Genomic DNA, 56,352 nt, shown 5'->3' on the forward strand with positions numbered 1-56,352 from the left:
AGGCCCGCCGAGGGCTGTGGACAACCCCACGGTTGTGCACAACTCCGTCACCCACAGGGGCCAGGCCTCCCCGTCTCAGTCCTCCCGCCTCAGGCCTTTCCCCTCAGCCCTCCCCCGCCGCGATGACGAACTGCGCCCGCACCTCCCGGTACCGCAGCAGTTCCGCCGCCACCGGCTCCAGCACCCGGGCCCGCCCGCAGCCCGCCGCCGCGCTCCGCAGCCGGTGCTCCGTCTCCAGCCCGTACCCCCGCGCCGGCCCCCGAGCCGCCAGCCGTCCGCACCACGCCAGCACCGGGCCGCCCACGCCACCGCCGGACATCAGCACCACCGGCACCCACCACGGCCCGCCGAACTCGCCCATGAACGCCCCCACCAGCCACGCCAGCCCCATCAGTTGAAACGCCGACAGCGCGCCCTGCCCCGCCGCGACCGCCGCCCACCACCGGGGCCGTACCGCTCGCGCCCCCGCGCCCCCGCGTGTACGCCCGGTGCCCGTGTCCGCGTCGGTGGGCCAGACGCCCGTCCGGCCGCCGTCCGCGCCCGCCACACCGCCCGGGGGCGGTCCGCCCGCGCGCCGGGTGCCCGGCACCAGGGCCGTGGCCGAGGCGGCGGCCACTCCGTCCAGCGCCTCCGCGAGGCCCTCCGCGCCGCGGCCCGCCGCCTCGCGGACCGCCTGGGCCCAGGGGCCGGGCAGCCCGGCGGACGCCTCGTACGCCAGCGTGCGCACCGCCTGCTCCACCAGCGGCCGGGACGCCGTCCGGCGCGGCGCGGACGCGCCGCCCGCGAGCCCGCCCGTGTCCCGGCCGCCGGTGTCGTGGCCGTCCCCGGCGAGCGCCGCCCGGCCGCCGGAACCCAGGCCCAGGAGCCCCTTGCACCGCTCGTAGCCGTAGCGCAGCCGCGTCCACGTCGTCCCGCACGCCCGCTCGGCGTCCCGGCGCCAGGCGCGCTCCGCCGCCAGGCCGGCCGCCTGGGCGCCCACCGCCTCCGCCAGCCGGTCCTCGAACTCCTGCCGCGCCCGTTCCGTCAGCCCCGGCCGTACGTCCGTCACATACGCCGGGCGCAGTCGCGCGGACACGCCGTTCACGTCCGCCGTCAGCCGCAGTTCGGCGGCGTTGCGGCGGGCGACGAACGCGCCCAGCGCCTCGCGCAGTTCGCCCACGCCCGCCCCGGTCAGCGCCGACAGGGCCATGACCGACGCGCCGGGCTCGCCGTACTCGCCGAGCGCCAGCCCGTCCTCGTCCAGCAGCCGCCGCAGGTCGTCCAGGACCTGGTCCGCGGCGTCGGCGGAGAGCCGGTCGACCTGGTTGAGCACGACGAACGTGACCTCCGCGTATCCGGCCAGCGGCCGCAGGTAGCGCTCGTGCAGCACGGCGTCCGCGTACTTCTCCGGGTCCACCACCCAGATCACCGCGTCCACCAGGGCGAGCAGCCGGTCCACCTGCTCCCGGTGCCCGGTGGCCGCCGAGTCGTGGTCCGGCAGGTCGAGCAGGACGAGCCCGCCGAGCGCCGGGTCGTAGGGGCGTACGGGCGCGCGACGGGTCCTGGCCGGGATGCCCAGCCGGTCCAGCAGCCCCTCCGCGCGGTCGCTCCAGGCGCAGGAGACGGGCAGCGCGGTGGTCGGCCGGCGCACCCCGGCCTCCGAGAGCTGGGCCCGGGCCAGGGCGTTGAACAGGGTGGACTTGCCGCTTCCGGTCGCCCCGGCGATGGCGACCACCGTCAGGTCCAGGGAGTGGCGGTGGCGGGCGGCGGCCTCCTCCAGCACCCGGCTCGCCTCGGCGAGCGTGCGCCGGTCCAGTCGTGCGCGCGACAGCCCGACCAGCTCGCGCAGGGCGTCCAGCCGCGGCCGCAGCGCCAGGCCGACGGGTGAGGGGGGCGGGGCGACTCGGGGCACGGGGGAGGAGGACGGGTCCGCGAGCGGGGTCGTACGCCCGGGGCGCGGGGTGGGCTCGGGGCGTACGCGGCGTGCGATCACGCCGTCGTACCAGTAGCGCTCGCCGACACCGTTGCCGTTGCCGACGCTGTTGCCGTTGCCGCCGCCGTTGCCGCCGCCCCGCCCGTCCGCTCCGTTCCTGGGAGCCGGGCCGGGATCCGGGCCCGGGGCCGCGCCGGTGGCGGCGCCCGGGGCGGTGCCCGGAGGTACGTCGGGGGTCATGGCGGTCACCTCTCCTTCTGTAGCAGGGACAGCGCGGCGATGAGCTCGACCTGGTGATCGGGGGTCATCTCCAGGGCCTCCAGGGGTGCCGCCCTGCGGTCCCGTTCGGAGTCGAGGACCTGTTCCAGACAGCCGGTCAGCAGCTCGGCCCCGCGGTCGCGCAGGCGCAGCGCGCGCTGGGCGCCGAACGTCCCGGCCAGCTTGTCGCCGGCCCGGCCCGCCCGGCGGCCGCCCAGCAGCTCCGCCGCGAGGAGCGCGGCGGTCCGTTCGCTCTCGGTCCCCCGGTCGCGCTCGGCGGCGCGGACCTCCTCCTCGGCGATCTCCTCCAGGCAGCGCCGCCAACGGCGTACGGCCACCCCGATCCTGGCCCGCGCGCCGTCGGGGTCGGCGGGCGCGAGGGCGGCCGCCGCCACCGGGTCCTCGGCGCAGGCCGCGGCGATCTCCTCGTCCGCGGCGTCGGCGGCGCAGCTCAGCAGCGCGACGACGGAACCTGCCAGCGCGGTCAGCAGTTCGTCCGGGGTGCTGTCGTGGGGATAGCCGCGCCAGTGGGTGAGGGCGTCCCCGGCCAGCGCCTCCCCCGCCGCGATCTCCCGTCGTACCCGCTCGACCGCCCGTCCGTAGGCGTCCTCGACGCGCTGGAGGGTCCGTACGGCCACGGCGTGCTGGACGGCCGAGGCGCCGGCCAGTCCCGGCAGCCGGGATCCCAGCGAGGAGAGCACTCCGCGTGCGGTGCGCGCTGTCGCGACGAGCCGGGCCGCCGGGTCCTCGGCGCGCTGGGCGAGCCAGGTGCGCAGTCCGGCGACGGCGGTGGCGGGCAGCAGGCCGCTGCCGTCGGCGGATTCGGGCAGTTCGGGGATGGTGAAGCGGGGGACGTCGCCCAGGCCCGCGTTCTCCAGCAGCGCGTCGTACTGCCGGGACACCTCGACGGCCACCTGGTGCGGCACCCGGTCCAGCACGGTGACGAGCGTGACGTCGTACTCCTTGGCCGTGCGCAGCAGGTGCCAGGGCACCGCGTCGGCGTACCGCGTCGCGGTGGTGACGAGTACCCAGATGTCGGCCGCGCAGATCAGGGAGGCGGCGATCTCCCTGTTGCCGGCGACGAGGGAGTCGATGTCGGGCGCGTCCAGCAGCGCCAGTCCGCGCGGCAGGGCGCGGTCGGTCTCGATCCGCAGGGCGGGCGGGCCGTCCTCCGCCGGCTCCGGTTCCGCGGCGGCCGCGGCCTCCCCGTCCGCCGCCTCCGCCTCGAACGCCCCGGACGCGCCGTCCTGCGCGGGCACCCAGATCCGCTGGAGTCTGGGCAGCACCCGGGGGCCGGCGAACCAGTGGTGGTCGTCCGGATGGCAGACCAGCACTGGCGTACGGGTTGTCGGCCGCAGCACCCCCGCTTCAGTGACCCTCCGCCCCACCAGCGAGTTGACCAGAGTGGACTTGCCGGCCCCCGTGGACCCCCCGACCACCGCCAGCAACGGCGCTTCGGGGGCGCACAGGCGGGGCACCAAGTAGTCGTCGAGCTGCGCGAGGAGCTCGGCCCGGTTTCGGCGGGCGCGGGCGGCGCCGGGAAGGGGGAGCGGGAAGCGTGCGGCGTCCACGCGATCACGCAGTGCGGACAGCGCGTCAAGCAGTCGGGGCCGTACGTCCAAGGTCGCCACACGTGCAGAATGCCCAATTCTGGGGTGTTTTTGAAACATATAGGCCATGGCGCGCGAGGCGTGGCGTATGTGGCCCAGGCATAACGAGTGCACAACACCCGGTACCAAGTGCGTCAAAAACGATGCGAAAATCGCACCTGCCTGCGATTATCAGGACCGCTTCACCGAACCTCCACATCGTGTCACGGAGGTGAAGCAACCGGGACGAGGTACGCGGAGCCCTATCCTTGTCCCCGGCAAGGTCACGGCACCACCGAGCCCGGGGCTTCAGCCGTCCGCGACCGCCGTACACACCGGCCCCCGTAGCTCAGTGGATAGAGCAGGTGCCTTCTAAGCACTTGGCCGCAGGTTCGAGTCCTGCCGGGGGCGCTCCGACGAACCTCTCCGCCTCTCCCTCCGGGAGGGGCGTTTTTGCTGTTCAGGGGCCGTTTAGCAAGTGCCGTGAGGTGACATCACGGGGCGGGCGGCCCCTCCGGATGGTGGCAGTCCGCCATCAAAGCCGGGAAACGCCGGGAGGATTCTGCTCAGCCCACTGGCTTTCAGCGCCCGGGCGACAGCGGGACGCGGCGCGACGAGGCAAAGGTCGCCGCCGGAGTGCCGGGCCCCGCGAGCGGCGGCGACGAGCAGTCCAAGGCCCAGGGCGTCACAGGAGGTGACGCCGGACAGGTCGATGATCAGCCGGCTTCCGGGGCTGTGGGAGACATGCGCAAGACGCTCGCGCAACCTCGCCACCCCGGAGAGATCCAGCCTGCCACGGACCACGAGCACGCGGTCTCGTGGGCTGTCGGAGGGGGGTGAGTGACAGCGCGACGCGGATACCCGCCCACCCGCCTCCAGGGGAGCCACAGCGGGGGTGGGGGCGGGGACGGTTCCGCGCTCTACGGGCACCACGTGCCTCCTCGGAGCGAATCACTTCTCGGTGCTGCCGAGGGCTGGGGCCTCACCCGGCAGCCTAGTCCTGCCTGTTCGTCGCGAACAGGGCTGGACAGAACGGGTCTTGAGGTGGGTCGGGCGGCGGGGGCGGCTTCGGTGACCGGAGTCCGGCGGAACAACCCGTCCAGCCGTCAGCGCTGCTCGTGTACAGCGGGTACTGGTGAATCATGACTGGCACCTTCACCACCCGCACTGTCGACGTTACAACCGGCTCCGCCGAAACCATGCACGACCTGACGAACGCGTGCTCCGCGTTCCTCCGGGAGGTCGCTCACGGGAGGGACGGACTGCTGAACGTCTTCACCTCGCACGCGACGTCCGGCCTGGCCGTCATCGAGACCGGGGCCGGCAGTGACAACGACCTGCTGGCGGCCCTCCGTGAGGTTCTTCGCGCGGACGACCGCTGGCAGGACCGCCACGGCGGTGCGGGCCCCGGCCGCGATCACATGCTCCCGGCCCTGGTCCCGCCCCACGCCACGCTGCCCGTGGTCGGCGGTGAGCTGGAGCTGGGAACCTCGCAGTCCGTCGTTCTGGTGACCACCGGCCAGGACACCCCCGGCCGGAAGGTCCGGCTGTCCTTCCTCGGCTGACCGTACGCCGCGCCGCCCAGGCGTTCAGGTCCGCGGAGTACTGCCGGTGTCGATGAGGATCTGTTCGGCCTGGGTGACGTTGTCGGCCCGTACGGCTCTGGCCATTGCGGCCCGTGCCGCCTCGGGTGCCGCGTCGGGCGGGACCACCATCAGGGCGAAGTGATCGTTGCCGCCCCGGGTGATGAGGACCGTGTCGTCACCGACGGGGAAGGAGTCGATGCGCACGACCCGGCCGTCGACAGTCAGCCGCGCCGGGAGCTCCTCCCAGGCACTCCCGTCCAGGCCCACGCGCATGATGGGCCCGAGGTGCTCGGTCAGGGCGGTGATCAGACCGGGAAGCTCGGCGTGGATGTCGCGGGAGCGCGGCCACCACGCGCCGTCCAGGAGACCCCCGCGCTCTCGCGTCGTCTCCAGCCGCAGGAGCGCCGTCCCAGGTCTCACGGCATGGTGAATCGCATCCGGCAGAAGCCCGGGAAGGCGTGGGATGTCGGAATCGGCCATCATGTGCTCGCCTGTCTCCGAGAGTTCCGCGCATTCGCTCGTCGTCCGGAACAGGCCGGCAGCACCGGGCGAAGCGCTCGCAGTAACCCCACCGTACTCCGCAGGCCGGCGGCGGGTCGCCCACAGGGCCGTCCCACGCCCCCGTTCCCGCAGGATCGCCCGGTCGCGCGAGGCCTGTGGGCCCGCCTGCCGGAGTAGCATGAAGATGCTGGGAACACCTCGTACACCGGCCTCCACGCGGGTGTCGTTCCCGGCGAGCCGCAATGCCGGGCCGCCGACGGCGAGCCCGGGGTCAGGGTTGCATCATGGCTGTCACCATCGACCGTAGGACCACCGGCGAGCATGCTCCTTCGCCGCCCGCTCGTCTGTCCCTGACGCCAGGGACGGCGCGGGGGCTTCTGGACGGTGCCTGGTGGCCTCGCTCGCGCGACCTCTCCCGCGAGCTCCCCGCACTGGCGGAGAGGCTGGACCACTCCTGGGGGCGGGTTACCCGCGTCACGGTGAATCCGGCCTTCTGGCCCGTTATCCCGCGCAAGGTTCCCGTCACCGGGCACACGGTGCACGTGGGGTGGTTCACGAATGAGCAGGACCCGCACAAGCTCCTCGTGTTCTCCTCCCCCGCGGACCGCCTGGACCTGCTGATCATCCCGCCGGAGACCGACCCGGCCGCGGCCGCCAGGCTGATGTCCGCCGCGACCACCCCCGGAGGCCTCCTCACCGCGAGCAGGCTGATGGAGAACGAGCGAGCGGCCGACGACGCGACGGAATCACGGGACCGCGAAGAGGAATGGGAGACCGAGGGCGGAACCGCGCCACCACCGGCCGGGAACCCGACCGGACCTCCGCGCTCCGCCCGAGGGACGTGAGGCAGTGGAGATCGCCGTCACCCTGGCCCTGGTCCCGGGCCTGATCGCTGTGGGAGCCCTCCTCGCCCGTGACCGCCGCGAACAACCGCACGGGGATCGTGGACGCCGCCGGATCCTCGTCGGCCGGAGGTGGTGAACATGACGTCCGCACACGACACGCCCACGCCCACCCCCGCACCAGCGGATTCGGTGCCCCCGGCGGGGTGCGCCGACGTTCGCATCGTCGCCGCGTCCCCCGAGACCGCCCGACGCGTCGCGGAAGTCCTCCGGCACTGCTTCGATTCCACCGAACAACGCAGCTACCCGGCCGGCCGCGAAGGCGGTACCCGGCTCCACCTCACCGTGGACACCACCCATCCCGCCGAACCCGCGGGAACCTGGCTGGCGACCAGCCGGGATTCGGCTGCCGACCGCCCATAGCACTCGGCCGACGGGAGTCAGCTCTCCTGCCTCCGACAGCGCGTCACCCCTCTCCCCACCCCCTTCCCGTCCTCCACAGGGCCCGGTCGGCATGCCCGCCGGTCTGTACACTCGACCCCGTTTCAGGGGGCTTGGGGGGGCCGTCTTCCGGTTGTCGTGAGCAAAGGGAGCGGGGCAATGACGCGTGGCGGCGAGGGGACAGCGCAGCACCTGGTCGGGGAGGGGTGAGCCGACGGTGCCCGCGATCGCGAGGGAGGGGATACGTCGTGGCCAATAAGCATGTGCGGGCCATGGCCGAGAAGCTCGTCGCCCGGCTTCCCGAACTGCCCCAGCCATGGGACGTCGAAGAGCTCTGCCAGGCGCTGGGGCGGGCCCGGGGAAGGGCGCTGAAGCTCCACTCCGCCGACCTTCCGGCACTGCCGTTCGGGATGTGGTACGACGACGGCTCGACCGATCACATCATCATCCGCTCGTCCGCGACCGGCTACTACCGCGACCACATCGTGCTGCACGAGATCTGCCACATGCTCGCGGGTCATGGGACGGCCCTTCAGGAGGTGTTGAGCGGTCCGGGGTCGAGCTCGGGCATGGACGGGCGGCGGGCCAAGGGCAAGTCGTGCAACGACGCCGAGGAGGAACTGGCGGAGACGTTCGCCTCGCTGGTGCTGAGGATCGCCGGGCAGATGCGGCCCAAGGGCATCAGCGCGGTGGAGCGGCAGGCGGAGAGCCTTCTCGGGGCCGGCCATGCATGACGTTCCCGCGTGGGTCGAGACGCTGCGGGGGTTCATCCTCCTGATCGCATGGACCGTGCTGGTCCTGCGAATACCCGCCCTGCGACGGCCGCCGCAGCGCCCGGTGTGGCTCGCGCTGGCGGTGCTGGCGACCGGCTCGCTGGTGATCCAGGCGGAGGTGGGCAGCTGGGTCGACGAGGTCACCGGGGTGCCCAAGGCCGGTGAGCTCGCCGTCGCGCTGGTGGCCCTCACGGACTTCGCGTTCGTGTGGTGGCTCGCGGTGGCGCTGGCCGCGGCGGGGCGCGACGTCCCCGCGTGGCTGCGCCGGGCGCCGGTGGTCTGCGCGGCCTCGATGGCGGCGCTCGCCTTCGTCTTCTTCGCCGTCGCCGCCGCGCCCGACCGGTTCGGGGCGCGGGCGCACGGCTGGTGGGCCGGGTACGCGGTCGTGTGGATCGCGTACGGGCTGATCACGGCGGTGGGGGCGGCCGCGGTCTTCTGGCGGCACGGTGTCGCGATGCGCAGTCCGGTGCTGCGCGTCAGTGTGCTGGCGCTCGCCGTGGGCACCAGCGCGGAGGTGCCCTATCTGGTGATCCGCTGCGTCCGGTGGTTCACGGAGGCCCCGGGGGCGCTCGCGCTGGCCGGATTCTGGTGCTCCTTCGCGCGGTTCGTCCTCGTCGCCCTCGGGTGCTCGCTGGCCGCGCTGGAGCCACTGCGGCAGGTGTCCCTGTACTGGTACCGCCGGCAGCGGCTGTACGGGCTGTGGCTGCTGCTGCGGCGCGCGACGCCCGAACTCACCGTGGTGCCGCCCCCGTCGCGGAGGACGGACCTGCTGGCGTTCGACAGCGCCTGGGAGCGGCTGCACCAGCGGGTCATCGAGATCCACGACAGCATCACGTTCCTGCACGACGGCTGGGCGTCGCCGGAGCTCCTCTACGAGGCCGGGGAGGCGACGGGCGCCCCGCCGTACTCCGGTGGCCCGGGGCAGTCGCGCCTCGTTCAGCGGCAGCGGCTGACGGCCGCCGCCTGCTGGATCGAGGTGACCCGGCGGGAGGCGGCGGCCGGAGCGGACAAGCTCTACCACAAGGAGCTCGACAAGGACCTGCTGCCGGAGGTCCTCGCCGACAGGTCGACCGTGCACCGCGAGATCCGCCGGATGCTGCGGCTGCACCGGGCGCTGCGCTCCCGTACGGTCGGCTCCTTCGCCGACGGCTTCCGGCCCGAGGCGTCGTCAGCGGTGGCCGCGGGCTCCTGACGTGCCGGATCCGGAGGCGTCGGCTCCTGACGTACCGGCTGCTCCTTACGCGCCGGGTGCTCCTGATGTACCGGCCTCCTCCGGCAGGGCGCCGGCGACCCGCCGTCCCGCGCGGTGGACCGCGCGGACGCGGGAGAGCGCGCCGAGGTCGTGCACCGGGTTCCCGGCCACCGCGAGCAGGTCGGCGTCGTGGCCGGGAGCGATGCGGCCCTTGCGGTCCGCGAGGCCGCAGGACGCGGCGGCGAGCGAGGTGACCGACGTGAGGGCCTCGGTGTTGGTGGCGACCTGCGAGGCGAAGTACACGAGGTCCGCGGGGAGCACGTCGTGCGGCTTGTGCGCGTTGATGCCCGCGTCGGTGCAGCAGACCACCCGCACGCCCCGGCGGTGCATGTACGCCTGGTTCTCCCAGTAGGGCTCGATGGTCCGCAGCACCTCGTCGGGCATGCCCGCGCGGGGTTTGACGACCGTGCAGCCGACGAAGGTGCCGGCCGCGGCCATCGCGTCGACCGTCGCGGGGGCGAGGCGCACCCCGTGCGGGGTCATGAACGTGCAGTGCTCGATGCCGTCGGCCCCGGCGGCCACGGCGTCGGCGATGCCCGCCGCCGCGTGCGCGTGCGCGACGACGGGCAGCCCCCGGCCGTGCGCGGCCTCGGTGACGGCCCGCAGCTCGGCCAGGGTGTACTGGGAGCCGCCGGGGTTCGAGCCGGTCGTGGACATCCCGCCCGTCGCCATGATCTTGACGAGGTCCGTGCCGTGCTCGGCCCGGTCGGCGACGGCGGCGACCGCCTCGTCCGTCCCGTCGGCCTCGCCGCCCAGGTACCAGCAGTGGCCGCTGCTACGGGTGAGGGGCGGGCCGGCCGCCACGATCCGGGGGCCCGTACCTTCCTCGGCGAACTCCTCGCGCAGCCGCAGCGACAGATAGCCCCGGTCGCCCAGGTCCCGGACCGTGGTGATCCCGGCCCGCAGGGCCCGGGTCGCGTGCTCGCGCATCCGGGCGAGCACGGTGGCGTCGTCGTCGTGGCACATCTGGTGCTCGGTGGCGCCGCCCGCCTCGAAGGCCAGATGGCTGTGGGCGTCGATCAGGCCCGGCAGCAGCGTGGCGTCCCCGAGGTCCGTGAGCGGCACTCCCTCCGGCGGGTTGGCGCCGGTGAGGTCGACATCGGTGATCAGGCCGTTCTCGACCAGGACCAGCACCGGGCCGCTGTGGGACCGTTCGCCGTCGAAGAGGCGGGCGGCGCGTATGGCCGAGCGGGAGTCGTCCACGAGCAATGCTCCAACTTGTCTGTCGTCACGGGTGCTTTCCTCGCACGCTAGCCCGTACCGGCGTCCACGAGAAGATCACAATCGGGCAGGCCACGACGCCGGGGCGTCGTGCGCCGGGGCGGTGCTCACCGGCGCCTCGACCGAGCCCAGCCACAATGTGTCCCTGGCCCGGGTCATGGCCACGAACAGCTGGGCACGCCGGAGCTCCTCGCGTTCGAGCGCGATGCCGTCGTCGTCCGGCCCGGGGACGCCCGCCGTGGTGTGACCCGGCAGGTAGACGTGTTTGAACTCCAGCCCTTTGGCGCGACGGTAGCCGCCGACCTTCACCCCGGGCACGGGCCGGCCGTCGTAGCGCTCCAGGGGGCACTGCGGGATCCCCGCCCGGGCAAGCAGCCGCTGGTAGTGCTCCGTCTCGCGCCGGGTGGGGCACAGGACCGCCGAGTCGGGCCAGCCGGCCTCGCCGCGGCCGCGCAGGGCGGCGAGCAGGGCCTCGTCGAGCTCGGCGGGGGTCCGCAGGACGGCACGGGTGACCTGGCCGCCCCGGTAGGTGAGGTCCACGTCGCGCAGACCGGCCAGCCGGGTGCCGTCGATGTCGTCGAAGGCGTCCTCGGCGACGACGGCGAGGGCCGCGTCCAGGATCTCCTTGGCGTTGCGGTAGTTGACCCGCAGGACCTGGCCGCGGTCGCCGCGCACGTCGATCCCCGCGTCGGAGAGGCGGAAGCCGCCGGGGTAGACGGCCTGCTGGCCGTCGCCGACCAGCAGCAGGCCGTTGGGCGCGTCACCGACGAGCGCGTGCAGCAGCCGCACCCCGACGAGCGTGAGGTCCTGGACCTCGTCGGCGATGACGGCCGCGTACGGCGAACGGCCCGGCCGGGCACGGGCCTCGGCCAGGGCGAGGCCGAGGATGTCGTTGAAGTCGTGCACGCCCCGCTCGGCGCGCACCCGCTCATACTCCTCGTACAGCGCCCAGACCGCCTCGCGGTGCGGGCGGCGGAGGTTGGTGCGGCGGCGGTGGCGCCTGAGCGTGGCGTACTCCTCGAAGCGGGTGATGCCCCGGCCCTTGATGACGCAGTCGATCTCCTCGTGCCAATAGCGCGGCGACGGGTCGAGGGCGCCGAGCACGCTGTCGCGACCGCGGTGTATCCAGGCCCGGTTGAACGCCGTCAGCGCGCCTTCTCCGTGCAGCCGGTGGGGAATTCCGCGTTCTTCGAGGAATTTCAGCGACCAGGAATGCAGGCTGCGGAATTCGACCCGGTCGGCGACGGCCGGGGACATCGCCTTGAGGAAAGTGGCCTGCACGCGTGGCAGATTGCTGGCGAACGTCACGTACAGCACGCGCCCGGTCGTGCGCTGCGCGAGGAGCGCGGCACGGTGGAGGGCCACGGCGGTCTTCCCCGTGCCCGCCGGGCCGCTGACCCGGGCCGGGCCCGACCAGTTGCGCCGCACGAGGGCGACCTGGGCGGGGTGGAGGAAGGTCATCCACTGCTCGATCGGGCCCCGGCGGGCGGCCTCGACGGCCGCGTCCCGCAGGCCCTCGACGTCGAACAGCGCGTCGGCCGGCTCCTGGGGCGGGTGCGCCGCCGGGTGCGCCGCCGGGCGCGCGCCGGAGCGTTCGGCGGGAACGGACGAGCCCTCGTACGCCGGGAAGACCCGGGCCAGATGGCCGGCGACCTCCCCCACCCGGGCCGGGGCGAGCCGGGTCCGCTCGGCCAGCAGCGCCGGCCCCACCTCGCGCTCCCCGAGCAGCCGCACCCGGCCCAGCTCGCCGCTGAACGAGCGGCCGGCGAAGACGACGACCGGCCGGACCGCCACGGGCGACATGCCCAGCTCCGCCACGGCCGCCTCGGCCAGCCGGGTCACGGCCAGCAGCTTGCCTATCTCGCCGTCACGCCGCTGCCGGGCGGCGACGAGATGCCCGTCGGCGGTCTCCGGGGCGGCCCGCCAGTTCTTGACGTCGATGACGAACACGCCGCCGGGCCCGATCAGCAGCATGTCCACATTGGCCACCCGCGTCCCCGGCCAGCGCCGGTCCACGAGCAGCCGCCAGCCCCGCTCGGTGAGCATCAGCAGCTGGGCGGCGACCTTGCGCTCGCCCTCGCTCGCCGCCTCCCAGCGCCGGGCCTCCCGCTGCGCGGCCCTCAGCTGTTCCCGGAGCTCACGCTCGTGCCGCCGGGCCTCCTGGGCCCTGGTCGATGCCGATCCCCCAGCCGCCATGCCCCCACCCCCCTTACCACCTACTCCCCCGAAACATGCATATATACGCAAAGTAATGATCGTACTGCGCTGCGGAACCGGCGCCCGGGAGCGAGGTATCGTCGGCCGGATGCCGAGCGCGCCCGGCGCGCGCCTGATCGACAACCCGACCGACAGCCCGATCGACAAGGAGACTTCCGATGCCGTACGCGGGGTCGTCGCGACCGTCGCACATCCTGCTGCGGGACGACGCGGGGCGATGGGCCACCGCCACGCCGGAGCGCACGGTGCTGGGCGTCATCCACAACATCACCTCCGCGACACGGCTGTTGGACCTGCTCGCGCCGTTCGAGGGCGACAGCCGGGTGCATGTGGTGTTCACCTGCACGGGATCTTCGGCGCTCGAGAACGGAACGCGGGAATTCATAGCCGCGCGACAACTTCCTTGGATATCCTGGGAGGAAGCGAAGCGGGAGAAATTCGACCTCGCGGTGAGCAGTAGCCGGGGCGGCGAACTGCATAAGATAAACGCGCCACTTGTGGGCGCGCCGCACGGCGCTGGATACAATAAACACTTGCGCCGGGAGCCGGGAGCCGGGAGCCGGAAGCCGGAAGCCGGAAGCGTTCGGGCTGGATGCGGAATGGCTCACTCACGACGGGAAGCTGATCCCCTCCGCGATCGTCCTCTCCCACGACGAGCAGCGTGACCGCCTCCGCCGCGGCTGCCCCGAGGCCGTACCCCTCTCCGTCGTCGCCGGCGACCCATGCATGGACGACCTCCGCGCCGGCCTCCCCTTCCGCGCGGAGTACCGCGCCGCCCTCGGCCTGACGCCCGGCCGGAAGCTGCTCGCCCTCACCTCCACCTGGGGGCCGCACTCCCTCCTCGGTGCGAACATGGACCTCGTCCGCCGGGCCCTGGCCGAGCTGCCGCCCGACGAGTACCGCGTCCTCGCGGCCGTCCACCCCAACGTCTGGTACGGCCATGGCGGTTGGCAGCTCCGCGCCTGGCTGGCGCCGTATCTGCGATCCGGGCTCCTCCTGCCCGCGCCCGAGACCGACACCTGGAAGGCGGCGCTGGTCGCGGCCGACGCCTTCATCGGCGACCACGGATCACTGACCCTCTACGCCGCCGCGCTCGGCGTGCCCGGCCTGCTGGGCGCCTTCGGCGACGAGGTGGTGGCGGCCGGTTCGCCCATGGCCCGGCTGGGCGCGGCGCTGCCGCGCGTGGCGCCGGACGTACCGCTCGGGCTCCAGCTGCGCCGCGCGGCCGCCGCCCAGGCCGGCGACGAACGGCTCGCCGAGATCGGCGACCTCGTCACCTCCCGCCCCATGCAGGCGGCCGGACTGCTGCGCCGCCTCTACTACGAGCGCATGGAGCTCGACGAGCCGGCGTCGCCCGCCGTACCCCGGCCCGTCGCCCTGCCGCTGTCGCTCCCGGCGGAGCGGTACGGGCCGGTGCCGCCGCCCATGTTCGTCGACGTCGGTGTCGACGGCGACGTCCGGTCCGGGACGGAGGGGGCGATGGTGCTGCGCCGCTACCTCGCCTCGCTCCAAGGGGCGGTGACGGGGCATCTGACCGATCCCCACCTGGTGGTGGCGGAGGGCGAGCCGGACGGCCGGTGGGCCGGTGCGGCGGATGTCGTCCTGGCCAGGGCGCCGGGGGCGCGCGAGACGTACCGCGCGGCGGCGGAGCGTGTGTTCGCGGGGCATGGGGGGTGCTGGCTGGTGGCGTTTCCCGACCGCGACGGCGCGGCGGGGTGCGTCGCGGTCACGCGGGACGGGGGGATGTTGAGCGGGCGGTGGGAAGAGGGCGCGATGGAACTGGGGGTGGCGGCTTCGGTGCTTTACGCGGTGGCGGTTGGCGGGGCGGGGTCGCGGGCGGTTTCGGTGCGGGTGGGGGGTGGGGAGGGGATGCTGCGGGTGGGGTGAGTTTTGCCCCGGACGCAAACGGGTTACGTCAGCCGTTCCCTTGCCTTCATCGCCAGTGCGCTGCTCGCCTGTTCGTACAGGTCCACGGCCTGCCGCCAGTCCGCTTCCGCCTCCGCTCGCTTCCCCTGCGTCGCCAGGAGGTCGCCTCGGTCCAGGAGTATGTCGGCGTGCTCCTTCGGGGCGCCGCAGCCTGTGATCAGGGTGATGGCCTCGTCCAGGCCCGGCAGGGCTTCGTCCGGGCGGTCGGCCCGGAGGCGGGCCCTCGCGTGGTGCCAGAGGGACTTGGCCTCGTTGAAGCGGTCGGGGCGGCCCGGGAGTTCCGCGAACATCCGGCGGGCGCCCAGCAGCAGTTCGGCCGCCTCCTGGTGGCGGTGCCCGGCGGCGTGGGCGCGGCCCAGGTGGAAGGTGAGGAGCGCCCGGCCGCGCGGGTGGTCGAGGCCGTCCAGTGCCCGGAACGCCTGCCGGAAGTGCTCCGCCGCCTCCTCCGCGGCGCCCTCTCGGAGCGCGAGCAGGCCCAGGCCCTCCAGGGCCGAGGACTCCGTGCGGGCGTGCCCGGCGGCGGACGCCAGCCGCAGCGCTTCCCGGTAGTGGCGGCCTGCGGTCCCGGCGTCGGTCGCGTCGCCCCGGTCGGCGTGGGCGAAGGCCAGTTCGTAGTGCATACGGGCCGGAGCGAGCGCGTCGTCCCCGCACGCCCCGGCGGCCTTCAGGCCCAGCTCGCACACCTCGATCCAGTCCCGGTGGTACTTGCGCCGGAAGAAGAACCCGCGCAGCGCCTCGGCCAGTTGCCACGCCATGGCGTACCGTCCCAGGTCGTGGGCCAGTCTCACCGCCGCCACCGCGTTGGCGCGGTCGGGTTCGAAGGCGTCCAGGGCCTCGCCGGCGTCCGCGAAGCGGGAGCCGGAGTCGCCCTCGGGCTCGGGCTCGGTGAACACCGGGCCGTACCGCCAGCGGTCGGAGACCAGCCGCTCCACGGCCGCCGCCCGTCGCAGGTACCAGTCCAGCAGGCGGTCCACCGCCGGTTCGTCCGCCGCCGTGCCCACGGACCGCGCGTGGTCGTGGACGAGCCGGTGCATGCGCACCCGGCCCTCCCCGGCCGGTTCCAGGACCCGTTCCCGTACGAGCGTGCGCGCGTCGGTGTCGTTCCCGGCCAGCCGGCGCACCAGGTCGCGGGAGAACTCCGGCGTCGGGTGCGCGCCGAGCGCCCGGTAGAGCGCGGCCGGGCCGTCGGCCAGGGACAGGTGGACGGCGCCCAGCACCTGGGGGACGGAGAGGTCGTCCACTTCGAGCGCCTCCAGGCGGGTCCGGTGATCGCCGAGTTCGCGTGCCAGCTCGGCGGGGTCCTCGCCGAACCCGTACAGCTCGCCCGCGCGGGCTGCGGCGATCCGTACGGCGAGCGGATAGCCGCCGCAGGCGGCGAGCACGCTCTCCAGGGCGGTCGCACCCGGGACGGCGTCCTCACCGGCCACGGCGCGGAACAGCTCGACGCTGGCCTTCCTGTCGAGGCTGCCCAGTGTCAGGCTGAGCATGCTCGGGTGGCGGGCCTTCAGCGCGGTCAGCGGCATACGGCTGGTGACGACGACCACGCTGCCGGGGTGCGCGGGGAGCAGCGGGCGCACTTGTCCGACGTTCACCACGTCGTCCAGCAGGACCAGCAGCGGCCCGCGTGCCGTCAGCGAGCGGTAGTGGGCCTCCAGCGCGGCCTGCCCGGCCGGTCTCTCGTCCGCCCGCGTTCCCAGCTCCTGGACGAAGCCCTGGAGCACGGAGTGGGGGTCGAGCGGCGCGAGGTGGCCGTGCGGGCTCATGTCGGCCTGGAGCTGGCCGTCGGGGAAGTGCCGACGCAACCGGTGCAGCCAGCGCAGGGCGGTGGCCGTCTTCCCCATGCCGCCGAGGCCGGTGAGCGCCACGATCAGGGGCGTGCTCCGCGCGGCGCGGCCGGCGGCGGCGCGTTCGAGCTCGGTGAAGACCGGGTGGCGGTCGACGAACACGTCGGGTTCCGGGGCCAGCTGACGGGGCGCCCGTACCTTGAGGGCGGCGTGGTGGTGATGGTGGTACTGGACGTCCCGTCCCTGCAGCACCGGACCGTGGTACGTCCCGCCCCCGATGGCGTTCCGGATCTCGTCGCCCATGCGTTCGCCCATGCGTTCCCCCCTGGACCGCCGCGGTCGTGGGGCAAGATCCTACGTTCGAACGCGCATGGCGCCCACCGGTCGACGACCGGGGGCGCCATGCGCACGACTACAGCTACAGCTCCGGAGCGGAGAGCGCCCCGGAGCCGCGGATCAGCGCTCGTGGTGCTCGTGGTGCTCGTGTTGCTCGTGGTGGTGGTGCTCCTCGGACTCGAAGTGGTGCTCCTCCATCTCCGAGTTGATGCACGTGTTGCCGAACGTCGGGTTCAGCAGCGCGATGATGTCGATCGAGTTGCCGCAGAGGTTGATCGGGATCTGGATCGGGACCTGGATGACGTTGCCCGAGATGACACCCGGGGAGCCGGCGGCCGCGCCCAGGGCTCCGGAGTCGGCGACGGCGGCGCCGGAGAAGCCGACGAGCGTGGCACCCGCCGCGGCGGTCAGAGCCGCGGCCTTGACGATTCGTGACATGGGGAGAGAACACTTTCGCTTGGTCGTACAGGGCGGGCCCCCGGGACGTACACAACCCCTGGTGGCTCCGGGCCGGGGAGGTCCCGGAGCCACGTTCAGCCGCGTCGAACGGGCGTCAGTCAGCGATGCAGACGTTGCCCGACGCCGCGTTGAGCAGGCCGACGATGTCGATCGAGTTGCCGCAGAGGTTGATCGGGATGTGGATCGGCACCTGGATGACGTTGCCCGAGACGACACCCGGGGAACCGACAGCTGCGCCCTTGGCTCCGGAGTCGGCGACAGCGCCACCGGAGAACCCGGCGAGCGTGGCGCCCACGGCGGCGGTGACGACTGCTGCCCTGGCGATACGTGACATGGGGAGACACCTTTGCTTGGTCGTACGGACGAGCACCCGGTCGGTGACGGCCGGGAGCCCGGATCAACGTTTGGAGGTCGCAAAGGTTTCGTCGATGAAGCGTCCGGGTGATCCCGGATGTGGGCCGATCAACAGAAATGGGGGTTTCCCCATGGGATGCCGAGCTGGCAAGGTTCCTTTCGTACAGACACTCCGGCCGCTTCGACCAGGGAATGACGGGCGAAAATGATTGGGAAACTGCTGCCTTTACCGATCGAGACGGCCGAGGCATTCGCCGATCCGGCCGACGCTCCCGCGCTCTTCCCCGAGGAGGAGGCGCTGGTCGCCAAGGCCGTGGAGAAACGGCGCCGGGAATTCACCACGGTGCGGAACTGCGCCCGTACGGCCCTGGGCCGGCTGGGCGTCGGGCCCGTCGCCATCGTGCCCGGCCAGCGGGGTGCGCCCCAGTGGCCCTCCGGTGTGATCGGCAGCATGACGCACTGCGCGGGCTATCGCGCGGCGGCGGTGGCCCACGCCACCGACATTCTGACGATCGGACTGGACGCGGAACCCCATGAGCCCCTGCCCAACGGCGGAGTCCGGGAACTGGTGACGCGCCCCGAGGAACGGAGCTGGCTGACCCGGCTCGCCGCGGAACGCCCCGAGGTGTGCTGGGACCGGCTGGTGTTCAGCGCCAAGGAAAGCGTCTACAAGGCCTGGTTTCCGCTGACGAGGCAGTGGCTGGACTTTCAGGACGCGATTCTCGAGGTCGATGCGGACGCAAAGACCTTCAGGGCGACGATTCTGACTCCGGAGCCGCTCCGGGCGGCCACCGGGGGGCGGTTGTCGGGGTTCGAGGGCCGGTGGCTCGTGCGGGACGGTCTTGTCGTGACGGCCATCGCGGTCGGCGTGTAGCCGGATGGTCGGCGTGCAGCCGGATCGGACGGACGGTACCCCGCGCCGGGAGCGCGGGGTACCGGTCGATTCGCCGGTCGATCGCCGGTCACTCGTCCTGTGCCGCCACCCTGGCCGCGAAGGACGCCAGTTCCTCGTGCCAGCCCGTGGCCAGCGACAGGCCCGCCGCGCTCCGGCACGCGTGGTCGACGAGCTCCTCGATCATCTGCTCGGCGACGTCCCGCTCCTCCGGGTCGAGGAGGATCTCCCGCAGCAGCCAGGCGTCCCACCCGTACTCCGGGCCGCCGTCGAGGAAGCCCCGTAACCGCCACGCGGCGTGCAGCGGGCGCGCGTACGCGTCGTACGAGAGCCCCAGGTCCGCCCGGCCCGCGAGCGCCGCGCCCAGGCGCAGCGGGTGCCGCAGGGCGTACCAGCCCGCCGTGCAGCCGCGGTCGCAACCGGAGACACAGCGCCCCGGCCAGGGGTCCTCAAGGTATTCGGCGACCATGGCCTCCCGTGTGTACGAGCCCATGACCCGTTCCACGCGCAGCTCGTCCCAGATCCGCCGGGCCTCGCCGGGCAGCGCCAGCGCGAGCCGGTCGGCGTGGGCGAGGGCGAGATCGCCGGCGAGGGTCGCCGTGGACTCGCCGAAGCGCCGGGACTCGCCCGCCCAGCCGTTGCGCTCGTGTTCGGCGGCCCGGCCGATGTGCAGGGTGGGGATGCCCCGGCGCAGGGGCGCGTCGTCGCGGACGTCGCCGCGGATGAGGGTGCAGGTGTCGAGGAGTTCGAGGGCGACGGCGGTGTCGACGGCGATGTCGGCGGTCCGGTCCGCGGGGTCGCCGCCGGCCGCGAGGTAGCCGGTGAGGAAGATGACCGGCCGGGCCCGGTCCCCGCCGGCGGCCAGCAGCTCGGCGAGGGACTCGATGAGCTCGGCGCCGCGGGCGTCGGAGGTGCGCCGCCGCCGGTGCTCCTCCTCGAACAGGCCGCGCAGCCGTTCCTCGACGCGGTCGAGCATCTTCGCGCGCTGGAGCTGCGGCGGTACCGAGCCGGGCGGCACGGGGCGCGGCGGTGAATGGGGTCGTTTCGTCATGGTGGTGCCTCTGCCTCCCTGGACCGGTCGCGGCCTTCGACCGCCCCTGACGAGCGGCGGCTCCGCTCTCGGTGGCGGAGGGTGACCGGTCGGAAGACTGCCCAGCCCGGCACGGCGGAAGCGCCGGTTTCCTGCCAACCAGCGAGCCCGTCGCACACCGGGTGACGGTCGGCGCGGCCCTCGCGTGCCGTCTGTACAGGGCGCGCCGAGGCCTGTTACATCGGGGGCGGGCCACGGGAATCCGGCTTTTTCGGAGGCAACCATGCGCAGGATCGCGATTGTCGGCGCGGGCCAGGCGGGCTTGCAGCTGGCCCTCGGTCTGCGGGAGCAGGCGTACGACGTGACCGTGTTCGCGGCCCGGACGCCCCAGGAGGTCCGGGCCGGGCGGGTGCTGTCCACCCAGCTGATGTACGGTCCGGCGCTCGCCGTGGAGCGGCGGGCGGGGCTGAATCTATGGGACCGGCAGACCCCGGCGATCGACGGCGTGGTCATCAGCCCCGTCGATCCTCCGGGCGTCCGGGTGCCGGAGCGGGCCGTGGGGTCCCGGCTGGACGAGCCCGCCCAGTCCGTCGATCAGCGGGTGAAGACGGCGCGGTGGCTGGAGTTGTTCGAGGAGCGCGGGGGGCGGGTGGAGTACCGGCCGGTCGCCGCCGAGGAGCTGCCGGCGCTGGCCGCCGGGCACGATCTGACCCTGCTGGCCACGGGGCACGGACCGTTGGGGGAGGTCTTCGGGCGGGACGAGCGGCACAGCCCGTACGAGCGGCCGCAGCGCGTCCTGGCCTGTGTGTACGTCCACGGGGTGCGGCCGGATCCGGAGCTTCCGCCGTCGTTCCTGCGGATGTCGGCGTTCCCGGGGGCCGGGGAGTTCTTCGTACTGCCCGCGCTCACCGGCTCGGGGCCGTGCGTGATCCTGCTGTGGGAGGGGCACCCGGGCGGTCCGTTCGACTGCTGGCAAAACGTTTCCGGACCGGGTGCGACGCTGGAGCGCACCTGGCAGCTGCTGCGGTCGTACGCGCCGTGGGAGTACGAGCTGTGCGCGCACGCCGAGCCGACCGATCCGGGGGCGGCCCTCACCGGGAGCCTCACGCCCGTGGTGCGCCACCCGGTCGCGGAGGTCGCGCCGGGCTCGTACGTCCTGGGCATGGCCGACGCGGTGGTCCTCAACGACCCGATCACCGGGCAGGGCTCCAACAACGCGGCGCGCTGCGCGGACCGGTATCTGACGTCGATCGTGGAGCGGGGCGAGCGGCCCTTCGACCGGGCGTGGATGCACGAGACGTTCGCCGCCTGGTGGGAGCACGCCCGGCACACCACGGCGTTCACCAACCTGGTGCTGGACGCGGCCCGCCCCCGGCACTTCGAGGACGTGCTGACGGCGGCCGCCCGGCACCCGGCGCTGGCCCACCGCTACGTCAACGGCTTCGCCGACCCGGCCGACTACCAGGAGTGGCTGATGGACGCCGACCGGGCGGAGGCCTGCCTGGCGGCGGTCGCGGGCCCGCCCGCGGCACAGCCGTGAGCCGGCACGGCCCGTGAGCTAGCCTGGCCGGATGGGCACCACAGGCGCGGCACCACCGGAGACGGTGACCGGAAGCGGGACACGCGCACCGCGCCGCGCCTCCGCCGGCCAGGGACCGGTCGTCGCCGCGGTGTCGCTCGGCGGTGGCCTCGGGGCCCTGGCCCGGTACGCCGCGGGGCTGGTGTGGCCGACCGCGCCGGCCGCCTTCCCCTGGACGACGCTGCTGATCAACGCGGTCGGCTGTGCCCTGATCGGGGTGCTGCTGGTGACGATCGCCGAGCTCGGCACCCCGCACCGGCTGACCCGGCCCTTCCTGGGCACGGGCGTGCTGGGCGGTTTCACGACGTTCTCCACCTACGCGGTGGACGTACAGCGGCTGGTCACAGGTGATCGGACGGCCGAGGGGCTGGCCTATCTGGTGGCCACGCCACTGATCGCGCTGGCCTCGGTGTGGGCGGCGGCGAAGGCGACGCGCCGGCTGGCCGGCGGGAGGAGGGCACGATGAGTCTCCCGGGCGGAGCACTGCGACTGACGGCCTATGTGGGCGAGTCCGACACCTTCGGCCACAGGCCCCTGTACTCCGAGATCGTCCACCGGGCGCACGCCGCCGGGCTGGCCGGCGCGAGCGTGTTCCGGGGCATCGAGGGCTTCGGCGCCTCCTCCCGCGTCCACACCGCCCGGCTGCTGTCCCTGAGCGAGGACCTGCCGGTGGCGGTGGTGATCGTGGACGCGGAGGAACGGGTACGGGCGTTCGTCCCCGAGCTGGCGGAGCTGACCGGCCCCGGCCTGGTCACCCTGGAACCGGTGGAGATCGTGCGTCACGGGGACGCGGCCGGCGGGGCGGAGCCGCGCGGGTGAACTGGCTCCTCGTGGTGGGCGGCGCCATGGTGGGCGCCCCACTGCGCTATCTCACGGACCGCTTCGTCCAGGCCCGGCACGACTCGGTGTTCCCCTGGGGGACGTTCACGGTGAACATCGTGGGCTGTCTGGTGCTGGGCGTGCTCACGGGCGCGGTGGACGAGCCGACACGGCTGCTGCTGGGCACGGGCCTGTGCGGCGCGCTGACGACGTACTCCACGTTCTCCTACGAGACCCTGCGGCTGACCGAGGACGGGGCACGGGGGTACGCGGTGCTCAACGTGGCCGCGAGCGTGGTGTGCGGTCTGGGCGCGGCGTTCGCGGGGGTGGCACTGGGGAACGCGCTGGTCTGAGCGCCCCGCAAGGGGCGCGGGGCAGTGTCGATATGCGGCTCCGCCGCGTGGGCGCGACCAGCCCCCACCGGCCCGCCCCGTAAGGGGCGCGGGGAACTGCGCGACCAGCCCCCACCGGCCCGCGGTGACCAGACCGCACCTCCAGCGGAGCGCGCTCAGCGCTCGTCCACCCCGAGGTGCTCCAGTAGCACCCGCCGCAATTCGCGAGCAGCCCGCGGCGGCGGGGCATCCTTCCGATGGGCCACGGCGACAGTCCGCCGCATCCGGTCGCCCTCAAAGGGCGTGACCCGCAGTCCGGAGCGGGCGGCGACCATGCCGGGGACGACGGCCAGGCCCAGCCCGGCCCGGACGAAGCCGAGGACGGCGTCCATCTCACCGCCCTCGACGGTGAAGGAGGGCTCGAAGCCCTCGGCCCGGCAGGCGGCGATGGTGATCTCGCGCAGGTCGTAGCCGCTGCGGAACATCACCATCGGCAGGTCCCGCAGCTCACCCACCCCGATCCGGCTCCGGCGCGTGGGCGCGGGCCCGTCCGGTGCCGACACCGCCACCAGGTCCTCCCGCAGTAGTTCCCGCGTCTCCAGCGCGGGGGCGCCCACGCCGAGCGGGGTGATGATCAGGGCCAGGTCGAGCCCGCCGTCGGCCAGGCGGCGCACCAGATCCCGTGAGCCGCCCTCGTCGACGTGCAGTTCGATGCCGGGGAACCGGGCGTGGTACGTGCGCAGCACGTCCGGCACCAGGCTCGCGCACAGGCTCGGCGGTGCGCCGAGCCGGACCCGGCCGCGCCGCAGCTGGGCCACTTCCTGCACCTCGCGGTGGGCGGTCTCGGTGTCGGCGAGGATGCGGCGGGCGAGCGGCAGGAGGGCCTCGCCGGCGTCGGTCAGGGCGATGTTGCCCCGCGCGCGGTGGAAGAGCTCGGCGCCCAGCTCCCGTTCCAGCGCCCTGATCTGCTGGGACAGCGAGGGCTGGGCGACGTGGAGGGCCTCGGCGGCCCGGGTGAAGTGCCGGACCTCGGCGACCGTGGCGAAGTAGCGGAGCTGCTGAAGTTGCACCCCACCACCATAGATAGGAGGAGCCTATGGAAACGAGCCCCATCATGTCTTGGACGCATCAAAGACCCCCGGCCTAGCGTCGACGGCATGGCACTGGCGACCCGGACGGCGAACCCTCCGTCCCTCATCGGCTCCGTGTGGCGCTCGACCGTCGGCAAGAAGGCGGTCATGGCGGTCACCGGCATGATCATGCTGGCGTATCTGGTCGCCCATATGCTGGGCAATCTCAAGGTCTTCTTCGGGGCAGGGGAGTTCAACCACTACGGGGCCTGGATCCGCACCATCGGCGAACCGTTCCTGCACCATGAGTGGTTCCTGTGGCTGGCCCGGGTGGCACTGAGCGTCGCGGTCGTCCTGCACGGGGTCGCCGCGTACCAGCTCAGCCGCCGGGACCTGGCGGCGCGCCCGGTGAAGTACCGGGGGCGCGGGCGGCGGCGCACGAGCTACGCGACCCGGACCATGCGCTGGGGCGGGGTGATCCTCGGCCTGTTCATCGTCTGGCACATCCTCGACCTCACCACCCTCACCGTGAACCCCAACGCCCAGGAGGGCAGGCCGTACGAGAACCTCGTCGCCTCCTTCGACCGGTGGTACGTCTCCGCCTTCTACATCGTCGCGATGCTGGCCCTCGGGCTGCACATCAGGCACGGCTTCTGGAGCGCGGCCCAGACGCTGGGCGTGGGATCGGCCCGCCGCGACCGGCTGCTCAAGGCCCTCGCCAACGGTCTGGCCGCCCTGCTGACCTGCGGCTTCATCGCCGTGCCCCTCGGTGTTCTGACAGGAGTCGTGAGCTGATATGAGCGAGATGGGCGAGATGGGCGAGTACCTCCGCTATGCCACCGGCGCGCCGCTGGCCGACACCGCGGCCCCGGACGGGCCGATAGCCGAGCGCTGGGACCGCCGCCGTTTCACGGCGAAGCTGGTGAACCCGGCCAACCGCCGCAAGCTGACCGTCATCGTCGTCGGCACCGGCCTGGCGGGCGGCGCGGCGGGCGCCACCCTCGCCGAACAGGGCTATCGCGTCGTGCAGTTCTGCTACCAGGACTCCCCGCGCCGCGCCCACTCCATCGCCGCCCAGGGCGGCATCAACGCCGCCAAGAACTACCGCAACGACGGCGACTCCATCCATCGTCTCTTCTACGACACCGTCAAGGGCGGCGACTTCCGCGCCCGTGAGTCCAATGTCCACCGGCTCGCCCAGGTCTCCGTCGAGATCATCGACCAATGCGTGGCCCAGGGCGTCCCCTTCGCCCGCGAGTACGGAGGGCTGCTGGACACCCGTTCCTTCGGCGGCGTCCAGGTCTCCCGCACCTTCTACGCCCGCGGCCAGACGGGCCAGCAACTGCTCCTCGGCGCGTACCAGGCGCTCAGCCGCCAGATCGCCGCGGGCAACGTCGAGATGCACGCCCGCACCGAGATGCTCGACCTGGTCGTGGTCGACGGCCGGGCGCGCGGCATCGTCGCCCGCGACCTGATCACCGGCCGGATCAGCACCCACTTCGCCGACGCGGTGGTCCTCGCCAGCGGCGGCTACGGCAATGTCTTCCATCTCTCCACCAACGCCAAGAACTCCAACGCCACCGCCGTCTGGCGTGCCCACCGGCGCGGCGCGTACTTCGCCAACCCCTGTTTCACCCAGATCCACCCGACCTGTATCCCGCGCTCCGGCGACCACCAGTCGAAGCTGACGCTGATGAGCGAGTCGCTGCGCAACGACGGCCGCATCTGGGTGCCCAAGGCGAAGGGCGACACCCGCCCGCCGGCCGAGATCCCCGAATCCGAGCGCGACTACTACCTGGAACGGATCTATCCCTCCTTCGGCAATCTCGTCCCCCGCGACATCGCCTCCCGCGCCGCGAAGAACGTCTGCGACGAGGGACGCGGGGTCGGCCCGGGCGGCCAGGGCGTCTACCTCGACTTCGCCGACGCCATCGCGCGGATGGGCCGTGAGGCCGTCGAGACGAAGTACGGCAACCTCTTCGAGATGTACGAGCGGATCACGGCGGAGAACCCGTACGAGGTCCCCATGCGGATCTACCCGGCCATCCACTACACGATGGGCGGCCTATGGGTGGACTACGACCTCCAGACCACCGTGCCCGGCCTCTTCGCCATCGGCGAGGCCAACTTCTCCGACCACGGCGCCAACCGGCTGGGCGCCTCCGCCCTGATGCAGGGCCTGGCCGACGGCTATTTCGTCCTCCCTTCCACCATCAACGACTATCTGGCCCGCCACCCCCACGACGAGGTGCCGGCGGACCACCCGGCGGTCGTGGAGGCGGTCGACGGCGTCACCGCCCGGCTGCGGCGGCTGCTCGCCAGCGACGGCGACCGCACCCCCGAGTCCTTCCACCGTGAGCTGGGCGAACTGCTGTGGGACGAGTGCGGCATGGCCCGCACCGACAGCGGTCTGCGCAAGGCCCTGGACCGTATCCCGGCGCTCCGCGAGGAGTTCTGGCGCCGGATCAAGGTGCCGGGGACGGGCGAGGAGCTCAACCAGTCGCTGGAGAAGGCCAACCGGATCGTCGACTACCTGGAGCTCGCCGAGCTGATGTGCCTCGACGCCCTCCACCGCACGGAGTCCTGCGGCGGCCACTTCCGCGAGGAGAGCCAGACGGCCGACGGCGAGGCGGCCCGCGAGGACGAGGAGTTCTCCTACGCGGCGGCCTGGGAGTTCACGGGCACGGGCACCCCGCCCGTGCTCCACAAGGAAGAGCTTCTTTTCGAATACGTCCACCCCACTCAGCGGAGTTATGCGTGAACCTCACCCTGCGCATCTGGCGCCAGCGCTCCCCCGAGGACGCCGGGGCCATGACCACCTACGAGGTCAGCGGCATCAGCGAGGACATGTCCTTCCTGGAGATGCTCGACCACCTCAACGAGGAGCTGATCCTCGCCGGGGACGAGCCCGTGGCCTTCGACCACGACTGCCGCGAGGGCATCTGCGGCGCCTGTGGCATGGTCATCAACGGCCGGGCCCACGGCCCGGAGCGCACCACCACCTGCCAGCTCCATATGCGGCACTTCTCCGACGGCGACACCGTCGACATCGAGCCCTGGCGGGCCGCCGCCTTCCCCGTCGTCAAGGACCTGGTCGTCGACCGCTCGGCCTTCGACCGGGTCATAGGCGCCGGCGGCTATGTCTCCGTACCCACCGGCTCCGCGCCCGAGGCCCACGCCACGCCGGTGACCAAGCCTGTCGCCGACCTGGCCTTCGAACACGCCGAGTGCATCGGCTGCGGCGCCTGTGTGGCCGCCTGCCCCAACGGCTCGGCGATGCTCTTCACCTCGGCGAAGGTGGTGCACCTGAACGTCCTGCCGCAGGGCGCGCCGGAGCGCGAGTCCCGGGTGCTGGACATGGTGGGCGCCATGGACGACCAGGGCTTCGGCGGCTGCACCAACACCGGCGAGTGCGCCACGGCCTGCCCGAAGGGCATCCCCCTCCAGTCGATCGCGACGATGAACCGCGAGTACCTGCGGGCCACCCTCAAGGGCGCCGGACGCCGCCGCTGAGCCAGTCTCCTCCCTCGGTCAGCCTCCTCACCCCTCTCCCAGGTCGGCGTTGACGATCGCCCGGAGGGCGGCGAGGTGGGCGCGGTAGGCGGCGCGGCCGTCCTTGGTCAGACGCAGCCAGACGCGCTGCCGGGTGTCGCGCACGGCCCGCCGCTGCTCGACGTACCCCGCGTCGGTCAGCACCGTCACATGCTTGCTGAGCACGGACGGGCTCACCCCCAGCATCTCGCGGACGGTCACGAATTCGATCTCCTCGGCGGCGTCGAGGGCGGCGCAGATCCGGAGCCGGTTCGGCGCGTGGATCGTCTCGTTGAAGCCGTCTTCGGGGGCGGTCACGACGCTGCTATGCCCTTCTTCCGGGTTTGTCTGTCGTGGACCAGGATGCCCCCTCCCACCAGCAGGCCCGCCGGTGCCCATATCCACGGCATGCCCTGATGGTCGTCCAGGTACAGCGCGGTCAGGTAGACCACGAAGGCGAACACCGCGGCGAGGAGCATGCCGCGCTTCATGCCCGGCCGCACCCGGTGCCGGACGCCGCTGGAGCGGAACTGCGCCACGATGACGGTCAGCATCAACACGTACATGAGGGCGATGCCCACGAAGTCCCACGGCTCGGGCAGGAGATGGGACAGATAGACCCCGGCCAGCGCCAGGGAGAGCTTCACGCTGTACGCCGGGCCGGGAGTGACCGACACGACCGCCACCTGCGCCTGCTCCGCGAGGGCCAGGGCCTCGGCGGCGCCTTCCCGGGACGGCATGTGCGGCCGGGACGACCGCGAGTTCTCATCAGTTGCCATGACGGAAAGTGAAGCACACAGTTTCCGGAGCGGCAACAGTCGATTTTCCACTGTGGAAAGTCTGCCCGGGTGCAATCATCCGATCGTGCGGTTTTCCGCAGATACCCCTCCAAGTCCCCCGTATCCGCCCTACGCTGGCGGCCGTGGCGCGTGACCCGTACGTCATCGAGATGGACCGCATGCTCGCCTTCGCCGACGCCGTGACCGCCATCGCGATCACGCTGCTGGCCCTGGAGATCCACGTGCCGGACGGCCTGCCCGACGCGGAGGTGGGTCAGGCGTTCGGCCATGTGATGCCGAAGGTCCTCGCGTACATCGTCGGCTTCGTGCTCATCGGGGCGATCTGGCTCGGCCACCACAAGCTCTTCCGGCTGATGGCCACCCTCGACCGCGCCATGGTCCGGCTGGAGTTCGCCCTGCTGGCCGTCATCGCCTTCCTGCCCTTCACCGCCCGGCTGCTGAGCGAACACGGCGGCGCGCCCGTGGCCATGGCCATCTACACGGGCGCCATCGGCCTTGAGGCCGCGCTGTTGGCCGTCATGGCCCTGCGGCTGCGCACCCCCGGCCCGCTCCGCAGGCCGGAGGTCACCCGTCGGCAGGTCGTCCGGGAGGTGTTCGACAACGCGTCGATCGCCGCCATCGCCCTCACCGCCTTCCTGGTCTCCCTGGCCGCCCCCCTCGTGGCCGTCTGGTGGTGGGTGCTGATCTGGCCGGTGCGCGCTCTGCCGCGCTACTGGCCGTGGCTGGGCGCCAGGGTCTGACGCCCCTCGCCACCCGGAGCGCGCCCCGACCGTCACCCCAGGTGCGCGCCGACCGTCACCCCGGGTGCGCCCCGACCGTGTCGCGGATCTGCTGCCCCAGCCCCGAATCGCCCTCGCGGGCGCAGTGCGCGCCGCAGAAGAAGCGCCCCGCGACCTCGACGCCGTGCCCGATGATGCGGGTCTTGCAGTGTTCGCAGCTGGGCGCGAGCTTGCCGATCGCGCACTCGAAGCTGTCGAAGGTGTAGGTGTCGCCGGTGATGGTCTTGACCTCGAAGGCCAGCCAGTAGTCGTTGCCGCAGGTATCGCACTTGGCCATGGGGCGTGCTCCGTCTCGGTACGGGAGGTACGCCTCGCATGATCCCCGCGGGAACCGCGCCCCGAAGTCAACGGAGGCGATCCTTTCACCCGAAGGTGGGGCGGCGTGCGGCTGTGTGCACGCCGCACGCCCTCAGTTCGCCAGCAGCTGCGTGGCGGCCAGCTGCCCGTACAGCTCGTCGCTCGCCAGGAGCTTCGCGTGGGTGCCCACGGCCCGGATGCGGCCGGCCTCCATCACCACGATGCGGTCCGCGGTGATCACCGTGGACAGCCGGTGGGCGACGACCAGCACCGTCGTCGTCCGGGCCGCGTCGGCGACGGTGCCCCGCAGGGCCGCTTCGTTGGCCGCGTCCAGTTGTGAGGTGGCCTCGTCCAGGAGCAACAGCCGCGGGCTGCGCAGCAACGCGCGGGCGATCGCGACGCGTTGGCGCTCGCCGCCGGAGAGCATGCTGCCCCGGTGGCCGACGGTCGTGTCGAGCCCTTGCGGCAGCCTGCCCGCCAGTTCGTCGAGGTGGGCGCGGCGCAGGACCTCGTGGAGCTGCCCGTCGGTGGCGTGCGGGACACCGAGGAGGAGGTTCTCCCGCAGCGTTCCGGCGAGGACGGGCGCGTCCTGTTCGACGTAGCCGATGGCGGCGCGCAACGTGGCCAGGGGCCAGTGCCGTACGTCCCGGCCGTCCAGCAGGACGCGGCCGCTGTCCGGTTCGTAGAACCGCTCGATGAGGGAGAAGACCGTGGTCTTGCCCGCGCCGGACGGGCCGACGAAGGCGGTCAGCCCCCGGGCGGGCACCGTGAAGGAGATACGGCGGTGGACGGCGGGCAGCCCGGGCCGGTAGCCGAAGCGCACCCGGTCGAAGGCGATGGACGCGGGGCGGGGGCCGCATCCGGCGTCCGCGGCCGGCTCCTGCCCGGTGCCGGAGTCCTCGACCGCCATCTCCTCGGCCTCCCTGATCCGCAGGGCGGCCGCGGCTCCCACCTGGAACTGGCCGGCGGCGCCCACGAGCTGGTTGATGCGGGGAGCGAGCGAGAAGAGGTAGAGCAGGAAGGCCACGAGGGTGGAGATGTCGATCGCCCCGGAGGCGACGCGCACCCCGCCCACCCCGAGGACCACCAGGAAGGAGACCTGTACGGACACCTGGGAGACGGTGTCCGAGACGGCTTCCCAGGAGGCGGCGCGCGTGCCCGTGCGACGGGCCCGTTCGGCGGCGTCGTGCAGGCGGGCGATCTCGCGCTGCTCGGCCCCGGACGCCTTGACCGTGCGGAAGGCGCCGAACGCGCGCTCCAGGGCGGCGCCCATGCAGCCGACGGCCTCCTGGGTCTGCCGGGTGGCCCGGCCGATGCGGGGGATCACCAGACCGCTGGTCAGGCTGATGAACGCGATCACCGCGAGGGTGACACCGAGCAGCACCAGGTCCAGGACCCCCATCATCACGACGGTGACGAGGGTGATGACGGTGCCGGTCAGGGCCGCAGCCATCGCCTGGGTGGCGACCTGTCGCAGCAGTGTCGTATCGGCGGTGACCCGGGATATCAGATCGCCGGGCTCATGGCACTCGGCCACCGGGACGCGCAGCCTGAGCAGCCTGCTGGCCAGCCCGCGCCGGGCGGCGCAGACGAGCCGTTCGGCCGCCCGTTCCAGCACGAGGTGGCCGAGGGCGACGAGGACCGCGCCCATCAGGACGAGCACACCGAGGACGATCACCTCTGTGGTGGCCGTCCGGTCCCGTTCGAGGTCGTTCACCAGGCGTTCGGCGGCCAGGGGCTGGGCCAGGCCCAGCGCCCCGCCGACGAGGCCCAGCAGCGCGCCGCCCAGGATGGCGGAGCGCTGCGGCCGGAGGTACCGGGCCAGGGCCCGGCGCCCCGCGCCGCGCGGCCGTGCCGCCGGTGCCGTGTCCATGGCCTCCTCCCACGCTTCCGCTGCTGCATTCATGCTGTTCACGGCACTCACTCCACGGTGAAGAAGCGCTGGAAGTAGTCGGCCGGCGCGCCCTCGCCCACCAGGACGGATTCCGCCTCCACCCACGCGTGGGCCGCGAAGGGCGGCCGGGAACGGACTCCCACGCACCACACGGCCCACTGGCCGCGCATACGGCACAGCAGCACGGTGCCGAGGGAGCGTGGCAGACAGCCCTTCTGCCCTCCGCTGGAGAGGCTGACGGCGAGGACGGTCTCCCTGGCGTCCATCGCCTCGGCGAGGCTCGCGGGCCGGGCCCCGCGCCGGAGCAGGCGCAGGACCACACGGACGCGCCCGGGCGGCTGGGTGGCCAGCAGATGGGCGAGGGCGACGGCGGCCCGGGCCGCCCAGCGGGTGACGGGCGGCACCGCGTCCGGCCGGTAGGGCACCGCCTCGGGAGTCGTCATGGCCGGGTCCCGGACAGCAGCCTGGCCGTCCGCAGTTCGCCGTAGACGCGCTCGACGTCGCGTGCCGCCTCGCCGGGGTCCACGTCGTACCGCGCGGTCAGCGCGTGCACGGCCTGTCCCTTGGACTCCCCGTCGAGGAGCGTCCGCAGGACGAGTGCGGCGGTGGGGTTGAGGGTCCAGTACTCGCCGGTGGTCTGGTCCAGCAGCGCGATGCCGTAGTCGGTCTCGGTCATCACCACTCCGGAGCGGAGTCGGAGCGACATGTTCCACCCTTCCGGTTCGGTTCCGTCTCAGCGGCTTGCGGGTTCGCGGGAGCGCAGCCACACCTCGCACGCCACGGTGGTGTGCAACAGGCTGCTCTCGACTTCCACTTCGAGCGGGCGCAGGCACCAGTCCCGCAGCTTGTCCACGTCGATCAGGCCCATCCGCGCGAGGCGGGAGTCGTCGCACAGGGCCAGCAGCCGGGCACGGTGCTCCCGCAGGCCCGTCTCCTCCTCCATGGAGGCGTTGGCCTTGGTGGCCCGGGTGCGGCTGACCTCCGGGACGATGCCGCGGGTGGCCTCGACGATCAGCGGCTTGTAGCGCCAGGGGGTGATCCGCTCCTGCGGCCGTACGGACAGGCCCGCCTCGATGACGCGGTCGTCGTAGTACGGGGCCGAGCAGACGACGCCCAGCGGGCCGGCCAGCTGTCCTATGTGCCGGGCGAACCGGGAGATGCACTCCATGGTGGCCAGCTCGCGGTGCCCGCCATGGTCCCGGGCCAGGGGTTCCGCGGTGCGGGCCGCGGTGAGGATCTGGCGGCGTACTGACGCCACCGCCTCGGGTGTCGCCCAGTGGGGCATCCGTGGCCGCTCGGACCAGTCCAGCACCGGCGCGTTCGACGGCGCGGGCGGCTCGGCGAGGTCGGCGGCGACCCGCTCCAGCCAGGAGGGGTAGGAGCGGCGGTCGAGGAGCTGGCGGAGCACGCCCCGCCGGGGCCAGCGGTATTTGGCGCGGTAGCCGCGCAGGTGGCGCAGCGCGGTGCGGGGGTGGGTACGGACCAGGGTGTGGAGGCGGGCGGAGGCTCCGCTGAGCACCTCGTCGCCGCCGATGCCGGTCAGGTGGAGGGTCGATCCGCGCTCGGCGGCCAGTCGCACGATGCTCATGCGGCGGCTGTGGTCGACCGTCATGAGGGACGGCGCGTCGAGGCGTTGGTCGAACGTACCGAGACCGTCGAAGGTCAGGGGCACCTGTCCGGCCGGGATCTCGTGGTGCTCGACGACGCCCAGGGCGTCGACGGTGCGGCGCGCCCAGTGGGTGTCGTCGCCGAGGGGGTCACGGAGGGCGGCCGTATAGGCGACGATCTTGGCGTCGCCGCGTGCGGCCAGGCAGCACACCGCGGTGGAGTCCAGGCCGCCGAGGTCGCACGTCACCAGGGAGCGGCCGTGGGTACGGACGTCCACGGCGGCGCCCAGCGCGGCCGCGAGGCGCGAGGCGCCCTCGCTCAGCGGGACGTCGGGCTCGGGCGGCGTCCACCAGCGCCCGGTCCGGGCCGGGCCGTCGGGCCCGAGGGTCAGATGATGGCCGCCGGGCAGGGCTTCCACTCCGTGCCAGACCGGGCGGGAGTTCAGGGGGTGCAACAGGCCCATGGCGAGCAGCTGGACGGCGAGGCGGTCCTCGTCGAGGCCGGCGTCGAGCAGGTCGGCCAGCACGTCGGCGCGGTCGCCCGCCACGGTCGCCGGGCCCGTACGCGCGTGGAAGACGCGCCGTACGCCGACGACGCCGCCCTGGACGCGGAGGCGGCCGCCGGGGTCCCGGGCCAGCAGGTGGAAGCTGCCCGGCCAGGCGGCGGCGAACCGGCCGAGCACGTCCAGGGATTCCGTCGTCCGGACGGCCCCGGCGGCCCGTGCGGCCTCGGCGCCGGACACCGTGTGCTCGCCCATGACCGCCACCCGGGCGGCCCCGGCCTCGCCCAGGGTGAACGTGTCGGGGTCCCAGCGGCCCAGCAGCCACGGTCGGCCGGAGGGGTGGGGCACGCTCTGGGGCGCGTGGGGGCGGGCTCGCGCCGCGATCTCCATGACCGCTTCGCAGGCGGTGTCGGGCAGGACGAGGAACCAGCTGGACAGGGCGGACAGGGACGAGGAGCGGTCCATGGGTGACAAGACCTCCGGCCGTCGATCCGGGCGGCATTCCCGGCAGCTTCACAAAGATCGGCTCTGCTCGGAAAATTGATGGAAATCGGGGGGTGAACGGCCCATGGCCATCACCCCCCGATTCCGGGGGCCATCCCGCCGGTCACCGGTCATTCTTCAGTGGACTCGACCAGTGGCGGCGGGCCCCTTTTTCGGCCGCCTCAGACGAGGTTGTGTCCGCCGAGAACGTCCTTCGCGGTCTTGCTGGCCAGGCCCGTCACCTTACGGAAGCCGCCGGCCTTGGCGAGGGTGGGACGCTCGTACGTCATGGCGTTCTCCTTCTCTGCGATGGGGACGATGAACCGCAGGTCACCTGCTCACGGCCGCGGGAACACCCTCTCCCGCATGCGCACACCACTACTCATACGGGAGAGGCCGGCTGCCGGACCTTCCGCTCCCCGGCCGCACGAAGAGAATAAATATGACGAACACATCATCACAATGCCAAAGCCAAGGCGTTAGTGGTGATGAACGGGCGCACCATGACGACGCGCGCCCGGGGAATTCCCGGGCGCGCTCGGACATTTACCGCGACATGAAAATCGGCGATCAACCAGCCTTATGTTTCAACCATCAAAGCTGATGCTTCAACCATCAACATATGACTGAACGGACGGGAATCAACGCGCGCCGAAGACCTGGGTCCAGCGCGGACCGCCCGGCGCCTTGTTGATGCCGATGCCGATCTCCTTGAAGGAGCAGTTGAGGATGTTCTTGCGGTGGCCGTCGCTGTGCATCCACGAGTCCATGACCGACGCCGCGTCCTGCTGCCCGTAGGCGATGTTCTCGCCGTAGGTGCTCCAGCTGTAGCCCGCCGCGGTGATGCGGTCGCCCGGGCCCTTGCCGTCGGGGTTGGTGTGGTTGAAGAAGTTCCGGGCCGCCATGTCGTCGGAGTGGCCCTGGGCCGCCGCGTCCAGGAGGCTGTTGGAGCTGAGGGCCGAGCATCCGACCTTCGCCCGCTCGGCGTTGACCAGGGCCACCACCTGCGCGGCCATGGAACCGTCGCCGCCGGAGGACGGCGGCTTGGGCGCACGGGTACGGGCCGGGGCGGCCGTGCGCTCGGGGGCGGCCTCGTCCGCGTGGGACGCGGAGGACTTGGCCGACACCGACGGGCTCGCCGAGCCGCTCGGCGAAGCGCTCGCCGAAGCCGACGCGGACGCGGACGCCGAGGCGCTCGGCGACGCGGAGCTCGACGGGGTGGACCGGATGGGCATGGGCTCCCGGGCGTTCAGCTGCTTCAGGTCGCCGGACGAGTCCACGGCCTGCGTCTTGACGGTCGTACCGGGCGAGTCCTCCATGAGGTACCCGCCGCCCAGCACACCGCCGGCGATCAGGGCGAGGGCGCCCGCGCCGATCACGGCGTTCCGGCCCGTACGCGACCGTCCGCCGTCCGCGCGGTGACCACTGGAACGTCCACCGGAACGGCCACCGGAACGATGCCCGCCGCCCCGGTGGCCCCCGGCGCGGTGGCCGCCCGCCCGGCCGCCTCGCGGAGCGGCGGGCGCGGAGGCCGGCGCGGGGGCCGGGTGCGCCGCCGACGCGTATCCCACGGGCTCGCCCGGCACCACGGCGCCGCCGCTCCACCAGCCCAGCAGGGCGCCGCCGACCGGCACCAGCCCGAGGCCGACCAGCAGGCCCTCGGCCGGGACCAGCGCCGACAGGGCGCCCGAGCAGCGGCCGCAGCCGCGTACGTGCCGGGCGACGCGCTTGCGCCACAGCGCGGACGGGACGCCGTCCCACGTGGCGACGACCTCGCCGAGCCGCTCGCAGCGCGGGTACGCGGCGAGCGCCTGGACGACGCCGCGGGCGACGTCCAGCTGGGCCTTGGTCCGCTGTATCCGGACGGCGGTGTGCTGCGGGGTCAGCCCGAGCGCGGCGACGACCTCGGCGCGCTTCAGCTCGCCGGCGGCCTCCAGCCACCACAGGGACAGGACCTCCTGCTCCCCTTCGTCCAGCCAGCGCGTGGCCTCGGCGGCCTCCCTGCGCTGGCCCTCCAGCCCCAGCCGGACGATGGTCAGGTCGACGAAGTCGGCCTTGGGGTCGGGGACCTCGCCGACCACCTCCTGCAAACCACTGACGGGAGCCTCGGGGCGCTCCTCCCGGCAGTGGCTGCGTATCTGGTTCATGGTGATGGCGACGAGCCAGGAGCGGAAGCTCGCGGCGTCCCGCAGCCCGTCCAGGCCGTTGATCACCCGGAGCATGGTCTCCTGGACCACGTCGTCGACGTCCGCGTGGCCGTTCAGGGCCCGGCCGACGATGTTGTAGACGAGTGGCAGGTGGATGGCGACGAGCTCGTCCTGTGCCGCCGTGTCCCCGGCACGCGCCGCCTCGATCACGGCCACGCTCACACTCTTCACGCCCGCACCTCTTTCCGCACCCGCCACGAATGGCGCTCGATCCGACACCTAGGAGACCGGGCGCCGGTCGGCAGATAACAAAAAAGTCGGGTGCGAATGTACGACAGGACGTTCAGTCGGACGTACGGATCAAGAACTCACGAACGATCCCCGGAGCCGCAAATTCCGCAAACTTCGCCGCCTCGGCCGCCGGGATGTCCCGTATGCGGTATCCATCCTCCCCGGCGGGGACCGCGGCAGTGAGAGTGGCCACATCTGCCCGGAGCGCAAAGGGCGTATCGGTAAATGTCCATCCCTGTACGGAACTCCGGTCGAGGGCCACCGTCTCCCGTCCGAACGTCCCGGACCGTACGACCAGATGGCGCCCCCGCACCGCGTACCCCAGCGCCCGGTAGGCGTCCCACGCCAGCGCGCACACCACCGGGGAGGCCACCGCCACCCACCCCGCCGCGCACCACAGCAGCACCGGCAGATCCAGCAGCCACCCCAGCCCGACGAGCACCAGCGCCACCGGCAGGACGCCCCACCCCAGCGCGCCCACCAGCCGCCGCCGCAACGCGACCCTCGGCGCCGGACGGAGCGCCCCGGACAGCTCCCCCGTCCTGGGCGCGTCACCGGCCTCGATCACCCCGCCCGTCCCGAGCACCTCGGCGCGGACCCCGAGCACCTCGGCGCACACCCGGAGCGCCTCCGCCCGGGGCGCCGGAGGGAGTACGACGCTCCGCTTGCGGTTACGCTCCCGGTCGCCCAGGCCGCCCGCCACGGCCCGTACGGACGCCCCGCCGCCCGCGCGCAGCAGCAGCGGTTCCCGCAGCGCGACCCCGCACAAACGGTCCGCCTCGATGGAGACGACCGATGTCGCGAACAGGCCGCGCCGGACATCGAGACCGCCCGAGGGGGTGCGCTCCAGCCGGTACCGCCACCAGGTCCCGGCGTGGACCACCAGCGCCCCCGCCACGCCCAGCAGGGTCACGGCCGCCAGACCGAGCAGGGCGGCGAGCCATGGCGCGCCGGCGCCGTACCCGGCCCACAGGCGGCGGAAGATCCCGATCCGCCAGGGCTTCACCCCCAGGGCGTTGAGCACCCGCCAGACCGTGCCGCCCGCCACGAGCACCCCTCCCCAGACCCAGAACGTCAACGGGGCGTACCGCAGCCGGCGCGCGCTGGCGACAGCGAGGACCTTTGCACCACGCCCCTCCTCGGCGTGGGAAACCGCCGGCTCACGGTGAGCAATGGCCGCCTCGATACGGGCCGTCAGCCGCCGGGCCGCCGTGTCGGATACCCCCGCGATCCGCACGGCCCCGGCGTCCGACCCCGTGGCGACGGTCACGACGGCCAGCCCGTACCGCCGCAGCAGCGGCCCCCGCCGCAGCGCGACGGACTCCACCCGGGACAGCGGCACGATCCGGCGTCGTCGCCCGAACCAGCCCGAGACCGCGTAGAGCGCCGTCTCCCCCAGCTCCCACCCGTGCGTCCGGCACCGCCGCGCCGGCATGACCAGCGCGTACGCCACCGCGGGCACCAACAGCACCACCGTCACCAGAGGTGCCAGCCATACGAGAGCGCCGGAAAAGAAGAGGAGGCCCGGGACGAGCAGCGCGAGGGCGGCCAGCGTCATCGGCCCGCTCACGGTCAGCAGCGCCCGGGCCGTCCACCAGCCGCGCGCGCCGGGATCCACCCCGTGCCGCGGCGCCCTGAGCCTCAGACCCTCTCCGCTCGACACGACACTCCCCATTTTTTCCAAGTCAATCGTATTGCCAAACACCGGCGCTAAGCTATCGCAATACAACTGACCTGTAAACGAGAGGTGCCCCTCCCCGTGCCCAAGCGCGTCGACCACGACGAACGCCGCCACCGCATCGCCGAAGCCCTGTGGCGGATCGCGTCCGAGCGCGGGCTGGACGGCGCGAGCCTGCGCGACGTGGCGGCGGAGGCGGGCATCTCGCTCGGACAGCTCCAGCACTACTTCCGCACCAAGGACGACATGCTCGTCTTCGCCCTCGGCCACATCAGCGAGCTGGCCGCGCGGCGGATCGGCGCCCGCGTCGGGTCCCTGACCGGGACCCCCTCCCCCCGGACGCTGCTGCGCGAGACGTTCGCGGAGATGCTGCCGCTGGACGACAAGAGCCGCACCGGTCAGCTGGTGCAGATCGCCTACTTCGTCCGGGCCGTCCACGACGAGCGGCTGCGCCGGCACGCCAAGGAGGGCATCCCCGCGCTGCGGGAGTTCTTCGCCGGCCAGATCCGGCGCGCGGTGGAGGAGGGCGACATCGCCCCCGACCGCGACCCGGACACCGAGGCGATGCTGCTGATCGCCCTCGTGGACGGCCTGTGCGGCTACGTCCTGCTCGACGTGGTGCCGGGCGAGGAGGCGATGCGGCTGGTGGACGCGCACCTGGACCGGCTGTTCCGCTGACACGTATTCAACGGGCTCAGCGCCGCGCCGCCCTGTTGCGCCCCTGCTGGCCCGGCGCGAGGGCTTCGGCCAGTTCGTCGAGCGCCTCCTGCAGCAGCTCCGAGCCCCGTACCGCCACCCCTTCGTCTTCGTCGCCGGCCCGCGCGACCCAGACGGCCAGTGCCACGCGCGGCCCGGCCCAGTCCGGCCGCCGCCGTTCCCGTACCGCCGCCACGGCGTCCGGCAGCGCGGCGCGCAGGGCCGCCGCGAACTCGCCCGCCCCGGGATCCGGTTCGGCGTCCGGGCCGGGCAGATGGGCCTCCATCAGCATCGCCGCACGTCCGAGCGTGGCCAGCGCCGACTCGGCCGCCCGCTCGGCGGCGCGCGAGATGCCCCGGTGGCGCACGGGTTCCTTCAGCGCGCGGGCGGCCGCGTCCTCCCACTCCAGCCGTGCCGCCCGCGCGTCCAGCAGCGCCTCACGGACCCGCCGTTTCCGGTTCTCCGGGCGGGCGTGGGCGTCGAGGACCGCCAGCGCGTAGTCGCCGTTGGTACGGAGCCAGTCGGCCAGCCGGTCGCGCAGCCGGGGCGTCTCCCAGCTGGGCCACAGCGCGTAGGCGGCCAGTGCCAGCACTCCGCCCAGCAGGGTCAGCGCCAGCCTGGCCTGCACGGTCTGCGACCAGCCCTCCCCCGCGATGCCGAGCAGGAAGACGATGTACGCGCCGATGCACGCGGACACCACGATGTAGCCCGTCCGCATCAGCAGATACAGCAGCCCCACGCTCACCACGGCCAACGCGGCGCAGACCTCGGGCCCCGGATGGGTGAGCGCCGTGATGCCCGCGCCCGCCCAGACGCCGACGAGCGTGCCCACGAAGCGGGCGACGCCGCGCTGATAGGTCTGGGCGAAGTCGGGCCGCATCACCATCACCGAGGTCATCGGCGCCCAGTAGCCATGGCCCAGCGGCAGCGCCGTGCCCAGCAGATAGCCCACACAGGCCACCGTCGTCACCCGCACCGCGTGCCGGCCGACCGGCGAGGACCAGCGCGCCTCGCGCCGCAGCGCCCGCCAGCCAACCGGGACGAGCCCGGCCATGGTGGGCCGCAGCAGATGCCGCCGCTCCTTCTCCGCAGTCTTCTGCGCAGTCTTCTCCGTCGCCTTCTCCGTCGCCTTCTCCGCCGTCGGCCGGGTGGCGCGCAGGGGCTCGTCGCTGGCCTCCACGACGTCGGCCAGCAGCGCCATCAGCCGCAGCGCCGAGCGGCGGGCGGCGCCGTCGAGGCGCGGTCCGGACTCGGGCACCTCCAGCGTGGCCATCACCTCGGGCGTCACCCGCACGGGCCGGCCCCGGCGGATGGCGCGCGCGACCGCGTCCAGGACGTCGGCGGCGGCGCCCAGCAGCTCCCGGGCCCGGTCCCGGCCGGGGCCCTCCGGGGGCGCGCCCACGATGGGATCGGCGAGGGAGGCGAGCACCGGCCGGATCCGTTCGGCGACCCCGCGCGGGCCGCCCAGTTGCCGGGGCCGGCCGCGGGCCTGGCGCGGGGTCAGCTCGGCGGCGCTGCGGGCGTCCATCAGCGGCTGGGGGTCGAAGCGGGCGACCGGGTCGTGGCGCAGCCGGCGCGCGTAGTCCGCCTCGGCGGCCAGCGCGTCCGCGAGGGCGTCGCGCTGGCGGCCCCAGGGGCGGATGGGGAAGAGGAGGATGAGCGCCGCCTGCACCAGGCCGCCCACGAGGATGAGCGCGGCGTGCTCGGCCGCCCCCGCGACGGAGGTGGGCAGGGTGACGGTGACGAGCATGACCGCGACCGTCTGGGTGGCGACGAACCCCGTCACCGGGCCGACGGCCCAGGCCATGCCCGACAGCAGGGTCCACACGGCGAGCAGCGCGACGAAGGTGGCGAGGTGGGCGGCGGCGAGGTAGCCCAGGAAGGTGCTGAGGCCGAGCACGCCCGCGACCGCCAGCGCGAGCAGCGGGCGGGGCCGCCAGCTGCGCTGGAAGGTCGCCAGACCGGAGGCGAACGCGCCGAACGCGGAGGAGACGGCGAGGGCGGGCGATCCGAAGGCCAGCATCAGGCCGACGACGACGGCCACGCCGCACGCGCCGCGGATGGCGACGAGCGGTTCGAGGGTGATTCGCTCGATCGTCAGCCCGGCGCGTGCCGTCTTCTTCAGGGCGTTGGCCCAGGTCATGGGGTGAGCGTCTCATATCGGGCCGGAACTGGATGTTTCCGGGGCTCCGCCCCGGACCCCCGTCCTCGATCGCCGGACGGGCTGAATTTACCGGTGGTGCGGGAAGCCCAGGTCGACGCCGCCGTCCTGGGGGTCGGGCCAGCGGGTGGTGACGACCTTGCCCCGGGTGTAGAAGCGGACGCCATCGTTCCCGTAGATGTGGTGGTCGCCGAAGAGCGAGTGCTTCCAGCCACCGAAGGAGTGGTAGCCCACCGGCACCGGGATGGGCACGTTGACGCCCACCATGCCCGCCTCGACCTCCAGTTGGAAGCGGCGGGCCATGCCCCCGTCACGGGTGAAGATCGCGGTGCCGTTGCCCCACGGCGAGGCGTTGATGAGGGCCAGGCCCTCCTCGTACGTCCCGGCGCGCAGGACGCACAGCACCGGGCCGAAGATCTCGTCGCGGTAGGCGTCGGCGTCGGTCGGCACCTTGTCGAGCAGGGACAGGCCCATCCAGTGGCCGTCCTCGTACCCCTGGACCGTGAAGCCCGTGCCGTCGAGGACGACCTCCGCGCCCTGGGCGGCGGCGCCCCGCACATAGGAGGCGACCTTGTCACGGTGGTCCTTGGTGATCAGCGGGCCCATCTCCGAGGTGGGGTCGTCGCCCGGGCCGATCTTGATCTTCTCGGCGCGCTCGCGGATCTTCGCCACCAGTTCGTCCCCGGTGCCGCCGACCGCGACGACCGCCGAGATCGCCATGCAGCGCTCGCCCGCCGAGCCGTAGGCGGCGGAGACGGCGGCGTCCGCGGCGGCGTCGAGGTCGGCGTCGGGCAGCACCAGCATGTGGTTCTTGGCGCCGCCGAGGGCCTGGACGCGCTTGCCGTTGGCGGAGGCGGTGGTGTGGATGTGGCGGGCGATGGGTGTGGAGCCGACGAAGGAGACGGCGGCGACGTCCGGGTGCTCCAGGAGCCGGTCGACGGCGATCCGGTCGCCGTTGACGACGTTGAGGACGCCGTCCGGCAGCCCGGCCTCGGCGGCGAGCTCCGCGAGGCGGATCGCGGCCGAGGGGTCCTTCTCGCTGGGCTTGAGGACGAACGTGTTGCCGCAGGCGATGGCGAGCGGGAACATCCACATCGGCACCATGGCCGGGAAGTTGAACGGCGTGATGCCCGCGACGACGCCCAGCGGCTGGCGGATAGCGGAGACGTCCACCCGGCTGGACACCTGCGTGGACAGCTCGCCCTTGAGCTGCTGGGTGATGCCGCAGGCCAGCTCCACGACCTCCAGGCCGCGCGCGACCTCGCCGAGGGCGTCGGAGTGGACCTTGCCGTGCTCGGCGGTGATCAGCTCGGCGAGTTCCTCGCGGTGGGCGTCGAGCAGGGCGCGGTAGCGGAAGAGCACCGTCGTGCGCTGTGCGAGGGAGGAGCCGCCCCAGGTGCCGTAGGCGGCCTTGGCGGCGGCCACGGCCGCGTCGACCTCCTCGGCGGTGGCGAACGCGACGCGCGTGGTGACGGCGCCCGTGGCCGGATCGGTGACGGGCCCATACGTACCGGAGGTGCCCTCGACGGACTTGCCGTCGATCCAGTGGTTGACGGTCTTCATCTGCTGCGACCTCTCCTACGTCAAAGGTAACGGCGACGGGCGGCTGCGTTGCGGTCGTACTCCTCCCGGGCCGACACGGCCGCCGGGCGGGTCGCGGTCTCGGCGACGGGCACATCCCACCACGCCTGGGCGGGGGGCGCCCCGGACACAGTGTCGGCCGTTTCGGTCTCCACGTAGACACATGTGGGCCGGTCGGCCGCGCGCGCCTCCGCCAGCGCGGCCCGCAGCTCGCGGGCGGTACGGGCGCGGAGCACGCTCATGCCGAGCGAGGCGGCGTTGGCGGCCAGGTCGACGGGCAGCGGGGCGCCGGTGTACGTGCCGTCGGGCGCGCGAAAGCGGTAGGCGGTGCCGAAACGCTCGCCGCCGACGGCCTCCGAGAGGCCTCCGATGGAGGCGTAGCCGTGGTTCTGCACCAGGATCACCTTGACCGGGATGCCCTCCTGCACGGCGGTGACGAGCTCGGTGGGCATCATCAGATACGTCCCGTCGCCGACCAGCGCCCATACCGGCGCACCGGGGTCGGCCAGGGCGACGCCGATGGCACCGGGGATCTCGTAACCCATGCAGGAGTAGCCGTATTCGAGGTGGTACTGGCGGCGGGAACGGGCCCGCCACAGCTTGTGGAGATCGCCGGGGAGCGAGCCCGCCGCGTTGACGATCACGTCCTCGTCGCCGACGACGGAGTCCAGCGCGCCGAGCACCTGGGCCTGGGTGGGCCGGGCGCCGTCGCCCCGGCCGTCGTCCGGGGCGTACGCGCGGGCGACGACCGTCTCCCACTCCGCCTTCCCGGCGGTGTACGCGCTGGCGTACGCGTCCGGCACGCGGTGCCCCGCGACGGCCTCCGTGAGCGCTTCCAGGCCGCTGCGGGCATCGGCGACGAGCGGCAGCCCGGCGAGCTTGTGGGCGTCGTGCGGGGCGATGTTGAGGTTGACGAAGCGGACGTCCGGGGCGGCGAAGAGGGTCGCCGAGGCGGTGGTGAAGTCGCTGTAGCGGGTGCCGACGCCGATGACGAGGTCGGCGGCGCGGGCGAGCGCGTCGGCGACGGCCGTACCGGTGTGGCCGATCCCGCCGACGTCCGCCGGGTGGTCGTGGCGCAGCGAGCCCTTGCCCGCCTGGGTGGAGGCGACGGGGATGCCGGTGGCGTCGGCGAAGGCGCGCAGGGCGTCCTCGGCCTCGCTGTGGTGGACGCCGCCGCCAGCGATCAGCAGCGGGCGGCGGGCCGCCCGTACGGCCCGTACGGCCGCCGCCAGTTCGGCCGGGTCGGGGGCGGGGCGGCGGACGTGCCAGACGCGGTGGGCGAAGAACTCCTCGGGCCAGTCGTACGCCTCGGTCTGGACGTCCTGGGGCAGGGCGAGGGTGACGGCCCCCGTCTCCACGGGGTCGGCCAGTACGCGCATGGCGGTGAGCGCGGCGGGGATCAGCGCCTCGGGGCGGACGATCCGGTCGAAGTACCGGGAGACGGGGCGCAGGCAGTCGTTGACGGAGACGTCGCCCGCGCCGGGGTGTTCGAGCTGCTGGAGGACGGGGTCGGCGGGGCGGCCGGCGAAGGTGTCGCCGGGCAGGAGGAGGACCGGGATCCGGTTGATCGTGGCGAGGGCCGCGCCGGTGACGAGGTTGGTGGCGCCGGGGCCGATGGAGGTGGTCACGGCGTGGGCGGAGAGCCGGTCGCGGTGGCGGGCGTAGCCGACGGCCGCGTGGACCATGGCCTGCTCGTTGCGGCCCTGGAGGTACGGGAGTTCGTCGCCGGTCTCCAGCAGGGCCTGCCCGATCCCGGCGACGTTGCCGTGGCCGAAGATGCCCCAGCACGTGGCGACGAGCCGCTGCCTGCGGCCGTCGCGCTCGGTGTACTGGTGGGCGAGGAACGCCACGAGGGCCTGGGCGACGGTGAGGCGTCGGGTGGGGCGGGACGGTCGGGTCATCGGTCCTCTCCCGGGTGATAGAGCGGAAGCCTGGGGTCCACAGGATGGTCCGGCCATGTGCCGCGGATCCAGGTGTGGTCGGGGTGGTCACTGATGAGCCACTCCCGCTCGGGGCCGGGGCCGGCCATCACGTTGAGGTAGTACATGTCGTGGCCGGGCGCGGCGATGGACGGGCCGTGCCAGCCGTCGGGGATCAGCACGGCGTCGCCGGTGCGGACCTCGGCGAGGACGTCCGTCCCGCCGTCGTGGGACGGCGACACCCGCTGGTAGCCGAGGCCGGGGGTGCCGCCAGGGCTCTCGGCGATCTCGAAGTAGTAGATCTCCTCCAGCCGGGACTCCCGGCCCGGGAGGTGCTCGTCGTGCTTGTGGGGCGGGTAGGACGACCAGTTGCCGCCCGGCGTGAGCACCTCGACGGCGATGAGCCGGTCGCACTCGAACGTGTCGGCCGCGGCGAAGTTGTTGACCTGCCGCGAGCAGACGCCCGTCCCGCGCAGCTCTACGGGAACGGTCTCGGCGGGGCCGTAACGGGCGGGCAGCCGGCGCTCGCAGCGGGCCCCGGCGAGGGCGAAGCGGCCGCCCGCCGGGGAGGTCAGCGTGACGTGCGCGTCGCGCGGGACGTAGGCGAAGTCGGTGACGGCGGTGAAGGGGCTGGGGCGGCCGTGGAGCTCGAAGGTCCGGCCTTCCGTCCGGACCGTGCAGCCGCCGGTGAGCGGCAGCACGATCCATTCGCTGCCGGCGGTTTCGAAGGTGTGGGTGCCGGAGGGGGGCAGGGTGAGGACGCGGAGGGAGGAGTGCGCCCAGCCGGCGCTTTCGGGGGTGATGTCGAGGGTGTAGGTCATGCGCTGTCTCGGCTCTCCTGAGTTCGGCACCGCCGGGGTCGTGGGTGGGGGATGCGCGCCGTCGCGGCGGGGAGGGGCCCCGGTCCCGCCCTTTCACCGTTTCCCGGGGCCACGCCCCCGGCCCCCGGGAGGCCGGGCCCGAGGGCTTCGCCCCGGGCCTCGGACTCCCGGACGGGAACCCGCCCGTCCGGGAACCGGACCGTCACAGCAGCCCCACCGCCGTGTCCACCGCCGCCGCCACGTCCCCGTCCGCCGGGTAGAGCAACGCCCGCCCCACCACCAGCCCCTGCACCGTCGGCAGCCGCAGCGCCGTCCGCCAGCGCTCGTACATCGCGTCCTGGTCGTCGCCCACGTCGCCGCCCAGGAGGACCGCCGGGAGCGTCGACGTCTCCATCACCCGGGCCATGGCGTCCGCGTCGTCCGTGACCGGCACCTTCAGCCAGGTGTACGCGGACGTCGCGCCCAGGCCCGACGCGATGGCGATGGACTTCGTGACGGCCTCGGCGCTCAGGTCGTTGCGGACCCGGCCGCCGACGCGCCGGGAGAGGAAGGGCTCGACGAAGACCGGAAGCCGTCGCTCCGCCATGTCGTCGATGGCGCGGGCGGCGGAGACCATCGTGGCGAGCGAGCCGGGGTCGTCGTGGTCGATGCGCAGCAGCAGCTTGCCCGCGTCGAAGCCGCGCCGGACGAGGTCGTCCGCGCGCGGCCCCGTGAAGCGGTCGTCCATCTCGAACGCGGCGCCGACGAGACCCCCGCGGTTCATGGAGCCCATGACGACCTTGTTCTCCAGCGCGCCGAGGAGCAGCAGGTCGTCGAGGATGTCGGAGGTGGCGAGGACGCCGTCGACGCCGGGTCGGGAGAGGGCCAGGCACAGGCGTTCCAGCAGGTCGGCGCGGTTGGCCATGACCAGGGGCCGGTCACCGACGTCGAGCGCGCCGCGTGCCGTGTGGTCGGCGGCGACGATCATCAGCCGGCCGCTGTCGCCGACGAGGGGGCGCCGCCGCCGCCGGGTGGCGGCCTCGGCGATGGCCTCGGGGTGCCGGCTGCGGACGCGCGGCAGGTCGGCGATGCGGACGGTCATCGGACGCCCTCTTTCCCGCCCGCACCGGCTTTCCCGCCCGCACGGTTCAGCAGTTCCGTCACCTCGTCCCGCGTCGGCATCGCCGACGAACAGGCGAGCCGGGAGGCGACGATGGCCCCGGCGGCGTTGGCGTAGCGCGTCACGCGCCCGAGGTCCCACCCGGCGAGCAGCCCGTGGCAGAGCGCCCCGCCGAACGCGTCGCCGGCGCCGAGGCCGTTGACGACCTCGACCTCCACCGGGGCCGCCTCGGCGACGGTGCCGTCGCGGTGGACGGCGAGGACGCCCTTCGGGCCCCGTTTGACCACGGCGAGTTCGGCCCCGGCCGCGAGGAGCGCCCGCGCCGCCGCGTACGGGTCCCGCTCCCCCGTGGCGACCTCGCACTCCTCGGCGTTGCCCACCGCCACCGTCGCGTGGGCGAGGGCCCGCTCGTACAGGGGACGGGCGGCGGACGGCCCCTCCGGCCAGAACATGGGCCGCCAGTCGAGGTCGAAGACGGTGATGCCGCCCTTGACCCCTGTCCTCGCCCGTTCCCGGAGGGCGGCGAGCGTCGCGCTGCGGCTGGGCTCCTCGCTCAGGCCCGTACCGGTGATCCAGAAGACCCGGGCGGCGCGGATGGCGGCCAGGTCCAGCTCGGCGGTGTGGATCTCCAGGTCGGGGGCCTTGGGGCGGCGGTAGAAGTACAGCGGGAAGTCGTCCGGCGGATGGATCTCGCAGAAGGTCAGGGGCGTGGGGTAGGCGGCCACGGGCGTCACCCAGCGGTCGTCGACGCCGAAGCGGCGCAGCTCGTCGTGGAGGTAGCGGCCGAAGGGGTCGTCGCCGGTGCGGCTGACGAGGGCGGTGCGGCGGCCGAGCCGGGCGGCGGCGACGGCGACGTTGGCGGCCGAGCCGCCGAGGAACTTCCCGAAGGTGTCGGCCTCCGCGAGCGTGACCCCGGTCCGCAGCGGATAGAGGTCCACCCCGAGCCGGCCCATGGTGATGAGGTCGTAGGGACCGGTCATGGTCTTCCCCTCCGCGCGTCGGCACGATCCGGGGCCCAGGTCTAGCCGGGCGCGGACACCCATGTCAAGCATTTGTCCTTACATACGGACGTCCCCGCGCCGGGCCCCGCCGACCGGCTATTGACGTTACGTCCTTATGTCCGGACGTAGTCTTGACACTCCCCGGCCCAGCCGGGAGGCTACGGGCAACCCGAGCCCTTGTCCGGTCAGTGCCGACCGGCGAGAGGAGAGCCGCCGCATGGACAGCGTCCGCGCCCCCGACCTCAGCCCGTCACCGCCCCCCGCGCTGAACCGGATCCGGGTCGGCTCCGCGCCGGACTCCTGGGGCGTGTGGTTCGCCGACGACCCGGCCCAGCTCCCCTGGCGGCGCTTCCTCGACGAGGTGTCCGAGGCGGGCTACGAGTGGATCGAGCTCGGCCCGTACGGCTATCTCCCCACCGACCCCGCCCGGTTGCGCGAGGAGACCGGGAAACGGGGCCTGAAGGTGTCGGCTGGCACGGTCTTCACCGCCCTGCACCGCGGGCCGGCGGTCTGGGAGGAGACCTGGGAGCAGGTCTCCCGCGTGGCCGCGCTGGCACGCGACACGGGCGCGAACCACCTCGTCGCCATCCCCTCCTTCTGGCGCGACGACAAGACCGCCGAGGCCCTGGAGAGCCCGGAGCTGACGGCCGACCAGTGGCGGTCGCTGACCACCGGCACGGAACGGCTCGCGGCCGAGGTGCGCGACGCCTACGGGCTCTCCCTGGTCGTCCACCCCCACGCCGACACCCACATCGCCACCGAGGAGCACGTCGAGCGCTTCCTCGACGCCACCGACCCGACGCTGGTGAGCCTCTGCCTGGACACCGGGCACTACGCCTACTGCGGCGGCGACAGCGTCAAGCTCATCAAGACCTACGGGGAACGCATCGGCTACCTCCACCTCAAGCAGGTGGACCCCGCGATCCTGGCCGACGTCGTCGAGCGGGGCACACCCTTCGGCCCGGCCGTGCGGCAGGGCGTCATGTGCGAACCGCCGCGCGGCGTACCGGCGCTGGAGCCCGTACTGACGGCCGCCCAGGGGCTCGGCGTCGACCTCTTCGCCATCGTCGAGCAGGACATGTACCCGTGCCCGCCCGACAAGCCGCTGCCCATCGCCCGCCGCACCCGCGCCTTCCTGCGCTCCTGCGGCGCGTGACCGCGCACACCGGCACCGACACGGACACCAAGGAACGCCCACCCCCACCAAGGCGCAACGCAACACGCACCAGCACCGAGGAACACGCAATGACGCAACACGGAACGCTCGGCGTGGCCGTCATCGGCACCGGCAGAATGGGCGCCGACCACGTCCGGCGCCTCGACCAGGCCATCAGCGGGGCGCGGGTGACCGCCGTCGTCGACATCGACCCGCGCCGCGCCGAGGCCGCCGCCGCGCGCGTCGACGGCTGCGCCGCCCACACCGACCCGGCCGCCGCCATGGCCGCGGACGACGTGGACGCCGTGCTCATCGCCTCCCCCGGGCCCGCCCACGAGGAGGCCCTGCTGGAGGCGTTCGCGCGCGACCTGCCCGTCCTGTGCGAGAAGCCCCTCACACCGGACTCCGCCTCCGCGCGCCGGGTGCTGGAGGCGGAGACCCGGCTGGGCCGCCGACGCGTCCAGGTCGGCTTCATGCGCCGCTACGACAGCGAATACCAGCATCTGAAAGCGCTCCTGGACGCGGGAGACCTCGGGCGCGCGCTGATGCTCCACTGCACCCACCGCAACGTCTCGACACCGCCCGGCTACACCAGCCAGATGACGATCAACGACTCGGTCGTCCACGAGATCGACGCCACACGCTGGCTGCTGGGCGAGGAGATCACCGCCGTCACCGTGCTGCGCCCCACCCCCTCGTCCGGCGCCCCGGACGAGCTGAGCGACCCCCAGCTCGTGCTGTTCGAGACCGAGGGCGGCGCGGTCGTCGACGTCGAGGTCTTCGTCAACTGCGGCTTCGGCTACCAGGTGCGCTGCGAGGCCGTCGGCGAGCGCGGCACCGCCCGGATCGGCGACGCGCACGGGCTGACCGTCCACGCCGCCGGGCGGTGGGGCGGGGAGATCGCCCAGGACTTCGTCACCCGCTTCCGGGGCGCCTACGACCGCGAGGTCCAGGCCTGGGTGGACGCCGTCCGGCGCGGCGGGACGACGGGCCCGAGCGTCTGGGACGGCTACGCGGCCGCCGTGGTCTGCGAGGCGGCGGTACGGGCCCAGGCGACCGGCGGGCGCGTGCCGGTCGTCCTCCCCGAGCGCCCCGCCCTCTACGACTCCCCGCCGCGATGACCGGTGGGCTGATGGCCAGTGGGCTGATGGCCGGTGGGCTGCGGGTCGGTGGGCTGCGGGTCGCGCTGCTCGGCGCCGGACGGATCGGCACCCGGCACGCGGCCCGGCTGGCGGGGACCGAGGGCGTCGCCGAGCTGGTCGTCGCCGACGCCGACCCCGGGCGCGCGGCGGGCCTCGCGGAGGCCGTGGGGGCCCGGCCCGCCCGTACGGTGGGCGAGGTCTTCACCTCGGCGGGCGTGGACGCCGTGGTCATCGCCACCGCGACCGCCTCCCACGCGGGCCTGATCACCCGTGCGGCGCGTGCCGGACTGCCCGCTTTCTGCGAGAAACCCGTCGCGCTGGACCTGGCGGGCACGATCGCCGCGCTGCGCGAGGTGGAGGCGGCGGGCACGCTGCTCCAGATCGGTTTCCAGCGGCGCTTCGACGCCGGGTTCCTGGCCGCGCGCGAGGCACTGCGCTCGGGGGCGCTGGGGCGGGTGCACACCATCCGGTGCGTGACCTCCGACGCGGCGCCGCCGCCCGCGGACTTCCTGCCGCTGTCCGGCGGCCTGTTCCGCGACTGCATGGTCCACGACTTCGACGCCGTCCGCTGGCTGACCGGGCGGGAGGTGACGGAGGTGTACGCGCGGGGCGCGAACGGCGGCGCGGCCTTCTTCCGCGAGGCCGGCGACGTGGACACCGCCGCGGCCCTGCTCACCCTCGACGACGGCACGCTCGTCACGGCCACCTCGACCCGGTACAACGGCGCGGGCTACGACGTGCGCGTGGAACTGTCCGGGGAGCGCGACCAGTGGGTCGCCGGGCTGGACGAACGGGCACCGCTGACCTCCGCCGAGCCCGGCGGCCCCGCCGCCCCGCGGCGGCCCTGGACGGACTTCCAGGAGCGCTTCGAGGACGCCTTCCGGGCCGAACTGGCGGCGTTCGTCCGGGCCGCGCGGGGGCTCGGGGGCAACCCCTGCCCGGGGGCGGAGGGGCTGCGGGCCCTCCACATCGCCGAGGCGTGCGAGGTCTCCCGGCGGGAGGCCCGGCCGGTCCGGCTGGCCGACGTCGGCTGACGCCCGCCGGTGGGCCGCTGGGCGGAGGCCCGCCCTCCTGTTACCAAGTCACCCTCGTGTTACGAGCGTCACAGCGGCGCGAGCCTTCCGTCACAGAAGACCGACAGGCCCTCGCGCGTGATCACTCTCCGTCGCCCCCGGGGTGAGGCTTCAAGCGACCGAGAACGGCCGCGCCACAGCTCCCCGACGGACCCCTCCTCCGTGGCTGCGCCGCGGCGGAGAGGCGAGAGATGACCGACCGTCGGCTCTGGTCCTACCGGGAGATCGCGGCGCACATCGGCGTGCGGACCGACACCGTCCGCTCGTACCGGAAGCACGGCCTGCTGCCCGTTCCCGACCTCCACGAGAGCGGCAGACCCTACTGGTTCGCGGACACCATCCGTGACTGGGTGACCCGGCGCCCCGGCTACCGCGACCACCGTCCGAAGAATCGTTGATTCCACCGATTCCCACCCCTCAGAATACCCCCCGGGGGTAAGGTGTTCCCGGCATCGGCAGAAGCCCTGCGCATCCGACTCCCGAGGAGTACGCCCATGAGCACCACCACCGTCTACAAGGTGACCGGCATGACCTGTGGCCACTGCGAGTCCGCGGTGCGCGAGGAGGTCTCGACGATCGCCGGCGTGACCTCGGTGGAGGCCGCGGCCGCCACCGGCCTGGTGACGATCACCGCCGCCGGCCCGCTGGACGACGAGGCCGTCCGCGCCGCCGTGGACGAGGCCGGATACGAACTGTCCGGCCGCGCCTGAGCCGCTCTCGGCATGGGGCACCTTCACAGAATCACCACAAGGAGCCTCTTGCCCTTTTACACCCCTTATGCCAGGAGACCTAGATCACAGCGATTGGGAGGTAACCATCGTGGGGGGTCATTGGTCTAACCAGGCAGTGCTGGATCGTCTTGGGGGACGAACCGGCCACGCGTGGCCGGGGCACGTACCCGGGGAGCTTTGAGCGGCCCTCCCGTACGTACGCGTCCCGGCAGATCGCGTCCGCCGGCTCCCGGCCGGATCCCGTGGGGGGAATCCGTGCCGGGGCAGGGAAGCGCCTCGCTCCGACCCGTGGGGGGATCGGAGTCGGGGCGCTTTTCATCTTCATGGCATCGCCTACATGGCATCGCCTACGCGAAAAGGCGCCCCGCACCATCCGGTGCGGGGCGCCTTTCGTACGCCTGTGGAGCCTTCGCCAGGCCTTCCGGCTAGCGGCGCTCGACGGGGACGAAGTCGCGCTCGACGACGCCCGTGTAGATCTGGCGCGGGCGGCCGATGCGGGAACCCGGCTCCTTGATCATCTCGTGCCACTGGGCGATCCAGCCGGGCAGCCGGCCGAGCGCGAAGAGCACGGTGAACATCTCGGACGGGAAGCCCATGGCCCGGTAGATCAGACCGGTGTAGAAGTCCACGTTCGGGTAGAGGTTGCGCGAGACGAAGTAGTCGTCGTTGAGCGCGTGCTCCTCGAGCTTGAGCGCGATGTCGAGCAGCTCGTCGCTCTTGCCCAGCGCGGAGAGGACGTCGTGGGCGGCGGCCTTGATGATCTTCGCGCGCGGGTCGAAGCTCTTGTACACCCGGTGGCCGAAGCCCATCAGGCGGACGCCGTCCTCCTTGTTCTTCACCTTGCGGATGAAGGCGTCGACGTCGCCACCGGAGGCCTGGATGGACTCCAGCATCTCCAGGACGGCCTGGTTGGCACCGCCGTGCAGCGGGCCCCACAGGGCGTTGATGCCCGCGGAGATCGACGCGAAGAGGTTGGCCTGCGAGGAGCCGACCAGGCGCACGGTCGAGGTGGAGCAGTTCTGCTCGTGGTCGGCGTGGAGGATCAGCAGCTTGTCCAGGGCGCTGACGACAACCGGGTCCAGCTCGAACTCGGCGGCGGGCACCGAGAAGGTCATGCGCAGGAAGTTCTCGACGTAGCCGAGGTCGTTGCGCGGGTAGACGATCGGGTGACCGATCGACTTCTTGAACGCGTACGCCGCGATCGTCGGCAGCTTGGCCAGCAGCCGGATCGTCGAGAGGTGACGCTGCTTCTCGTCGAACGGGTTGTGGCTGTCCTGGTAGAAGGTCGACAGCGCGCTGACCACGGAGGACAGCATGGCCATCGGGTGGGCGTCACGCGGGAAGCCGTCGAAGAACCGCTTGACGTCCTCGTGCAGCAGCGTGTGCTGGGTGATCTCGCCCTTGAAGGTCGCCAGCTCGTCGACGGTGGGCAGCTCGCCGTTGATCAGCAGGAAGGCGGTCTCGAGGAACGAGCTCCGCTCGGCCAGCTGCTCGATCGGGTAACCGCGGTACCGCAGGATGCCCTGCTCACCGTCGAGGTAGGTGATCGCGGATTTATAGGCGGCCGTGTTGCCATAGCCGGAGTCCAGGGTCACCAGACCGGTCTGGGCACGCAGCTTGCCGATGTCGAAGCCCTTGTCGCCGACAGTGCTGTCGACCACCGGGTAGCTGTACTCGCCGTCCCCGTACCGCACTACTACAGAGTTGTCGCTCACGTCATCCCTCACCGACGTTGTGCCTCTTCTTCGAGGTGCCCTGACTACCCCTACCTTCCCCCATTTGGACGATGTACGTGCACTCGGGGTCGGCCATAGGGCCCAAGGACGGCACTCAGTGCCGCCCAGCCTGCCCATCCTGCCCCCTTCGCCCTGATTGGTAAACCGCTCAGAGACGAACACCACCTTCCGCGAGCCGGAAGTCCAGGGCCGTACAGCGCCGCCCCGCCGATACCGTGCGCACTGCCTGCCCCAGGGCACGCCGTGACCCCACTAGCACCACGAGCTTTTTCGCCCTGGTGACAGCGGTGTAAAGCAGATTGCGCTGAAGCATCATCCAGGCACTCGTGGTGACCGGGATCACCACCGCCGGGTACTCGCTGCCCTGGGAACGGTGGATGGTCACCGCGTAGGCGTGGGCGAGCTCGTCGAGCTCGTCGAAGTCGTAGCCGACCTCCTCGTCCTCGTCGGTGCGGACGGTCAGCCGCTGCTCGACGTCGTCCAGCGCCGTGACCACCCCGACCGTGCCGTTGAAGACGCCGTTCTCGCCCTTCTCGTAGTTGTTGCGGATCTGGGTGACCTTGTCGCCGACGCGGAAGACCCGGCCGCCGAAGCGGCGCTCGGGCAGGTCGGGGCGGGCGGGCGTGATGGCCTGCTGGAGCAGCCCGTTGAGGGTGCCGGCGCCGGCCGGGCCGCGGTGCATGGGGGCCAGCACCTGGATGTCGCGGCGCGGGTCGAGGCCGAATCTCGCGGGGATGCGCCGGGCCGCCACGTCCACCGTCAGCCGGCCCGCCTCCTCGGTGTCCTCCTCGACGAAGAGGAAGAAGTCCGTCATGCCCTGAGTGATGGGCTGCACACCGGAGTTGATGCGGTGGGCGTTGGTGACCACACCGGACTGCTGGGCCTGCCGGAAGATCCGGGTGAGCCGGACCGCCGGGACGGGACTGCCGGGGGCCAGGAGGTCGCGCAGCACCTCCCCGGCCCCCACCGACGGCAGCTGGTCCACATCGCCGACCAGCAGTAGATGCGCGCCCGGAGCGACGGCCTTCACCAGCTTGTTGGCCAGCAGGAGGTCCAGCATCGACGCCTCGTCGACGACCACCAGATCGGCGTCCAGCGGCCGGTCCCGGTCGTAGGCGGCGTCGCCGCCGGGCTTGAGCTCCAGCAGCCGGTGGACGGTGGAGGCTTCGGCGCCGGTGAGCTCGGAGAGCCGCTTGGCGGCCCGGCCGGTGGGCGCGGCCAGCACCACCTTGGCCTTCCTGGCCCGGGCCAGCTCCACCACGGACCGGACGGTGAAGGACTTGCCGCAGCCCGGGCCACCGGTGAGGACGGCGACCTTGCTGGTGAGCGCGAGCCGGACCGCCTCCTGCTGCTCGGGCGCCAGCTCGGCTCCCGTGCGCCCCGCGAGCCAGGCCAGGGCCTTGTCCCACTGGACGTCCCGGAAGGCCGCCAGACGGTCGTCCGAGGCCTTCAGCAGCCGCGTCAGCTGGGCGGCGAGGGAGAGCTCCGCGCGATGGAAGGGGACCAGGTAGACAGCGGTGACCGGCTCGCCGCCGTCGGGGCCCGGCACGGTCTCGCGGACCACTCCCGCGCCGTCCGGCCCGTCCTCCGCCAGCTCGGCCAGACAGTCGATGACCAGCCCGGTGTCGACCTGGAGCAACTTCACCGCGTCGGCGATCAGTTGTTCCTCGGGGAGGAAGCAGTGCCCCTGGTCGGTGGACTGGGACAGGGCGTGGCGCAGCCCGGCCTTGGCCCGCTCGGGGCTGTCGTGCGGGATGCCGACCGACTGGGCGATGCGGTCGGCGGTGAGGAAGCCGATGCCCCACACGTCGGCCGCCAGCCGGTAGGGCTGCTCGCGGACGACGGAGATGGAGGCGTCGCCGTACTGCTTGTAGATGCGCACGGCGATGGAGGTGGAGACGCCGACGCCCTGGAGGAAGACCATGACCTCCTTGATGGCCTTCTGTTCCTCCCATGCGGCCCCGATCGACCTGGTCCGCTTGGGGCCGAGGCCGGGCACCTCGATCAGGCGCGCGGGCTCCTTCTCGATGACGTCGAGGGTGTCCGTGCCGAAGTGACTGACGATGCGGTCGGCGATGCGCGGCCCGACGCCCTTGATCAGGCCGGATCCCAGATAGCGGCGGATGCCCTGGATCGTGGCGGGCAGGAGGGTGGTGTAGTTCTCCACGGTGAACTGCCTGCCGTATTGCGGGTGGGAGCCCCAGCGGCCCTCCATGCGCAGCGACTCGCCCGGCTGCGCGCCGAGCAGGGAGCCGACCACCGTGAGGAGGTCCCCGCCGCCGCGCCCGGTGTCGACGCGCGCGACCGTGTAGCCGCTGTCCTCGTTGGCGTAGGTGATCCGCTCCAGGACACCTTCGACCACAGCCAGTTGCACCATGCCCCGACGGTACCGCCGAGGACCGACAGGCGTTCGAGCCTGTGGATATCCGCCATTCCGCTTCTGTCGGGGCGTATGTGATCGCGCGTGTGTTTCGAACCGGGGCGCACGTGATTCGAGGGGCCCGGTCCGACGACCGGGCCCCTCGCGTTCCCCCCTGAACGGGCTTCCTCCGAATCCCCCCGGATCCCTCCCCGGGAAGCCCGATGTCCAATACGACCCTCGGAGGCCCCGTAGGGTTGCACCGATTTCAAGCTGTTATCCATCCGTTACTTACCGTAGGGAACCCCTGTTTGCCGTACACCCGTCTCCCTGACGACGCCGAGGCATTTCCCACGCCCTCACGGGGAAGCCCAAGAGGCATGAAGCTGGCCTTTTCGACCCTCGGCGTACCCGGGATGCCGCCCCGCGACGTGGTGCGGCTCGCCGCCACCTGCGGCTACGACGGCGTGGAACTGCGCGCCCACCCCGAGGAGCCCGTGCACCCGGGCGTCTCCGCCGCGCAGCGGGCCTCGGTGGCCATGGAGTTCGCGGACGCGGGCCTGACGGTCCTGGCTGTGGCCGGGTACGCCCGGGTGGCCGCCCCCGGGCCCGACGAGCCGGTGCTGGCCGAGCTCACCGAGCTGGTCCGGCTGGCGGGGGACCTCGGGGCGCCGTACGTACGGGTGTTCCCCGGCGGTGGCGATCAGCCCGTGGCGGAGGCCGACGCGGCGGCCGCCCGCAGGCTCGGCTCGATCGCCCCGCTCGCCGCCGACACGGGCGTCCGCGTACTGCTGGAGACCCATGACTCGCACCGGCGGGCCCAGGACGCCGTACGCGTGCTGGGGCCCGTGGGGCACCGCAGCGTGGGCGCCCTCTGGGACCTGCTGCACACCTGGCTGGGCGGCGAGGAACCGGCCGTCAGCCTCCCGGCGCTGGCCCCCCATCTGGGCTATGTGCAGGTGAAGGACGTCGCCTCGGCGGAGGACACCGCCCCGCTGCCGCTCGGGGCCGGGGTGCTGCCCCTGGGCGCCTGCGTCCGGGCCCTCAGCCGCGCGGGCTGGGACGGCTGGCTGAGCTGGGAGTACGAGAAGCGCTGGCATCCGCGGTCGGCCGACTTCCCTCAACTGGCGGGGGCGGGAGCGGAGTATCTGCGGGGACTGGTCGCCGCCGCCCCGCGAGCGACGTGAAGGACCGTCCCGCGAGCGAGGTGAGGGCAACTCCGCCCACGAGCAGCACCGCCGCGCACCAGCGCAGCGGGCTCACGCCCTCGCCCAGCAGCAGGGCCGCCGAGGACATGCCGAACACCGGGACCAGCAGCGAGAAGGGCGCGACGACCGACGCGTCGTAGGTGCGCAGCAGGTATCCCCACGCGCCGAATCCGAGCAACGTGCTCACCCAGGCGACGAACAGCAGGGCGCCGGCGCCGGTCCAGTCGAGCGAGCGCAGCGCCTCGGCGTCGGCGGCCGGCCCCTCGAACACGAGGGACAGCGCGAGCAGCGGCAGCACCGGGACGGTGCTGATCCACACGGTGAAGCGCAGGGCGTCGGCGGGCGCGGCCTTGCGGGTCAGGACGTTGGACACGCCCCAGAAGGCCGCCGCGCCCACGACCAGCGCGAAGCCGGTCAGCGGGCCGGAGGCCCCTTCGTCCACGGCGGCGACCGCGATTCCCGCCAGGGCCACGGCCATGCCCAGCA

The 56,352-nt window shown here is 73.0% G+C and carries 51 protein-coding genes, 1 tRNA gene and 1 pseudogene (1 of these 53 cut by a window edge); 23 read left to right on the forward strand and 30 right to left on the reverse strand.

All coding sequences use genetic code 11. The annotated features are described in order from the left end of the window. Positions 1-103 precede the first annotated feature (103 nt). Both RM609_RS14865 and RM609_RS14870 read right to left on the reverse strand, forming a co-directional pair. Positions 104-2,152 (reverse strand): GTPase, encoded by a 2,049-nt coding sequence (locus tag RM609_RS14865; RefSeq protein WP_311611151.1) that lies wholly within the window; start codon positions 2,150-2,152, stop codon positions 104-106. A 5-nt stretch (positions 2,153-2,157) separates the two neighbouring features. Further along, complete coding sequence (locus RM609_RS14870; RefSeq protein ID WP_311611437.1) at positions 2,158-3,792, reverse strand: dynamin family protein; 1,635 nt, start codon at positions 3,790-3,792, stop codon at positions 2,158-2,160. Positions 3,793-4,097: 305 nt separating this feature from the next. On the opposite strand from RM609_RS14870, the gene RM609_RS14875 reads away from it, so the two are divergent. Further along, positions 4,098-4,170 (forward strand) — tRNA-Arg (locus tag RM609_RS14875). A 60-nt stretch (positions 4,171-4,230) separates the two neighbouring features. Here RM609_RS14875 and RM609_RS34505 read toward each other — a convergent pair. Beyond that, complete coding sequence (locus tag RM609_RS34505; protein WP_369016238.1) at positions 4,231-4,692, reverse strand: STAS domain-containing protein; 462 nt, start codon at positions 4,690-4,692, stop codon at positions 4,231-4,233. A gap of 209 nt (positions 4,693-4,901) precedes the next feature. Between RM609_RS34505 and RM609_RS14880 the strand changes: the two genes are divergently transcribed. Further along, on the forward strand, positions 4,902-5,324 hold the full coding sequence (locus RM609_RS14880; RefSeq protein WP_311611152.1) for a YjbQ family protein: 423 nt from the start codon (positions 4,902-4,904) through the stop codon (positions 5,322-5,324). A gap of 24 nt (positions 5,325-5,348) precedes the next feature. Here the strand turns inward: RM609_RS14880 and RM609_RS14885 are convergent, their stop codons facing one another. Further along, positions 5,349-5,825 carry a DUF5994 family protein gene (locus RM609_RS14885; RefSeq protein WP_311611153.1) on the reverse strand — a complete coding sequence of 159 codons (477 nt, stop codon included), beginning with the start codon at positions 5,823-5,825 and terminating at the stop codon, positions 5,349-5,351. A 305-nt stretch (positions 5,826-6,130) separates the two neighbouring features. Between RM609_RS14885 and RM609_RS14890 the strand changes: the two genes are divergently transcribed. From RM609_RS14890 to RM609_RS14905, 4 genes are all read left to right on the forward strand, one after another. Further along, positions 6,131-6,691 carry a DUF5994 family protein gene (locus tag RM609_RS14890; RefSeq protein ID WP_311611155.1) on the forward strand — a complete coding sequence of 187 codons (561 nt, stop codon included), beginning with the start codon at positions 6,131-6,133 and terminating at the stop codon, positions 6,689-6,691. A gap of 138 nt (positions 6,692-6,829) precedes the next feature. Beyond that, a complete protein-coding gene (locus RM609_RS14895; RefSeq protein WP_311611157.1) occupies positions 6,830-7,111 on the forward strand; it encodes a hypothetical protein in 282 nt (93 codons plus the stop codon). Between the two features lie 266 nt (positions 7,112-7,377). After that, positions 7,378-7,863, forward strand: coding sequence for a hypothetical protein (locus tag RM609_RS14900; protein WP_311611158.1), 486 nt, complete (start codon positions 7,378-7,380; stop codon positions 7,861-7,863). Beyond that, positions 7,856-9,094: a DUF6545 domain-containing protein gene (locus RM609_RS14905; protein WP_311611160.1), complete on the forward strand. Its 1,239-nt coding sequence runs from the start codon at positions 7,856-7,858 to the stop codon at positions 9,092-9,094. Before RM609_RS14900 ends, RM609_RS14905 begins: the two co-directional genes overlap by 8 nt. Before the next feature lie 45 nt (positions 9,095-9,139). Here the strand turns inward: RM609_RS14905 and RM609_RS14910 are convergent, their stop codons facing one another. Both RM609_RS14910 and RM609_RS14915 read right to left on the reverse strand, forming a co-directional pair. After that, a complete protein-coding gene (locus RM609_RS14910; RefSeq protein ID WP_311611162.1) occupies positions 9,140-10,357 on the reverse strand; it encodes an amidohydrolase family protein in 1,218 nt (405 codons plus the stop codon). Positions 10,358-10,432: 75 nt separating this feature from the next. Next, complete coding sequence (locus RM609_RS14915) at positions 10,433-12,571, reverse strand: nuclease-related domain-containing DEAD/DEAH box helicase (RefSeq protein ID WP_311611163.1); 2,139 nt, start codon at positions 12,569-12,571, stop codon at positions 10,433-10,435. 747 nt (positions 12,572-13,318) lie between these two features. On the opposite strand from RM609_RS14915, the gene RM609_RS14920 reads away from it, so the two are divergent. Next, positions 13,319-14,479, forward strand: coding sequence for a hypothetical protein (locus RM609_RS14920; protein ID WP_311611165.1), 1,161 nt, complete (start codon positions 13,319-13,321; stop codon positions 14,477-14,479). A gap of 23 nt (positions 14,480-14,502) precedes the next feature. Here the strand turns inward: RM609_RS14920 and RM609_RS14925 are convergent, their stop codons facing one another. The 3 genes from RM609_RS14925 to RM609_RS14935 form a co-directional block, all read right to left on the reverse strand. After that, the gene (locus tag RM609_RS14925) at positions 14,503-16,617 is read right to left on the reverse strand and encodes an NB-ARC domain-containing protein (protein WP_311611166.1); all 2,115 of its coding nucleotides are present in this window, start codon (positions 16,615-16,617) and stop codon (positions 14,503-14,505) included. 141 nt (positions 16,618-16,758) lie between these two features. Further along, entirely contained in the window at positions 16,759-17,076 is a 318-nt protein-coding gene (locus tag RM609_RS14930; RefSeq protein ID WP_311611168.1) for a chaplin, read from the reverse strand. 115 nt (positions 17,077-17,191) lie between these two features. Next, on the reverse strand, positions 17,192-17,431 hold the full coding sequence (locus tag RM609_RS14935) for a chaplin (RefSeq protein WP_311611170.1): 240 nt from the start codon (positions 17,429-17,431) through the stop codon (positions 17,192-17,194). Positions 17,432-17,656: 225 nt separating this feature from the next. On the opposite strand from RM609_RS14935, the gene RM609_RS14940 reads away from it, so the two are divergent. Continuing rightward, on the forward strand, positions 17,657-18,325 hold the full coding sequence (locus RM609_RS14940) for a 4'-phosphopantetheinyl transferase family protein (RefSeq protein ID WP_311611171.1): 669 nt from the start codon (positions 17,657-17,659) through the stop codon (positions 18,323-18,325). Positions 18,326-18,413: 88 nt separating this feature from the next. Here the strand turns inward: RM609_RS14940 and RM609_RS14945 are convergent, their stop codons facing one another. Then, complete coding sequence (locus RM609_RS14945) at positions 18,414-19,394, reverse strand: polyprenyl synthetase family protein (protein ID WP_311611173.1); 981 nt, start codon at positions 19,392-19,394, stop codon at positions 18,414-18,416. A gap of 262 nt (positions 19,395-19,656) precedes the next feature. Between RM609_RS14945 and RM609_RS14950 the strand changes: the two genes are divergently transcribed. Genes RM609_RS14950 through crcB (RM609_RS14965) form a run of 4 tightly spaced genes read left to right on the forward strand, consistent with a single transcriptional unit; the run spans position 19,657 to position 22,124 of the window. Next, positions 19,657-20,913 carry a styrene monooxygenase/indole monooxygenase family protein gene (locus tag RM609_RS14950; protein ID WP_311611174.1) on the forward strand — a complete coding sequence of 419 codons (1,257 nt, stop codon included), beginning with the start codon at positions 19,657-19,659 and terminating at the stop codon, positions 20,911-20,913. Positions 20,914-20,944: 31 nt separating this feature from the next. Then, a complete protein-coding gene (gene crcB, locus RM609_RS14955; protein ID WP_311611175.1) occupies positions 20,945-21,418 on the forward strand; it encodes a fluoride efflux transporter CrcB in 474 nt (157 codons plus the stop codon). Then, entirely contained in the window at positions 21,415-21,771 is a 357-nt protein-coding gene (locus RM609_RS14960) for a DUF190 domain-containing protein (RefSeq protein WP_311611176.1), read from the forward strand. The genes crcB (RM609_RS14955) and RM609_RS14960 overlap by 4 nt, the downstream gene beginning before the upstream one ends. Continuing rightward, positions 21,768-22,124: a fluoride efflux transporter CrcB gene (gene crcB, locus RM609_RS14965; RefSeq protein ID WP_311611177.1), complete on the forward strand. Its 357-nt coding sequence runs from the start codon at positions 21,768-21,770 to the stop codon at positions 22,122-22,124. The genes RM609_RS14960 and crcB (RM609_RS14965) overlap by 4 nt, the downstream gene beginning before the upstream one ends. 155 nt (positions 22,125-22,279) lie before the next feature. On the opposite strand, the gene RM609_RS14970 is transcribed toward crcB (RM609_RS14965), so the two are convergent. Beyond that, positions 22,280-23,173 carry a LysR family transcriptional regulator gene (locus RM609_RS14970; RefSeq protein WP_311611179.1) on the reverse strand — a complete coding sequence of 298 codons (894 nt, stop codon included), beginning with the start codon at positions 23,171-23,173 and terminating at the stop codon, positions 22,280-22,282. An 87-nt stretch (positions 23,174-23,260) separates the two neighbouring features. Between RM609_RS14970 and RM609_RS14975 the strand changes: the two genes are divergently transcribed. The 3 genes from RM609_RS14975 to RM609_RS14985 are packed head-to-tail and all read left to right on the forward strand — an operon-like array spanning position 23,261 to position 26,686. Further along, a complete protein-coding gene (locus tag RM609_RS14975; RefSeq protein ID WP_311611181.1) occupies positions 23,261-23,968 on the forward strand; it encodes a succinate dehydrogenase cytochrome b subunit in 708 nt (235 codons plus the stop codon). 19 nt (positions 23,969-23,987) lie between these two features. Beyond that, positions 23,988-25,934 (forward strand): fumarate reductase/succinate dehydrogenase flavoprotein subunit, encoded by a 1,947-nt coding sequence (locus RM609_RS14980; protein ID WP_438828447.1) that lies wholly within the window; start codon positions 23,988-23,990, stop codon positions 25,932-25,934. Continuing rightward, positions 25,931-26,686 carry a succinate dehydrogenase/fumarate reductase iron-sulfur subunit gene (locus tag RM609_RS14985; protein WP_311611183.1) on the forward strand — a complete coding sequence of 252 codons (756 nt, stop codon included), beginning with the start codon at positions 25,931-25,933 and terminating at the stop codon, positions 26,684-26,686. The genes RM609_RS14980 and RM609_RS14985 overlap by 4 nt, the downstream gene beginning before the upstream one ends. Before the next feature lie 27 nt (positions 26,687-26,713). On the opposite strand, the gene RM609_RS14990 is transcribed toward RM609_RS14985, so the two are convergent. Further along, positions 26,714-27,022, reverse strand: coding sequence for a transcriptional regulator (locus tag RM609_RS14990; protein ID WP_311611185.1), 309 nt, complete (start codon positions 27,020-27,022; stop codon positions 26,714-26,716). Further along, positions 27,019-27,483, reverse strand: a complete 465-nt coding sequence (locus RM609_RS14995) for a hypothetical protein (RefSeq protein WP_311611187.1) — start codon at positions 27,481-27,483, stop codon at positions 27,019-27,021. The genes RM609_RS14990 and RM609_RS14995 overlap by 4 nt, the downstream gene beginning before the upstream one ends. A 143-nt stretch (positions 27,484-27,626) precedes the next feature. Between RM609_RS14995 and RM609_RS15000 the strand changes: the two genes are divergently transcribed. Then, a complete protein-coding gene (locus RM609_RS15000; RefSeq protein WP_311611189.1) occupies positions 27,627-28,244 on the forward strand; it encodes a TMEM175 family protein in 618 nt (205 codons plus the stop codon). Positions 28,245-28,299: 55 nt separating this feature from the next. Here RM609_RS15000 and RM609_RS15005 read toward each other — a convergent pair whose 3' ends face one another. The 8 genes from RM609_RS15005 to RM609_RS15040 form a co-directional block, all read right to left on the reverse strand. Continuing rightward, on the reverse strand, positions 28,300-28,560 hold the full coding sequence (locus RM609_RS15005; protein ID WP_311611190.1) for a metallothionein: 261 nt from the start codon (positions 28,558-28,560) through the stop codon (positions 28,300-28,302). A gap of 132 nt (positions 28,561-28,692) precedes the next feature. Beyond that, entirely contained in the window at positions 28,693-30,453 is a 1,761-nt protein-coding gene (locus RM609_RS15010) for an ABC transporter ATP-binding protein (protein WP_311611440.1), read from the reverse strand. Positions 30,454-30,500: 47 nt separating this feature from the next. Next, on the reverse strand, positions 30,501-30,917 hold the full coding sequence (locus RM609_RS15015) for a lasso peptide biosynthesis B2 protein (protein WP_311611192.1): 417 nt from the start codon (positions 30,915-30,917) through the stop codon (positions 30,501-30,503). Beyond that, on the reverse strand, positions 30,914-31,180 hold the full coding sequence (locus RM609_RS15020) for a lasso peptide biosynthesis PqqD family chaperone (protein WP_311611193.1): 267 nt from the start codon (positions 31,178-31,180) through the stop codon (positions 30,914-30,916). Before RM609_RS15020 ends, RM609_RS15015 begins: the two co-directional genes overlap by 4 nt. A 27-nt stretch (positions 31,181-31,207) precedes the next feature. Then, positions 31,208-33,049: an asparagine synthase-related protein gene (locus RM609_RS15025; protein ID WP_311611194.1), complete on the reverse strand. Its 1,842-nt coding sequence runs from the start codon at positions 33,047-33,049 to the stop codon at positions 31,208-31,210. 200 nt (positions 33,050-33,249) lie between these two features. Beyond that, entirely contained in the window at positions 33,250-33,357 is a 108-nt protein-coding gene (locus tag RM609_RS15030) for a keywimysin-related RiPP (protein ID WP_311611196.1), read from the reverse strand. Between the two features lie 351 nt (positions 33,358-33,708). Continuing rightward, positions 33,709-35,445 carry a sigma-70 family RNA polymerase sigma factor gene (locus tag RM609_RS15035; protein ID WP_311611197.1) on the reverse strand — a complete coding sequence of 579 codons (1,737 nt, stop codon included), beginning with the start codon at positions 35,443-35,445 and terminating at the stop codon, positions 33,709-33,711. Between the two features lie 112 nt (positions 35,446-35,557). After that, a complete protein-coding gene (locus RM609_RS15040; RefSeq protein ID WP_311611198.1) occupies positions 35,558-37,168 on the reverse strand; it encodes a PH domain-containing protein in 1,611 nt (536 codons plus the stop codon). Positions 37,169-37,264: 96 nt separating this feature from the next. Here RM609_RS15040 and RM609_RS15045 point away from each other — a divergent pair, with 96 nt between their 5' ends. Beyond that, a complete protein-coding gene (locus RM609_RS15045) occupies positions 37,265-37,861 on the forward strand; it encodes a TetR/AcrR family transcriptional regulator (RefSeq protein ID WP_311611199.1) in 597 nt (198 codons plus the stop codon). 16 nt (positions 37,862-37,877) lie between these two features. Here RM609_RS15045 and RM609_RS15050 read toward each other — a convergent pair whose 3' ends face one another. The 6 genes from RM609_RS15050 to iolC form a co-directional block, all read right to left on the reverse strand. Further along, positions 37,878-40,022 carry an FUSC family protein gene (locus RM609_RS15050; RefSeq protein WP_311611201.1) on the reverse strand — a complete coding sequence of 715 codons (2,145 nt, stop codon included), beginning with the start codon at positions 40,020-40,022 and terminating at the stop codon, positions 37,878-37,880. A gap of 87 nt (positions 40,023-40,109) precedes the next feature. Continuing rightward, positions 40,110-41,603 (reverse strand): CoA-acylating methylmalonate-semialdehyde dehydrogenase, encoded by a 1,494-nt coding sequence (locus tag RM609_RS15055; protein ID WP_311611203.1) that lies wholly within the window; start codon positions 41,601-41,603, stop codon positions 40,110-40,112. A 20-nt stretch (positions 41,604-41,623) separates the two neighbouring features. Beyond that, positions 41,624-43,522: a 3D-(3,5/4)-trihydroxycyclohexane-1,2-dione acylhydrolase (decyclizing) gene (gene iolD / locus RM609_RS15060; protein ID WP_311611205.1), complete on the reverse strand. Its 1,899-nt coding sequence runs from the start codon at positions 43,520-43,522 to the stop codon at positions 41,624-41,626. After that, entirely contained in the window at positions 43,519-44,361 is an 843-nt protein-coding gene (gene iolB / locus RM609_RS15065; protein ID WP_311611207.1) for a 5-deoxy-glucuronate isomerase, read from the reverse strand. Before iolB ends, iolD begins: the two co-directional genes overlap by 4 nt. 202 nt (positions 44,362-44,563) lie before the next feature. Continuing rightward, entirely contained in the window at positions 44,564-45,442 is an 879-nt protein-coding gene (locus RM609_RS15070) for a Cgl0159 family (beta/alpha)8-fold protein (RefSeq protein WP_311611208.1), read from the reverse strand. Further along, positions 45,439-46,440 carry a 5-dehydro-2-deoxygluconokinase gene (gene iolC / locus RM609_RS15075; RefSeq protein ID WP_311611210.1) on the reverse strand — a complete coding sequence of 334 codons (1,002 nt, stop codon included), beginning with the start codon at positions 46,438-46,440 and terminating at the stop codon, positions 45,439-45,441. The genes RM609_RS15070 and iolC overlap by 4 nt, the downstream gene beginning before the upstream one ends. A 238-nt stretch (positions 46,441-46,678) precedes the next feature. On the opposite strand from iolC, the gene RM609_RS15080 reads away from it, so the two are divergent. The 5 genes from RM609_RS15080 (at position 46,679) to RM609_RS15100 (ending at position 50,542) form a co-directional block, all read left to right on the forward strand. Further along, positions 46,679-47,617 (forward strand): sugar phosphate isomerase/epimerase family protein, encoded by a 939-nt coding sequence (locus RM609_RS15080; RefSeq protein WP_311611211.1) that lies wholly within the window; start codon positions 46,679-46,681, stop codon positions 47,615-47,617. 89 nt (positions 47,618-47,706) lie between these two features. Next, entirely contained in the window at positions 47,707-48,738 is a 1,032-nt protein-coding gene (locus RM609_RS15085; RefSeq protein ID WP_311611213.1) for a Gfo/Idh/MocA family protein, read from the forward strand. 53 nt (positions 48,739-48,791) lie between these two features. Further along, on the forward strand, positions 48,792-49,793 hold the full coding sequence (locus RM609_RS15090; RefSeq protein ID WP_311611442.1) for a Gfo/Idh/MocA family protein: 1,002 nt from the start codon (positions 48,792-48,794) through the stop codon (positions 49,791-49,793). 230 nt (positions 49,794-50,023) lie between these two features. Then, positions 50,024-50,230 carry a helix-turn-helix transcriptional regulator gene (locus RM609_RS15095; RefSeq protein WP_311611215.1) on the forward strand — a complete coding sequence of 69 codons (207 nt, stop codon included), beginning with the start codon at positions 50,024-50,026 and terminating at the stop codon, positions 50,228-50,230. Between the two features lie 66 nt (positions 50,231-50,296). Continuing rightward, positions 50,297-50,542, forward strand: coding sequence for a heavy-metal-associated domain-containing protein (locus tag RM609_RS15100; protein WP_438828448.1), 246 nt, complete (start codon positions 50,297-50,299; stop codon positions 50,540-50,542). A 446-nt stretch (positions 50,543-50,988) separates the two neighbouring features. On the opposite strand, the gene RM609_RS15105 is transcribed toward RM609_RS15100, so the two are convergent. Both RM609_RS15105 and recD2 read right to left on the reverse strand, forming a co-directional pair. Continuing rightward, positions 50,989-52,278 carry a citrate synthase gene (locus RM609_RS15105; protein ID WP_126914237.1) on the reverse strand — a complete coding sequence of 430 codons (1,290 nt, stop codon included), beginning with the start codon at positions 52,276-52,278 and terminating at the stop codon, positions 50,989-50,991. Positions 52,279-52,447: 169 nt separating this feature from the next. Further along, positions 52,448-54,676: an SF1B family DNA helicase RecD2 gene (gene recD2, locus RM609_RS15110; RefSeq protein WP_311611219.1), complete on the reverse strand. Its 2,229-nt coding sequence runs from the start codon at positions 54,674-54,676 to the stop codon at positions 52,448-52,450. A gap of 362 nt (positions 54,677-55,038) precedes the next feature. Here recD2 and RM609_RS15115 point away from each other — a divergent pair. Continuing rightward, positions 55,039-55,821 (forward strand): annotated as a pseudogene (locus RM609_RS15115) (sugar phosphate isomerase/epimerase family protein); the annotation flags it as partial. Here RM609_RS15115 and RM609_RS15120 read toward each other — a convergent pair. Then, positions 55,703-56,352 carry the 3' portion of an EamA family transporter gene (locus RM609_RS15120; RefSeq protein ID WP_311611220.1) on the reverse strand. It continues 349 nt past the right edge of the window, so only the last 650 of its 999 coding nucleotides appear in the window; its start codon lies off the right edge, out of view; the stop codon is at positions 55,703-55,705. The pseudogene RM609_RS15115 and the gene RM609_RS15120 sit on opposite strands and share 119 nt — an antisense overlap.

Origin of the sequence: Streptomyces hesseae (genome assembly GCF_031845785.1) — a bacterium.
Lineage (GTDB): Bacteria > Actinomycetota > Actinomycetes > Streptomycetales > Streptomycetaceae > Streptomyces > Streptomyces hesseae.

Bases quoted from the DNA above. Each gene is read 5' to 3' on its own strand.
- RM609_RS14865 (WP_311611151.1), bottom strand. From the start codon at position 2,152: ATGACCCCCGACGTACCTCCGGGCACCGCCCCGGGCGCCGCCACCGGC.
- RM609_RS14880 (WP_311611152.1), top strand. From the start codon at position 4,902: ATGACTGGCACCTTCACCACCCGCACTGTCGACGTTACAACCGGCTCC.
- RM609_RS14885 (WP_311611153.1), bottom strand. From the start codon at position 5,825: ATGGCCGATTCCGACATCCCACGCCTTCCCGGGCTTCTGCCGGATGCG.
- RM609_RS14890 (WP_311611155.1), top strand. From the start codon at position 6,131: ATGGCTGTCACCATCGACCGTAGGACCACCGGCGAGCATGCTCCTTCG.
- RM609_RS14895 (WP_311611157.1), top strand. From the start codon at position 6,830: ATGACGTCCGCACACGACACGCCCACGCCCACCCCCGCACCAGCGGAT.
- RM609_RS14905 (WP_311611160.1), top strand. From the start codon at position 7,856: ATGCATGACGTTCCCGCGTGGGTCGAGACGCTGCGGGGGTTCATCCTC.
- RM609_RS14915 (WP_311611163.1), bottom strand. From the start codon at position 12,571: ATGGCGGCTGGGGGATCGGCATCGACCAGGGCCCAGGAGGCCCGGCGG.
- RM609_RS14920 (WP_311611165.1), top strand. From the start codon at position 13,319: ATGGACGACCTCCGCGCCGGCCTCCCCTTCCGCGCGGAGTACCGCGCC.
- RM609_RS14925 (WP_311611166.1), bottom strand. From the start codon at position 16,617: ATGGGCGAACGCATGGGCGACGAGATCCGGAACGCCATCGGGGGCGGG.
- RM609_RS14930 (WP_311611168.1), bottom strand. From the start codon at position 17,076: ATGTCACGAATCGTCAAGGCCGCGGCTCTGACCGCCGCGGCGGGTGCC.
- RM609_RS14935 (WP_311611170.1), bottom strand. From the start codon at position 17,431: ATGTCACGTATCGCCAGGGCAGCAGTCGTCACCGCCGCCGTGGGCGCC.
- RM609_RS14940 (WP_311611171.1), top strand. From the start codon at position 17,657: ATGATTGGGAAACTGCTGCCTTTACCGATCGAGACGGCCGAGGCATTC.
- RM609_RS14945 (WP_311611173.1), bottom strand. From the start codon at position 19,394: ATGACGAAACGACCCCATTCACCGCCGCGCCCCGTGCCGCCCGGCTCG.
- RM609_RS14950 (WP_311611174.1), top strand. From the start codon at position 19,657: ATGCGCAGGATCGCGATTGTCGGCGCGGGCCAGGCGGGCTTGCAGCTG.
- crcB (WP_311611175.1), top strand. From the start codon at position 20,945: ATGGGCACCACAGGCGCGGCACCACCGGAGACGGTGACCGGAAGCGGG.
- RM609_RS14960 (WP_311611176.1), top strand. From the start codon at position 21,415: ATGAGTCTCCCGGGCGGAGCACTGCGACTGACGGCCTATGTGGGCGAG.
- RM609_RS14975 (WP_311611181.1), top strand. From the start codon at position 23,261: ATGGCACTGGCGACCCGGACGGCGAACCCTCCGTCCCTCATCGGCTCC.
- RM609_RS14980 (WP_438828447.1), top strand. From the start codon at position 23,988: ATGGGCGAGTACCTCCGCTATGCCACCGGCGCGCCGCTGGCCGACACC.
- RM609_RS14995 (WP_311611187.1), bottom strand. From the start codon at position 27,483: ATGGCAACTGATGAGAACTCGCGGTCGTCCCGGCCGCACATGCCGTCC.
- RM609_RS15005 (WP_311611190.1), bottom strand. From the start codon at position 28,560: ATGGCCAAGTGCGATACCTGCGGCAACGACTACTGGCTGGCCTTCGAG.
- RM609_RS15010 (WP_311611440.1), bottom strand. From the start codon at position 30,453: ATGGACACGGCACCGGCGGCACGGCCGCGCGGCGCGGGGCGCCGGGCC.
- RM609_RS15015 (WP_311611192.1), bottom strand. From the start codon at position 30,917: ATGACGACTCCCGAGGCGGTGCCCTACCGGCCGGACGCGGTGCCGCCC.
- RM609_RS15020 (WP_311611193.1), bottom strand. From the start codon at position 31,180: ATGTCGCTCCGACTCCGCTCCGGAGTGGTGATGACCGAGACCGACTAC.
- RM609_RS15025 (WP_311611194.1), bottom strand. From the start codon at position 33,049: ATGGACCGCTCCTCGTCCCTGTCCGCCCTGTCCAGCTGGTTCCTCGTC.
- RM609_RS15030 (WP_311611196.1), bottom strand. From the start codon at position 33,357: ATGACGTACGAGCGTCCCACCCTCGCCAAGGCCGGCGGCTTCCGTAAG.
- RM609_RS15050 (WP_311611201.1), bottom strand. From the start codon at position 40,022: ATGACCTGGGCCAACGCCCTGAAGAAGACGGCACGCGCCGGGCTGACG.
- RM609_RS15055 (WP_311611203.1), bottom strand. From the start codon at position 41,603: ATGAAGACCGTCAACCACTGGATCGACGGCAAGTCCGTCGAGGGCACC.
- iolD (WP_311611205.1), bottom strand. From the start codon at position 43,522: ATGACCCGACCGTCCCGCCCCACCCGACGCCTCACCGTCGCCCAGGCC.
- iolB (WP_311611207.1), bottom strand. From the start codon at position 44,361: ATGACCTACACCCTCGACATCACCCCCGAAAGCGCCGGCTGGGCGCAC.
- RM609_RS15070 (WP_311611208.1), bottom strand. From the start codon at position 45,442: ATGACCGTCCGCATCGCCGACCTGCCGCGCGTCCGCAGCCGGCACCCC.
- iolC (WP_311611210.1), bottom strand. From the start codon at position 46,440: ATGACCGGTCCCTACGACCTCATCACCATGGGCCGGCTCGGGGTGGAC.
- RM609_RS15080 (WP_311611211.1), top strand. From the start codon at position 46,679: ATGGACAGCGTCCGCGCCCCCGACCTCAGCCCGTCACCGCCCCCCGCG.
- RM609_RS15085 (WP_311611213.1), top strand. From the start codon at position 47,707: ATGACGCAACACGGAACGCTCGGCGTGGCCGTCATCGGCACCGGCAGA.
- RM609_RS15095 (WP_311611215.1), top strand. From the start codon at position 50,024: ATGACCGACCGTCGGCTCTGGTCCTACCGGGAGATCGCGGCGCACATC.
- recD2 (WP_311611219.1), bottom strand. From the start codon at position 54,676: ATGGTGCAACTGGCTGTGGTCGAAGGTGTCCTGGAGCGGATCACCTAC.